The following is a 57,671-nucleotide window of genomic DNA, read 5'->3' as shown; positions in this document are numbered from 1 at the left end:
GATAAACAGTGGCGTATCGGATTCGGAGCTGAGAAAAAGATATCCAATGACTTGCATCTTGGGTTGAGCTACCAATACCAAGATTTAGGCCATGGTGAAATTAATGCTGACTCCGGATTGTTTCAGCCTTCTGGCAGCTATTCGACCAACAGAGTTCACTTCATCACTTTATCTCTTCGCCATTAAAGCGAACTCTTGAGCGTTCTATTTCTAGCTTCTAGCTTCTAGCTTCTAGCTTCTAGCTTCTAGCAGGAAACGGTACAAAAAAGAATTGTCTGTGAGAGCAATCCTTTTAAATTTATGAATATCATTCTGCCAACCAGAAAGGCTCTAACACCCTTTACGCTTATGGCAATTGTCGTTATTGTGATTTTCTACGTCATCATCACAAGGACTGTCTGATAGTTATGAACAGCACGATTGAAACTATTCTGGGGCACCGCTCCATTCGTCAATATACAAATCAACCGATTGAAAAAGCACAACTTGATGTGATTATTCAGGCTGGTCTCGCGGCTTCATCATCGAGCTTACTGCAGGCTGTTTCTATCGTGAGAGTGACAGACAAAGAAAAGCGTAAGCTACTAGCCGAATACGCAGGCAACCAAGCTTATGTAGAAAATGCAGCTGAGTTTTTGGTGTTCTGTATCGACTATCAACGCCACGCTCAGATTAACCCTGAAGTGAAAACCGACTTTACTGAACTGACCCTGATTGGCGCAGTAGATTCTGGCATCATGGCGCAAAATTGCATGCTGGCTGCTGAATCACTCGGCTTAGGTGGTGTGTATATTGGTGGGCTGCGTAACAGCGCACAACAAGTCGATGAACTGTTAGCACTACCACAACACACCGCCGTGTTGTTTGGGATGTGTTTAGGCCACCCAGCACAGCAACCAGAGGTTAAGCCTCGCCTTCCTGTTCACGTAGTCATGCACGAAAACCAATACCAGCCGCTGAGCCTAGATGACATTGCCAGCTACGATGATTCGATGCAAAGCTACTACGCAAACCGTTCAAGTAATCAAAAGCAAAGCAGTTGGTCACAGCAGATCACACAAAAGCTGTCTGGTGAATCTCGCCCTCATATTCTGCCTTACCTGAACAGTAAACAACTGACTAAGCGATAGGTCGAGAGAAGCACTAAAGACAGAAAAAGATTCCTATGAACGAGCTCCGTTTTCGTCATCACAAACAAAAATGTCAGCGTATTATGCGCTGACATTTTTCTTTTCTATAAGGTCGATTCCCTTAGAGATATTTCTCTATTGGTAGCAGCTGTAGGAAGCCTGATTGCATGCGCTCCCACTTGCCTGTTTCTGGTTCGCTGTCCCAACTTTGGTCACCTGAGTACCAATACACGTCACCATCTTCAAGTTCCAAGCGCCAACTGTTGTCTTCAATCATCGCCTGTTCGATGGTTTCAGCTAGCGTTTCAGCTATCGCTTTGTTCTCGATGATTAGCACCGATTCCGTGTTTAGGTAGGTCGAACGCAGGTTGAAGTTAAATGAGCCAATACTCGCAATACTGCGGTCAAATACGACAGATTTAGCATGCAGGCCATAAGCTGTTTCAGGCGCACATTTCGACACGTCTTGGGTAGACGCTTCACACAGCTTGGAATCTGGTTTCAACTCAAACAAGTCGATTCCATGCTCCAGCATGTCGTAGCGTCGACCCGCGTAAGCAGAGTGATTGGTCACCAAGTCATTCGAGGCCATAGAGTTAGTTAGCGCTTTTATTTCAACGCCCTTATTGTTCAACACTTGCCACGCTTCGAGTTGACCATCATCGAATACAAGGTAAGCCGATTCCAACAAGATCTCTTGTTTCGATTCGCTTGCAAGCTGTCCTAAAAGAACCGCCGTTGCTTTCGGTTGATCAGTATTATCTGAGTCAACAGGCACAGGGCGATCATAAGCGAAACTGGCATTAACCCAAGTCATCTCGTCAAGAACCTCTTTCAACAGGCTCTCTGACGCTTCACGATTTAGTGGTAACTCTGGGTAGTTTTTGTATTGTGGAACGGTTATATCATCAATCTTTGAAAGATCCGGTTGCTCATCGTCACTCAACATATCGACTGGATAAGACCAACGGCTGTCCCAATATTCAATAAAGCTGGTCTGGATCGTGGTAACGACTGAACCCATCACCAATACATCACGATCTCGGAAGTTGATCTCGTCAGAAAGGTCGAAATATTCATCACCAATGTTACGCCCGCCCACCACAGACAAGGTGCCATCGACAGTAAACGACTTGTTGTGCATACGGCGGTTTAGGCGAGAGAAATCGCCAAGGAAGCTCAGCCATTTACTAAAACCATGGCGCGTTGGTGTTGGGTTGAAGATTCGGATCTCAACGTTTTGGTGTGCATCCAGTGCCGATAATAGGCCTTCACGCTCGTTAAGGTTGATGTCATCCAACATCACTCGAACCTTAACACCACGATCAGCTGCGGCTAACAAACGGCTGGCTAGATACCTGCCCGATTCGTCAGAGTTCCAGATGTAATATTGAATATCGATGGTGTGTTCTGCACTTTCAACCAACGCCAAACGCTGTGCTAATGCATCCCAACCGGATTCTTGTAAACGAACGGCGGTAGTTGCCAGCTCTGATTCTTCTGATTGATATTCACCCACTAAAACCGACAAAGAGCTTGGTCCATAAGAGGTGTACGGTTCTGCTGGGTGGTCGATGCCTTCTGGTAATGAAGAACAGCCGCCAAGAATGGCGACTAAAATTAAGGTTAAACTGATGCGTTGGAGCACAGGCATGTGTCAGACTTCCTTTTCACGGTGACGTCTTTAGAAACTGTCCCGACAGCTTTGCTATTAACAAACTGTTCAGGTCTATTCATTGATTATTACCGCTAAAGCCTGAAATTTATAGGTAATTATCCAGTATAAATGAAACATCAACGATCCATTGTGAGTAACACAACACCAAAACGCTCCCTTCTCCATTTAACCTTTGTTCTGAAATTACTGCGATTTCAGCTGTTCGATACCCAAGCAATAAAGGCTTAAAGGCTTTCTTACCATCCCAACAGTGATCTGAATTCTATCTGGGTTGCAGCTCAGTGCTAGCGCGTAGCCATGCAGATAGTCCACCAGCAAATGAAGGGCGTTTTCGGTTTGTTCGGCAGTTAGATTCAAAGGGCTCAACACCGCTTCAAAGCGCTCGCTAAACACCTCAACGGGGCCCAGAGATTTCATTGTGAGCAGGGTTTCTAACAATCCACGATAGTCATTCAATACAGATAAATAACTTACACTAAGTTGATAAAGATTCTCTTGCCACACTTGGTTTTGCTGAGGCAGCACGACGTCACTTACCAAAGAGACCGTAATCGATTCCAAGAGATCGTTTTTATTCTTGAAGTAATGGTATATCGCCATCGCATCCACACCGAGTTCTGTCGCTAGCCCTCGAATACTCGGCACTTTTCCAGTATCGCGCATCATGCTTTTTGCTGTATCTAAGATCTTCTCAGCGCTGAGTTGGCTTGATCCACTCTTTGGTCGACCTCGTTTTTGATCCTTGACAGTCATAACACCACCTTTTAAACTCAATATTCTACACTGTAGAATATTTTAATTTATTACCGTGTAAATGCCAAGTTCCTGTTCAATTTCGGAGTTAAAAATGTCAAATATTGTCTTTATCGGTGCAAGTCTTGATGGTTACATTGCAGACAAACAAGGTGGTCTAGACTGGCTACAAGCAATCCCAAACCCAGAAGGTGATGACATGGGCTACAACGCCCATACTGATCGTATTGATGCTTTGGTCATGGGCCGCAACACGATGGAAATGGTGTTGAGCTTCGGCATTGATTGGCCTTACAGCAAACCGGTATATGTACTGAGTAACGCCTTGACGGAAGTGCCAAAGGAACTGGAAAGTAAAGTGTTCTTGATGAAGGGCGAGCTTAAACAGATTGTCGCGGATTTGAATAAAAAGGGCCTAAAGAACCTGTACATTGATGGCGGCGTCACCATTCAAAACTTCCTCAAAGAAGACCTGATTGATGAGCTGATCATCTCGACGATTCCTGTCGTTCTTGGTGGTGGTTCTCCTTTGTTTGGTGATTTAGTTTCCCCTCTCGACTTTACATTGAAAGGCGTCACGACTTACCTAGATGAAGTTGTACAAACTCATTACTTACGCAAGCGTTAAGCTATTGTTCATATAAAGGGAATGTAACGATCAACACTGAAAACAGTGTTCACGCTGCATAACCTTTATAGTCCCTACCAAAACCTCCCCTAAAGTAGTACCATTTAGCGTATCTCATTCTTAATGGTATCTGGGTCTTATGAAGCTTTTAGTCGATCGCACTGGTGAACAGTTTTTAGAAATTCTGGAAGAGTCGGGAGACAATCTGACGGTTCAATTCATTAGCAATGAAGGCAATCGAAAGGGTAAGCCGTTCCAAGATAGCTTGAGTGGCTTGTTCCTCACAGGTTGGAAGCCTCGCACGACCTCAACTGCAATTGGCCTAGAACGCTTTAAGCAAGGCAAGCTGCAAGATCCTAAAGTCAGTTTTGCCCTACACCAACTTTACCCTTTGGGTCGTGATGTAAAGTTACCTAGTGGGGAGATAGCGACAATAGCGAGTTACGCCAACACGCATGCCGACGGTTACTACATGTTTGTGCGTCTTAACGACGAATTGAAGCGCCTAAAAATAACGCCAGAATGGGAGCTGCTCCCTTCTGTTGTGAGATTAGCCCTGCCTTATTACCCAGCCCCAAGAAGTCAGCAAGAACTCGATAACATTGATGACTTCGATGCTTGGGCAGGCGGTTTTTAGCATTCTACTGTTTCCAGCTACCTCCCGTTGACTCGGTTTACTAGCAAGAATAGTTAAAATAAAGCCCAAAGCTGAAATGCCCCCCAATAGTTCGAGCTCTAATCTAATTAGGTTTCGACGCTAGTCGTTATCAATCGGCTTGAGAACTTTACATGGGTTACCCACAGCAACCACATTGGCAGGGATGTCTTTAGTTACCACACTGCCTGCGCCAATCACGCTGTTTTCGCCAATGGTGACGCCAGGACAGATGATTACACCGCCGCCAAGCCAAACATTGTTGCCGACGTTGATCGGTGTGCCAAACTCAACGCCCTCTTCAACTCGGCCTTTCACATCAAGTGGGTGACCTGCGGTCAGAATTTGAACGTTCGGACCAAGCAGCACATTGTCGCCAATCGTTACTTCAGCCACATCTAAAACGACGCAGTTAAAGTTAGCGTAAAAGTTCTTGCCCAATTTAATGTTTGAGCCATAGTCACATCGAAATGGGGGTTCTAAATAAGCGCCTTCGGAACCAGGGATCAAGGTATCAATTGCAGAGCGCCATTCGGGTGTGTCTGGAATACTGTTATTGAGCCTTTGAAGCACCTTACGACATTCGATACGCGCGGCATAAAGCTCTTTATCCCAAGCCTGATAAGGTTCACCCGATAGCATTTTTTGTTTTTCTGTTTTCACGTTACTTACCTGTTTTCAGATAACTTAGCTATTTTCATATTACTCAACTAGCCTCACATTACTTAACTAATGGTGGTCAATTCAACGACCAAAGAACGCAATATCGCACATCTAAATCACAGTGAATAAGGAGTGTTTGAGCATAATTTCAGAGATGCGCAGCTTATCACTTTTTGTAGATGGAAGATGAAATTCGAAGGGTAATAAATTAGCTTGGCGAATAAAACCACAGACTAATTAAACGGTAAGCTCCAAACGATTACCATCAGGATCGAGTATACAGCTTTCATAATAGCCATCGCCTGTTCTTCTAGGCCCATCTAGGCGTTCATAACCGTCTTCCACCAAGCGGCTTGTGAGTTCATCGACGGCTTGCTCCGATCCTAGTGAAATAGCCATATGAATGAAGCCTGTGAACTGATCATAGATGTCGTCTTTCGATTCAGGGACAGAGTCCATTTCCATGATCTCTAATCGGCTACCGCTATCAAAAGACAAAAAGTAAGACGTGAAGCCTTTGGCTGGGTTGTGATATTTCTGGTTAGACGTGGCACCAAAGTAATCTTCATAAAAGCGTTTAAGTGTTTCAAGTTGTTTGGTCCAAATCGCGATATGTTCGATCTTCATTTTAATCACCTAATGTTTACGTATAACACTAGATTACTCGCCAAATGAGGCGTGATAAACAGAACAGAACTCCTCATAAGTGTTCCTATTTAATGGCCAGTTCCGTTATCAAAATACCAACAATTAGCTGCACAGTATTAACATCTAAATTTGTGCAATGCATAGCTTTGATCCATAGTCGGTGTTTTACACCTGCCGAGATGCAAATTGTGAGCTTTTTAAAACTGATACTACTTGCGGCTATATGGGGTGGCTCGTTTCTTTTCATGAGAATTGCAGCCAATCCGCTAGGGCCTGCAGTATTGATTGAGGCTCGAGTTCTGTTCGCAGCACTGACTCTGCTTTTAGTTTCTTTCTATTTAAAAAAGAAGATCTCTTTTCATGAGCACGCGAAACACTTCTTCATTCTCGGACTGTTTAACACCACACTTCCTTTTTTGCTTTTCGCTTATTCGGCTCAAACACTGAACGCCTCGACACTCGCAATCTTAAACTCTACCGCGCCAATATGGGCGGCAATCATTGGTGCGATATGGACCAAAACAGCACTCGAGGCAAAAGTTCTATTGGGACTTGGGATTGGGGTAGCGGGAGTTGGCGTGTTAGTCGGTTGGGATGCGATGAACATTGGCCGTGAGGCTACGCTTCCTATCTTTGCAGCAGTGATGGCGGCCTTTAGTTACGGAATAGCGTCAAACTATACCAAACAAGCCCCTAAAGTTGAGGCATTCAACAATGCTCATGGTAGCATGTGGGCTGCAGTGTTGCTGGTTTTACCATTTGTATTCTTTATTCCGATGAGAGAAACACCCGACGTTACGATCACTACGTCGGTTATCTTATTAGGCGCGGTATGTACTGGGTTAGCGTATTTACTTTACTTCAATCTAGTCTCTGAACTCGGCGCACCTTCAGCCCTGTCCGTGACCTTCATCATTCCGGTATTTGGTATTCTCTGGGGCAACTTATTCTTAGATGAGGCAATTGGCATCAATACGATTACGGGTTCAATTCTAGTTATCACTGGCACCATGTTAGTAACCGGAATGTCACCAATGAAAATGCTCAAAGCCGCTCGTCAGAAGCGTCAAGAATAGGCGAACTAAACGGGAATGTTTATCACACTATATAAGTACAACGATTAGTGTGTTGTTATCGATAAGAGACTGATATTACGCATATTTAATAAAAGCTTGGCTTAGGCGCTGAAAGAGTGAATCTACGTTGGGGAGGCTCGTTAAATGTGCGGACAACAGTGTATGAACCTGCGCATCCACCACGTTCGGGTTATCGCAAATTTGATTATAAAAATTCACAGGCGCAACGATGTTCTCTAGGTCGACATCCAACAAGATACAGGCTTGCGAAAGTACAATTTGACCGCCTCCTTGTTTAAGCAAGACACGCTGAGCAGTGCCCACTATTTTTTGTTTATTGATATTGAGGTTGTAGTCACCATCACAATAAGAACCGGGGGTTGCGTGTACATCCACATCAATGCCCAGATCCTTAAAAAACAAGGTTAATACATCGCATAAATGTCGATACGCTTTTTGGATGTTGTAGGCTTCATCACGAGGCCAATGGTAAATGTGCGATAGGTTTATGATTCCCGATAATTGGGGAACGGGAGCGCCACCTGTTTTTCGAGAAGTGAGTTGCCAACCTTGTTCCGCGAGTTGCTTTCTAGACTCTACCGTCACTGGCCACTTTTTACCTGCAGGCAAAACGAGTGTCGGCGTTTTTGCTTGCCACAGCATTAAGGCTTGCCCAATCTCACCCGTCTGAATTTGCTGCAATAATTCAGCTTCTTTTTCAAACGCACGAGCAACATCAATGTGCGGGTAACGTACAAGTTTATTCGTTAACTTCAATGTACTTTCCCTCTACAGATTGTTATGACCTACCATTTAACGTTCTGAAATGGTTGATGAGATAAGCATATCTCCCAAACCCAATCGTACAATTTACTTAATAAAGTGGCTTCGGGCTTGTTCAACACTCGGGATTTAGTGCTGCCTGTGCAACAACTTAGTCCTTATTTGCTATATGCACATCATATTATCGATTAATTAACCTAGCATTCTTTAAGGTCAATTACATACTCAGACATTAGGTTGTTTTTATATCCAAGATCTGCTGGACATTCCATTAACCCTTTAGGCTCAATAATGAAAGCATAAGTCGCGTAATTAATAAAAAAACCAAAAACTAAACCGGTAATAAACGATGCTTTCAATTTCCTACTGGTTGGTTTTGCTTCCTTTAAAAAAGCCACTTCTACAAATCTATAACCAAATATAATTAAAATAGTAAAAAAACCAGCAAACAAAATACCACTAATGTAACCTATAGGCTCGTATAGAACCTTCGTTACATTAAAAATAAAAGGAGATAGAAAGTTGGCACAGACCCACCCATATAGTAAGATGATTGCAGGAGCAAAAATAAACCACAAAACACGATACATCATTCTGATAACTCCAAAACTTTTTCAATAAATTTACTTTCAAAATCAGTAAGCTTGTCGACAGTCCAAACAACTGTTGAGCTAATAACCAAAGTGACACCGGAGTATAAAGCCGTCGCACCCAATATAGGGAAGAAATATACGGCACTGATAGCCAAACCAGAAACTGCTAGGATATTAACAAATATTTTAGCCTGATCTACACCTAGCTTTTTCAATGTATATTCATCATTCACTATAAATTGAAGTACATTTATTCCAGAGCCAACCAATATCTCCATTGGGGCGCTAACCTTAACAAACCTAGCCATTCCTTTTACAGAGTCCAAAGCCCCTAAACCTAGCTTTATTACTTGTGCATTATTCGCTTTAAATACACCACCATGAAGTAAAGTTTGACTCCATTTATCATAATTTTTAAGAATAACATAATCTACGCCGTCAATATTCTTAACTAATATTGTAACGCCAAGTCCACCTAGTGCTTTCGCTGTTTCTCTTGCATTATAAAGTCCAGTAACAGTATCTTTTACTGTTTTAGATTTATCGAAAGTATCAAAGAAAACGGTCCACTCTTCAGGTTCAAGTACTGCGAATTTAACAACATCTTGTGTGTATTCTATATTTATATTTTTTTCACCGTCTTTTGCTAACGGATTATACGGAGGCCAGTACATATTTTTCGGGTTGATTGTAACTTTTGATTCTTCTTTGAATTTTGGAAGAACTAAATACAAAGGCTCAAGGAATTTTTGCTTTGGAAAAGCAATAATGACTTCTTCAACTGCGTCATCAGGAACACCCTCAATATCTTGAGTTTTCCCATCATTTGGAAGTACTTTTTCTTGTCGAAGACTTCCAAATCTACGCTCTGTACCATTATGGAATAATGGGCCTTGTTTGCTTACACCATTCCACTCAATGACAACACCACTTGGGAGCGTTGCTTTAAAAGCCTTACTTCCACTCTCTGGATTTGGCTCTGCTTGAATAACAGGAAGCTTTTCAGCATCGCGGTGAAAAGCGATTAAATCTTCCTTACCACTTTCATCATTTTGAAGTCGTAATTTAAGCTCTGTATTTACATCCGATAATTGGTTAAATTCTTCACGGTTAATCAAGTGCTCGGCTTTCATGCCTGATGCACAAAATAATAAACACCACGCGGGAAGAACCTCATCATCATTGTGAGTTATTCGCCAAGCACCCAAATCGCTTAATGTCATATCCACCAAGCTAGTACCAGACAAAATTTTCAACTCTTGCTCTGGTTTCATTTTAGAAAAGCGCTTCTTAAAGTCCGTGCTTTTCCCTGATGTTAACACCGCAACTTCACCGTATTCTCTTAATGGGATGGATTGAGTTTTATCAACATCAGGAATAATACTTGAGGCGAAGCATTTTTTAGAGCTTGAGCTAAACAACTCAGATACCGTTTTCATTATATTAGAAGTGGCATCGATAGATGCTAATGAATTAGTATTCGCAGTTTGAGGGTTGACTGCTTCAGTTTCCGCCGCTATCGCATTTTGACGAGTAACCGCCGCGTCTGTGATTGCAGGCGTAACGCCTTTACCACTTCTTGCTTCTGCATCATAGGCTATCGACCACTTAGGAAAGAAACTGTCTTTGGTAGCCTCTTGATAACGAGCATCTTCTATACCTAACGGTTGCGTTCTATTTGGGGAGTTATGCGCCATAGAGTTAGGTGGAAATATACTACTTTTCGTTGTCATCGCAGTGCTTGCCTATAATAAAAGACTGACGCTAATTCTATCATCGGAACAAGGCGACTATCTCACTGAACTTGTAGTAAAACCACCTAAATGAGATGGCGTATGTCGGAGTAAGCCGACCCACGTAGCCGAAAGGCATTTGATAATAAGGAGAATGGCATTGACGAAATCAGAGGGGATGTGACGACGAAAGAAACGAAAAAAAGCTAACTGGTTGATAAGATTGCTATCGCAACCTTGGCCTCGCTCGCCTTGAGAAAAGCCTCAAAGCGATTTGCCCTTCAAACTCAATTACACAATTTATTTAATAAAGTGGCTTCGGGTTTGTTCAACTCTCGGGATTTAGTGTTGACTTCGAAACACCTTAATCCTTGTTAGGCAACTTTCACGCACATCACTATGCCTGTTGACCAACAAAGCTTCGCAACAACAAGATCATCTCGCTGTGATAAGTGCTCTATCAACGCTCGAACCTTTTCATTGTGCTCCTCTGACCAATCGGCACGAATTTGCATATCATCTATGATGTAAAAACCACCAACTTTTAGGCAAGCTAGAGCTTCATCTAGGTAGTGGTATTTACCTGGCCAAGTATCAGCAAATATCAAGTCAACCGACAATGGAAGGGTTCGATCGATAACATCCTCACCATTAGATAAAACAATTTCAATCCGTGGATCTTCCCCCAGATAACGGCGAGCTACATCAATATTTTCTACCGAATTATCTACCGTTGTTAAGTTCGAATCCTCCGACATTCCATGCAATATCCATGACGTGCAAAGACCAGTGCCAGTCCCTAATTCTAACAAGTATCCCGATTGCTTACTTGCAGCCAAAGCAGCTAAAAATGAACCTATCGGAAGTTCTGATAATTGAGGAAAACCAATTCCAAGTGTGGCTTTCAATATTGCTTCATATTGTTTGGGATAAACTTCCATTGTCTCGTTCATATACTTTTCCTTGTAAACTAACGAATGACATGGATTCCCCTTACCGAGGATCTGCCACACTTATGTGGTACTTAAATGCATCGGAGGCCCATGTCTGATTATTCTTATTTCTGCGGTATCGACCTAGCTAAAAACCACTTTAGCCTTCATGCCGTAGACCAAAATGGTAAGGTCATTAGTCAATAACCCACACTAAACTACTGACTAAAATAGCAAATATGCCACTCATGCGTATAGCTATTGTTCTGTGTAGTGGTACACATTCTCGGGAAAGGGTGATCTAAAATATGCCATGGATATCTCCAAAACAGTCCGACACCTTTCTCGCCCACACAGAGTCTTGATGGCTTCTGTCTGAGAAAATTGTCTGATATGGTGGCGGCAGAACTTCAGCAATTGTTTAGATAGTATTGAATATGAAAACACTAACCATACTTGATGGCGGCATGGGCCGAGAACTTAAAGAAATTGGCGCGCCATTTTCTCAACCGCTTTGGAGTGCTCAAGCGTTGATTGAAGCACCCGAATTTGTCAGCCAAGCGCATCAAAACTTTGTCGATGCAGGTGCTGAAATCCTGATCACCAATAGCTATGCGTGTGTGCCTTTTCATTTGGGTGAAGAGCTGTTCGAGCAACGAGGTTTTGAGCTCGCAGCGCTATCTGGTGAGCTAGCTAAAGCAGTTGCTGACAATGCTTCTCACACCGTGAAAGTGGCGGGCGCGATTCCACCACCATTTGGCAGCTACCGACCAGACTTGTTTAAGGTAGAAGAGGCTGCGCCAATTATTCAAACGCTTTACGATGCCCAAGACCCGAACATCGACCTTTGGATAGCAGAAACCATCTGTAGCCTGCAAGAATTCGAATCCATTCATGCGGTTCTTAAGCAGTCAGATAAGCCGTGTTACTACGCATTCAGTTTGGAAGACACCAAGGGCGATTGTGCCAATATTCGTTCTGGCGAAAGCGTAACAGACGCCATCAAACTTGCCTGCCAATCAAACGCGACAGGCATTATGTTTAACTGCTCAGTGCCTGAAGTGATGGATCAAGCCATTATCGATACTAAGAAAGTGATTGGTGAACTAGGTAGTGATTTAGAAATTGGTGTCTACGCCAACAACTTTGCACCTATCAGCAGCGAACATGAAGCGAATGACATGCTTCAAGAGATACGTGAACTGGATGGCCAAGGTTATTTAGTTTACGCAAAACGCTGGCATGCGCTGGGAGCGAATATTATCGGTGGCTGTTGTGGTATTGGGCCAAAACACATTCAAGCCCTAGCCGATTGGAAACGCTCGATACAAAACTGATCCGAGGCTTCAACGAGAATAAAATAAATAGAGAACAGGTTGAGAAATCTGTTCTCTATTTTAATCATCAATTTAGTTCTGACTCACTTCTAATACGATCTTACCTACATGCTTTTTCTTCAAGAATTCGTCTTGTGCTGTATGGATATCAGCCAATGGGAAAGACTCAGCGACAATCGCGCCGATCTGCTGTTTTTCAATGCGGTTAACCAGATTTTGGAATACTTGTGGTTCTAAAACTGTGCAACCAAAAAAGTTAAGGTCTTTCAGGTACAGAGTACGAATATCAAGCTCGACCATCGCACCACCAATCGCACCAGAGACTGCATAACGACCATGCGGTTTTAGGACGTCAAGAAACTCTGGCCACTTGTCACCAGCAACCAAATCGATAACCACATGCACACTGCTTACACCTAATGCTTCCACCAAATCAGCATCACGAGCAATCACCTCATCAGCACCCAATTCAAGTAACTGTTGGTTCTTGCTTGGGCTAGTAATTGCAATCACGTAAGCACCGCGAGCTTTCGCCAGTTGAATCGCCACCGAACCCACACCACCCGATGCGCCAGAGATAAGCACGCGATCACCTTCAGCCACATTCGAGCGAGTCAGCATGTTCTCTGCCGTCGAGTAAGAGCATGGGAAAGACTCTAGCTCTACATCCGACATAGAACTGTTCACCGCATAAGCGTGTTTCGCTGCCACTTTTGTGTACTCAGCAAAACCACCATCGCACTCAGAGCCAAAATACCATGGCTGTGGTAGATCTCGTCCGTACACTTCGGTTAAACAAGGCTCGATAAGAACACGTTCACCAATACGATCAGCAGAGACTTCATTACCCACTGCTACGATGAAACCACACACGTCAGCACCTTGGATTCGAGGGAACTTTAGCGCTTCACCCGACCAACTTGCGTCGTCTGAGTCATCACTTTTAGAGTACCAACCGATTCGTGTGTTGATGTCGGTGTTGTTCACACCTGCGGCCATCACTTTGATCAGCACTTCATTAGGTTCAATTTGAGGAACAGCGATATCTTCGCGGTAGCCAAGCATTTCTGCTCCGCCGTGACCCAACATCTCTACGCCTTTCATTGTTTTCGGTAGTTCGAATTTCATCGTGTTTCCTTGAGTAATTTTGTCACCATATTCTGTGCTGATGTCACCGCTTCTTCGCCTAATACTGGCCACGCGCTTGATACACCTTCATGAAGTAGAAAAAGCTCTGAAGCCAGATCGTCTCGTTGACTCTGCTTACCCAGAAGTGCTTTTACCTCTCGTTTATGTTCAGTAACAGCTTGATTAATTATCTCGTTGTCAGGAAAAGCCGCCATCGCATTCATCGACATACAACCGTGTGGCGCATACTCTTCCATCCACTGTTGTAACTTGTCGAAGATATCCAGCATGGATGCCAGGCCATCAACAGGCGCACTCTCTAATAGGAAATTTAGGTAACGGTGATGACGGTGCTCTAAGGCACCCACTATCATCGCTTCTTTCGATGGGTAATGCTTATACAGCGTGCGCAGGCTGACATTACATGCCGTCTTCAGTTGAGCCACACTCGGCTCTGCAAAGCCTTGTTGGCTGAACGCAACCTCAAGGCTCTCTGCAATTTGTTCTCTTAACATGCGGATCTCTGACTACCTGATCATTCTACCCATGTCAATGAGCTCTTTTTGTTGTCCTATAAACGAAAAATCCCGCTACCAAGTGGGAGCGGGATTTCAGTTATCAAAACGACTTACTTAATAAGACTAGGGTTCAATCAACACTAACGAATCCAAAATCCCTTTACCACTGTGGATCCCGCCTTCATTCTCACTCGCTGGCTTGCTGCGGATCAAGTAACCCGCGTAGCCGCCGAACTCTGTAACTGGTTCACCTTGATAATACGCGGTGAACAAACCCACTTCGCTGACTAAGTCTGTCACTAGCGTTTGTTGAGTGTCACGCACTGCAATGGTTGGTACGTCGCGTTCGTGTGGATACAAGCGCTGCATCACTGCCCATGCGTCGTACTCTTCTGGCTTAAGTTGGCTCAGTTGTTCGCTAATGTCGTCACCAAAGACACAATGGCCACCGCCCTCGCCTTGGTTTTTCAGCACCCATTCTTGCTTGTTCGCTTGCGTGTTAAACCATTCAATCGACTCACTGGTGATTGGCTTCATGTCAGCTAATACACTCTTGACCAGTTCGGCTTCTTCTAGCGTTAAACCCCAACGTGCGTATTCAGATGCTGGCATCATGGTCAGCAGCATTTGCATGGTTTTACTGGTCGCTAATTGCTGGCTGATGGTCGCGTTCATTGCAACATGGTGTTGCTCCATAAACACGCGCGTTTGGCTTAGTGTATGACAACAAACCGATTCGTTGAGTTCTGGCGCCCAATAATCTGAATACTGATAGCCAGCTCTTAAGTACACCACATCGACAGCGCCGACATCTTTCAATAACAAGCGTTGGTTATCACCCGATGAAAGCTGACAGCTCAATTGTTCAAAGGTGCGACGAACCGTACGTACACCCTGCTTTTGCAATTCCATTTCGAGTAGATGTTGGTCATATACATTGTCTTCGTTCTTCTGTACCACCATCAAGAAAACTGGTTTTCCTTGCTCCTTGAAGTTCGCTTTAATTTGCCTTGCGGTCGTTGCAATACCATAAGCTAACTGTGTTAAGCCTTGGTTTTCAGCCGGAGTAGAAGACTTATCTTCAAGCCAGCTCCGATAAGTCTCAGGCCATTGATTGTGGATGTAATCATGGAACTCTGTGGCTTTTTGGCCAAATGGTGCCATGCCTGCCGCGATACCATTGAACTCAATCACTTTTGCGCCATGTTGGCGATCATCCATGAAATCAGTACGCATTAATAACAACGGTTGGCGAGCAGGATAAAGTCGATGAGACACCTCACCATGCGCTTGTTGATGCAGTTCCATCAAACGGCCAAAAAACGGATCAGCTTGCGCCATATCACTCAGTGATGACTGCAAGAAATCATGATCTTCGGAAACATTGCTGATTAACTTGGTGATCAGCGGTGTTACCTTCAACAAGTGTTCATACACCTCACGCTCCATAGTCATAGGAGCAATGCTGAAAGGACAATGCCTCGCGGTATTATCTGACTGGCGAAACGCAACACCGTGCATGATCGCCCACTCACACGCGTCTTCAATAATTTGTTGTGGTAACCGTGGAATTGTCATCTCTCATCTTCCAAATAAAAATAGCACCCAGAATAAGACGAAGCTTAATTCCAAAAGACGAAATAAAACTGAATTTTTTATCAAATATTTACGTTTATTTTATCTTTCAATGCTTTGTATAGCTTACATATCCAACTTAACGAATCTGTTCGATGATCAGATCGCGCAACCATTTGTGGCTCGGCTCTGAATCGAAGTACTTGTGCCATAGAAGGAATAAGCCTCCTGGCACCAAATCAACCGGAACGGGCTTCATCACTAACTCTCCGCTATCAATGTAATCGCGTACTGAGTTGTATGGGTAACACATAAGTAAATCACTCTGCTTACACAGCTTAATAGCACTGGTGATGTCTGAAACATTAGCAGCCTTGTTAATTTCAAGCTGCTTTGAGTTAAGTACTTCCATCAATAGCCAATCGCCCGCTCCGCCCGTCACCAACTGTATGTGTCGATACTTCAAGAAGGTGTCTAGGTTCCACTCTTCTTGCAAGGCAGGATGGTCATTTCGCATCAAGCACACCGAATAATCCAAGCACAGCTCCACGTAATCCAACTCATCAGGGATACATTGCACGTGGGTAGAAGCGCGCTCATCCAGCTCAAAGATACCGATACCAAAATCCACTTCACGTTTCAGTAAGCGCTTGAAGCTATCGCTGCTCCACGTTGAACTGTTGATGGTGATGTGAGGCGCATCTGCTAGTGCCGTCGGCATAAAATGCGGGTAAATCGCCGTGTACGCGGTTTCGACAAGGTCTATAGTGAAGGTACGTTCACTGTCTTTAGGATCGAAAACTTCGGGAACGGTCAGCTTTTCGATCTGCAGCAAGATTTGGTGGATCTTAGGCGCTAGTGCGAGTGCTTTGGGGGTTGGGAATAGCCCCTTGGATTCGCGTTCAAACAGCGGATCATCAAACAAAGCTCTGAGTTTAGTGAGCTGTTTACTTACTGCAGACTGGCTCAAAAAGAGTCGATCTGCGGTTTTGCTCACACTTCGTTCTTCAATCAGAACGTGCAAGCAAAGCAGCAAATTCATATCGCATTTAAGTAAGCTTTTAACATCTACCATGATATTCCCTAAATTCAGGTTAATGATGATTAATTGTCACTTTAAATCATATCATTGTCTTGGTAAATTTAGCGCATGTGAGTTAAAGCGCTCAAAGAATAATAGAATTAAGGAATACTCATGGATTTTCTAGCACTACCAAAGATTGATTTACACTGCCACCTAGACGGAAGTGTTCGCCCAGATACGATTATTGACCTAGCAAAACAGTACAAAATCGAACTACCTGAAGATCGCGACGCGGTTGTTCAATCTCTAACTGTGCCAGAAGATTGCAAAAACCTAGATGAGTATCTGGCTTGTTTCAGCCTGCCACTACAAGTAATGCAGACTGAAGAAGCGATTGAACGTATCTCTTTCGAGCTTTACGAAGACGCTGCACTAGAGAACGTTAAATACCTAGAAGTTCGCTTCGCACCAATCCTGCACGTAAACAAAGGTCTGTCTCTTGATACGATCATTGCAAGCGCAGTAAAAGGCATGAAGCGTGCTGAAGAGAAATACGACATCAAGGGCAACTACATCATGTCTGTGCTTCGTATGTTCCCTAAAGACTCTATCAAAGACGTGATCGACGCAGGCCAACCCTACCTAGGTAAAGGTGTTGTGGCGTTTGATATCGCAGGTGGCGAAAAGCCAGGCTTCTGTGCTGAATTCCCAGAATACACACAATACGCTCTTGAAAAAGGCTACCGCATTACCGTGCACGCTGGCGAGCAATGGCACGGTCAAAACGTTTACGATGCAGTGACAATGCTTGACGCTGAACGTATCGGCCACGGTGTTCACATCCAAGGTAACGAGGACGCGTACAACATCGTTAAAGAGAAGCAAGTTGCGCTTGAAACTTGCCCAACAAGTAACGTTCAAACTAAATGTATTCACAAATTCAGCGACCACCCAATTGCTGAATTCAAGAAAGATGACATCGTTGTTACGATCAACACAGACAACCGTACTGTGTCGAACACAACCATGACCAACGAAGTGAAGCGTGTGTGTGAAACATTCAGCCTAACAAAAGAAGACTACGTCGAAATCTACAAATACTCAGTCGACAGCGCTTTTGCTTCAGATGAAGTGAAACAGCACCTAATGGGTTTCGTTGAGCAAATCTAATTTAAGCAATCTTGATTGCTAAATAGAAAAACAGGAAGAGAAAGGCTGAGGCTTTTCTCTTTTTTTATGCCTGAAAATCGCTAATCTTGCAGTATTCGTCATTTATACCAATCACAGTAAGTAAGTGATCATAAATAGCGCAGGAAAAAGGCTTAAGAACAAGGCGGCTCTATTCTACAAAGAGTTTCGATAAGTAGTTATTCTACAATCAAAATTTCTAACGCAGTTATTGAGCGTTTTAACCAGCTAGGATGACCAGTTATTTACTACGATTGGTATTAAACCGAGACTCTCGGAAAGTGGGCAAGCATGAGTAATACAAACGTTAAAACTGAACTAGAAAAGATGCTATCTGGGCAAGTGTATGATGGTGCAGACTTGGAAATTGATACCATGCGTTCCAATGCCAGAAAGTCGCTAATGGCTTTCAACAACCATCAAGACCCAGACCAGCAACACACATTACAAGTGCAGTTATTTGGGAAAGTCGGCAGTAGCAGTTTAATCCAGCCCCCTTTTCATTGTGAGTTTGGCAAAACCATCGAGATTGGCGACGACACCTTCATTAATATGAACGCAGTAATGCTAGATGGTGCGAACATCAAGATCGGGAACAATGTTTTGATTGGCCCAAGTGCCCAATTCTATACGCCATCACACTCCCTTGATTATCGTAGCCGCCGTAAATGGGAAACCTTCTGTTTACCAATAACAATCGAAGATGATGTGTGGATTGGCGGTAACTCAGTCATCAACCAAGGCGTAACAATTGGGGCTCGTTCAGTGATTGCAGCGAACTCTGTGGTCAACAGTGATGTACCACCAGATTGCTTATACGGCGGCACGCCTGCAAAATTGATTAGATATTTGAATACTGAGCAAAGACGATAGCTAACTGCTCTCGGAGCAAACAAAGCCACAGCGAACGCTGTGGCTTTTCTTCTATATGATTTTTTAATGATGATAATGCCCTTCCCCCCCTATCAAAATTCGTAATTTAGCTACACTTAGATAGAAACAAACTCACGATAATTTTTCGAACGGATGTAGCTCCAACGTCATCATGATTGGAAAAGCCAATGACAAAACGCGAAGCTTTATTGCTCTCCACAGCGACCTTCTGCTCTATTTTCATATGTAACGCTGACTGACTTCTACTCTACTGACCTTTATGAGCATTCAACCTTGGATGTCTTAACTGTTCAAAAAGTACATTCACACAGACAAGTAATGGGACACCTACTAGCATTCCCATAGAGCCCCATAGCCAACCCCAAAATACAAGCCATACAAATAAAATCAGCGGATTGAGACTAAACCTTTTCCCCAGTAATGTAGGAGTAACCAATTGGCTTTCTATCCAATTAATTGCCAGGAAGATCGCAGCAACCGTCAATGCATAGCTAAACGACTCAAACTGTATAAAAGAGACTAAAGCAAAGCACGTAACTGAAACCATCGGGCCAAGATAGGGGATAAAATTCATTAAGCCTGCAAAAGCGCCCCAAAGGAAAGGGTCTTGCAATCCCATCATATAAAAAGCAAAGCCAACAGTGAGTCCTAAGCAAACATTAATGATGGTGATGGCGCCTATGTAACGAGACAAATCCTTTTGAACAACTTTAACCAATTCAACAGCCCTACGCTTATCTGAAAAGCATTCAAAAAGAGATAAGCTTTGAGAATAAATTTTTCGACCGTAATTCATCATGAAATACGCCATAAGAAACGCAACCAACAACTGAGTAACAATGGTTGGTGTTGTCGTAAGCACTGATTCTATAATGGAAAAAGCCGTGTTATTGGTAAGCCCATCATTGGTAACAGTACTACTCATGGAGAACCCGGTGGCGTCAGTTAAGCGACTGTTTCGAGTAACCTCACTCACTTCATTAGATACATTCTCAACCAACATTGGTAATTTTGACCACCATTGCTGAGCGGGCTCACTCAACATATTCAAACTAATCACAACAAAGCCAATAAAACCAATAAGTACAGCCATTACGTTAATGACTCGAGGGATACCGAAGCGAGTAAGGTAGTTAACTAGAGGGCTACATAGCAAAGAAATAAAAGCACCAAAGATGATTGGCAACAAAAATGGCTTGGCGATATGTAATGTAAAAATAAACATCATGAGAACAGCAAGGAGCATAAAACTAGTTTGCAACACACTTCGTTGTCTAAGAATACTGTATTTTTTTGATGTCATTTTATTCCTATGAGTAGGAGGTTTTGTTTTTGAGGCTTCGTCAATTTGAATCAGGCACTCGATACCGTCAGCCAACACTAACTTGAATTAAAAATGATGGTTACTTAAGTAAATTAAGTATTAGCGATAGCTGTTTATAACCAAAAACAGACGATTTAAAACGATGAGTTCGATTCAAAATTACAACACCAAGGCCTGTGATGCCAAGAGCATACAAGGGGTGCTTGTGAACAAACTCTTTTCCTTTGTGACGAATAAGTCCCATACAAAGTGCAACTTGACGAGCTCTACTTCTCCCCTCAAGTCTTTTCATTTGAATCTGTCTTTGTCGATTCTTGAGTGCTGACATGTAACCCCTCCTTCAATTGCTCTTTCGTACATTCAAAACCTATAAATTGCTTTAAGTAACTAGAACGAAGTACCAAGCATATTAGAATCAAACCGAGTGTGAATATAAACGCGCCGTAACCCGCTAACAGATTCAAAGTGAAGTAGTAGATCACTACTCCAGCACCGACGGCGATACTAAAAAGAAACAGCGGTAACAACGCAACAAAGAGGAGCTGAAACACAAGACGCTTTTTAAATGCATCAACACTATTGCGAAACTCCAATAAGAAAAGCTCTAAGGTCGATTGAGACCATTGCTGGGTATGTGTCTGTAATATAGCTAAGTCTTTCCACAATCCATTTAACTCAGAAGCAGAACGTTTAAGATCATCCACCTTACGATCGCTCGATTTATCATTGGCAGAGTTTACTGGATCATTTTGACTATTTACCTGCATAACGGTGCTCTCTCAATTGCGATGTTGATATATGGCTATTTGATTAACTTCGAGACAGCCCAACCAGCGAGAAACGCACAGCCAACACTCAATAATGGACGCTCTTTAATGATGTTTTCCGCTTTCTCAGACGTGTTCTTCACACTTTCAGAGCTGGCCTCGAGAGTTTCATGGACCGCCTCTTTCACATTTTCGATAACTTCTACTGCGGCCTCTTCAGCTTTTTCATAAGTTTCTTCAATTTGTTGTTTGGCTTCTGAATTTTTAGCGTTTGACTTTGGCATAAGTTTTCTCCTTATTTGATTATCATAAGCCAGAGAATAATATTAATACTATTAATCTCTAGCTACTTTAATAATCAATGCTAGCATCGTGCCAACTTTCACAAGTACCAGAATAATTGAAGATAAGCTCCCATATCATTAATAAATGGCATTAATCAATGTAATAATTTCACTAGAAAACATCTATTAATGTATTTTTTACAAAAGCAAAGTAAAACCTTAGACGAAACAAGCTGAATATAGGGTTATTAATTGGCATAAAAAATGCAATAAACCAAATACAGCTTAGAACCAAATGAGGATTCATGAGAAACCAAAGTATATTATCTATTGTTAACCTGATAAAAAGTGGAAATATTATTTACGAAAAAGCGATATCCAACATAAGAAGTGAAAAGATGGCAAAAAATCTTTTTGATATCTACACGGTAAAGAAATGTGCAGAGTTAAAGTTACAATCTTTAACTTACTACTCAAAAATACATCAAGAACAGATACCCGCTAGTTATACGATAAATGCCAGAGAGCGCTGTATTGAAGCGGAAGATACAAAAGGTAAAAACAATCAAGAGCTCTATTTAAAGCACCTAGAAGGTGTCGAGACAAAGATCATTTCCGACATTGAATCACTGCTAGAAACTAACCCTGATTTAGAAGGGAGAAGAAGATTAAAAGTGGTAAAAAATGAAATGGAATCATGTCGAGACCAAATACACAACATGCGTCAGAATTAGTTATTAGCGAATGATGGTTGGAAATCAGAATCAAAGAAAAGGCTTATTTTAATTATTATAAATCAACTGAAATTATAAATACTACTGAGATAAAAAGGAGTAATGATATGTTGTTTAAAAAGGACAATGATCCCCTTGAGGTAATTCACTATAAAGGCATAGAAAAAATACTATGTACATTGAAAGATCACTACTTCTCATGTGTTGACCTAATTGAACAGAAAGCACATGGGAACATTGCAAGAGCTGCAAATCGATTTATAAAAGTTGAACGTTCATTAATAAACGAAGTAAACACCAAGTTCTGCATTAACAATGAAGTTAATGACAATGACATATTGAGTCAGCCCCCTGCGTTAATTGTTAGTTATAACGATATGTACCAGAGTAATTTAAGCCTAATTTCTTACCTCAAAAACACTATTAGAAAGTTTAACAATCAACATATGTCTGCTTTTTTCTCCTATTGGGTTGCGGCGTTGCAAGTTGAAAATGATGAGATAGCAAAGCATTTGTAACAGATATAACCCATCTAAAATAGATACGATTAATTAACTTGAGAAGAGAATCAAAGCCTACAACACAATCATTAAACAGTGGGAATAATCTAGGTTTAATTCTGATCTAATTCTGACATCACTCGAAATAAAAAGCGTCGAGGCATATTGCCTTGACGCTTTTTTACGAGAGGGACCGCTATGTTATTCTAGGAAGCGTCATCGACAGCCCCAGTCATCATTCTAGACAGACTTTTACCGCCTTTGGGATCAAAATCAAGTGTTCTAATCGGAAACGGTATTGTCATTCCAGCCTCTGATAATGACTCTTTAACCGCTATAATACCGTCGTGCTTTGCGTCCATATAACCAAAACCTCCTGGGTACTCAATCCAAAACCAAACCAATAAGTTAACGCTACTATCAGAAAAGCTTGAAGCGTAAACCGTCGTATCTTCTTTCCGACTAACATAAGACTTTTGGTTTATCGCTTTGGTTATCACCTCAGCGGCTCTTTTGGGACAGTCTGCGTAGGAAATCCCCACAGGGATCTCGACCCTTCTTCGTCCTTTTCGACTGTAGTTCGTCAAAATATTTCGGAAAACCATCTTATTGGGAATCATGACGTGTTGACCAGAGAACGTTTCAACCAGTGTATTTCGTAAGTTTATTTTGACTATGGTACCCATGACATCGTTGGAACCAACAACATCGCCAATTTTAAAAGGTTTACGAATACTCATTGTAATACCTGAAATGAGGTTCTCAGTCATATCTTGAAAAGCAAAACCGATAGCTAAACCTAGAATACCGGCACCGGCAAGCAACGATGTAACCGTACCTTGGAGCCCAACAAAATCTAACGCGACAAAAAATCCAATAGTAACAATGGTAACCTTAACAATAGAAGCCAGTAAGTTAATGACTTCTTGAGAGTCGACAACTCTATTGCTCAATCTTTTAAACAACTTGCCGCTTATGTTGGCAACAAAGATAAAAATAAGAAACGTAACAAAAGCAACAATCAGGTTAGGGATAAGTTTAATTGCTTCAACTAACCAATGCTCTAACTTACCCTCTATCAGATGCTGAAACTTCTCTAAGTTAAAAGAGAGATTCATTTCCATGGTGTCTCCTTCTTATTCAATATGTGGATTATTCAATACATTCATGGAATACAAACCGTTAAGGCTTGCTTATCAATACTTATCTCCAGTGAATCAGCCGAATACGTCTCTCCATCAATCACGTATGAAATAGGTCGGTCAGAATCAATTTTAACGAGCTGTGCCGAAGCATAAGTAAAGTAACTAGCTTGTTCTTTCGCTCCGAGACTCGATAACAACAGATCAGATAGAGCGATAGCTCGTTTACTAAGTGAATTTGTGTTTTCCAAATAGGTAATATGCAGCTTCCCATCATCCGGCCTAGGAGGCTGTCCCCCTTGAGCAAGCACAGTACTAAAAGGGGAAGAGTTCGCCACGACCAAACTTTGTAGTTTCATACTTTGTGATGGTTGGTCATCGATTGAAATTTGAAAGTGTTGATTATCGTCGGTGATTACTGCATTGAAGAACCCAGTCAAATACGCGAATTGCCCTTTTTCATTTTTTTGTTCTCGATGTGCGTAATCGATCATCTGTTCTTCAAACCCAATACCAAGAAGCAGTAATATTGGTTGTTGATTACAGAACGCCAGATCGATTCTTTTTGAGTTGCCAGATAAAATAGCCTCACACGCTTTTTCAACAGGCGATATTTTCGAGGTCAATCCATAAAGCATATGACATAGAGCGTTCGCGGTACCCAAAGGTATAATCCCGAGTTGTGTATCAGTCTTCCTAACTTGCCTTGCGACTTCACTAACCGTCCCATCGCCACCTGCAACGAGAATATGCGCAGTATTCCGGTCTTTGGCCTGCTTAGCTAATATTTCTGCTGATACTTCTTGGCTAGTAAGAAAAATATCTAAACTGTACTTTCTCGTAAGTTCACGAATAACCTGTTGTTCATTCGCCAACCATTTACCACCACCTGCAACAGGGTTGGCAATAAGGCAAGCTTTATGGCCAAGAGTGAGCAAACCTTTATCACTGATTGCTTGAAGTGTTTTCAGTTGTAGATGGTTCAATTGGGCTGTACTTCGCACGTCGTTAATACTTTTCAAGACCTGCTCTACAGTAAGTGACGGATTTTTTGCTAAAAGATAGGCAGCTACGACAAAGACAGAACGTCCTCGACCGAGAGCACAATGCACAACAACCGATCTAGATTGATTGATTTGGGTATCGATCCAATTTATAGCATGTTTAAGCTTATGCATTTTAGGGACTTTATGATCAAGAACCGGGGTGTTTAAATAGCGAAATTGATCACCGGTCATTGCACTTTCTAAACCAGAAAACTCAGCTGTAACATCTACAATACAATGGATGTTTTGAGATTCTAAGAACGATAAATCTGAAGGGAACAAACGACGAGATACATATAAACCTTTTCCAACCTTCTGTATTGGTTCAACTTTATCTCTTTTAATTGCCCATGCATTGTACAGTCGAACACCTAAGAAGAATGGAATGAAGATCCATCTAATCCACCACACTATTTTCCCATCGCTAGTCTTCCTAAATATTGACGGCATATCGAAGATGTAGGCAACACTAACGATGAACATCGACAAACTACACCAGGCAAAAACACCACGGATTATTAGCTGTGGTATAAGAGCAGCAGCAAAAAAACAAGCTATAGCAAGAAGCATATAATATTTAATAATAAACATGTTACGCCTTAATTTATCCGTGAATTTAAATATATTTATCCGTAAATTTATCCATCTCTAAATTAAATAAAAGAAGGGCTCAAGAATGAGCCCTTAGCTTGATAACAAAGCAGTTTTATACTTATTTAAAGAATTTGATTACTTCGTGATTCAAGCAACCTCTTTTTCATATTTACGAGCTAATGTTTCTTTTTGTTCAGTATCGAAGACTCGACCTGCGGTTTGAAAAAAACGCTGCTCTTCTTCTTCTAAATGATGTTCAACCTTATCTCTTAATGTTTTCATTAAAACAAGCCAAGCTGGTGAAGACATCTCTGTATCATCGAGTTGAGCGAGTATTTTGTCGATTCCATGATGTTCAGCGATTCCATGTCTAGTCATGTCAATGGATTGATCACTCTCGATCAAAGGTGCATAAAAATGGCGCTCTTCTGCAATCGCATGCTTGGTTAACTCATCCTTAAGGTTAACATAGAGTTCTTGCCTAGCTTGTGTGTCTCCCGAAGTTTGGAGTAACGCATCCATCAAAAGTCGTTGCTTTTCATGACTGTCTTTGAGCACATCAAATATATTTTTCATGTCTAATTCCTACTTCATTGGTTTATTTTTATGAGGATTTTGGCATCTCATTGCACTCTAGATGACAGTTCTAGCAATCTTCATCTTTCGCATCTAAATGCTCTTTAATATTTTCACAGCTATCTTCTATTGCGTTTTGAGTATCCTCTACAGCCTCATCTACATTTTCCCCGGCTTGTTCCATCGGACCTTCATCACTACATGCCGCAAGTGCAAATGTAATGCCCACAATAGTTAAAAAACGGTAAGCGTTCGATTTGATGTTCATATAAACTCCTAATGTTTGTTTTTATTCAGCAACATAATTACCACTGAAACCAGTAGTGATATTGCAAATATATAAAATATGATCTTTGCTACTGTCGCAGCAGCCCCAGCGATACCACTAAATCCCAATAGGGCGGCAATAATTGCGACAATAAAAAATATTAGCGACCAGCGAATCATCGTTATTCCCCAATTTTTAATAAATTACCAATTGTAGAGAGGTTAAATAATATTTAATTTATCCACCACTCTCTCTACATTCGGGGTATTATTTGCTATAGATAAAGCTAAGTCGTGTTCACTGCTTGATGAAACTGAACCTTTCAAGATAACCACACTGTTTTCGGTTTCAACTTGAATATCGCTACCACTAACATTGGTATTCATTAATAAACGAGTGATTACCAGTGTCTTTATGTGAGCATCAGTCAAAGCTTGTACGGCTGCGGGTGTTTTTTCTTTGTCTTCATCAATCACTGTAAGTTCGTTTTTTACAGACTTAACGTCATCTAGGCTTAGCACTAACTCTTCTGCCAAATCTTTCTCTGTTTCATTTTTAACCGAGCCAGTTAAAGTAACCACTCGATTTTTAACGTAGGTGTTGATGTCAAATGAGTTTAAATTAGTATTCAGTAATAAAGTCGTTTCTGCTTTTCCATCAATCCACGCATCGAAAGTTTCTTTTTCCCACATGCTATTAGCAAAAACAGTTGATGAAGAAGTTGCAATCAAAGTAGCTAATAATATTTTACTTGCAGTATTTCTCATTAATTATCTCCTCTAGTTAACTGACACTTGTACAATTGCAACCAGCATGCCAACTTTTTAACTGACTGAAAATAAAGGATTTACACTTTAATTTTGAAAATTTACCATTGGTAAAATAATCGGAGGTGTATTAATTACACGAGTATTTTGTAAAAATTATCATCAATGGAGATCCTAGAATAATTAATATCAATACTGTTAATTAGCCACTTCTACTATCAGTAATATTGTAACTACATTTAAAAGGTGGCGTATAGTAAATGATAGATTCGTATTTGAAGGACATCATGTTATTATCAAGGTCGTTTTCTGTCGTACAAAAAGAGAGTTAAATCATGTCATTACCGACACTGTTTATAGAGTTAAAAGATGAATTATTGCGGTCTAAAATAAACTCTCTAGATGAATTATCAAGCTTTGAAATAATTCAAAGTACTATGGATGTTCATTGGATTGACAAGCTACAACAACTGCAACCAGATACTGCTATTGTTGAAGTCTCTCGATTTACTAACGATGATTTTAAGTCCTTATCGAGTGCAACAGGATTGGACGAAATGGACTTGATTATTATCAGTACAGGTACGCCAAACAAAAATTTAGACATGATGATGAACCATGGCGCAATCTTCCATTATAGAAAGCCCGTCGACATGCAAATATTGGAAGATACCCTTGCAGACTTCAGTCAATACTTCCTCCAGAAGCAGGAAGAAGGGCGTAAAGTGTCCACCAGCGATTTAGACCAGTTCGGTATGTTAGTCGGTTCTTCTAAGCCCATGCATAAGCTGTATCGAACTTTAAGAAGAGTCGCGAAGACTGACACCAATGTTTTGATTGTCGGCGAAAGTGGGGCAGGTAAAGAATTAGTCGCACAAACGATTCACCTTGCCAGTGATCGTAAAAACCAACCTTTTATTGCGATCAACTGCGGTGCTATCAGCCCTGAGTTAGTTGATAGTGAATTATTTGGTCATGAAAAAGGCGCTTTTACAGGGGCGAATCGCACACACCAAGGGGTGTTTAGGCAAGCAGAAGGTGGCACATTGTTTCTCGACGAAATCACCGAAATGCCACTTGAACACCAGGTCAAATTACTACGAGTTTTAGAAACAGGTGAATATCGCCCTGTAGGCAGTAATGCAACGAGTATCGCTAATACTCGAGTCATTGCAGCGACAAACCGAGATCCACAAGTCGCTATTGAAGAACAGTTTTTGAGAGAGGATCTCTATTTCAGGTTGGCTCACTTCCCCATACATGTCCCTCCATTGCGTGAAAGAGGCGACGACATCGTCGGCTTAGCAAAACATTTTATTGCTCATCGCAACGCAAATGAAACCACTGCGAAGACCATTTTCACATCAGCGCTTCAAAAAATATCAGTCCATGCATGGCCAGGGAATGTCAGGGAATTAAAACACTGTATTGAAAGAGCTTTTATATTGGCAGATGAGACGATTAAAGATGAACACCTAATTTTTGATACTCCTCCTTTAGAAACAGGGACTACCGTTGAGGATATGGTTCCGGCGGGTGTTTCTCTCGAGAAGATTGAGAAAGCGGCGATTATCAATACGCTCGAAGAAAATGAAGGCAACAAAAAGGAAACAGCACAAGACTTGGGAATCAGCATCAAAACACTTTATAACAAGCTCGATAAGTATCAAGAGTAGTAATACTCATATCTGATGTTGCTATGTGAAAGGTGAAAGGTGAAAGGTGAAAGGTGAAATAGCCGATAACCGAATACTTAATAAATCACCGATTAATTCAAGAAAGTACAGTATCAACACGAAAATCAAGTAACGTTTACCGCATCTGTGTGATCAAAATAGATACAGGCGATCGTTAATTTGCAGTTGATGTTTTGCTTTTCCATGAAAATTTAACAGTGGAGGATGAGCCCTCCACTGTTAAATTTTATGCTGCATTCACCGATGTCTCGGTTCTTTTATCTTGGTCAAAGAATTCTTCATGCAACGCGCAAATCGCTTGTTGATACTTGTCATCACTCACAACAAATTGCACATTTACGTTTCTCATAGACGAATGTAATGCAATAGGCGTAACACTATGGTTCATCAAAGCCAATACACCATTAGCGAGCGTTTTATTGGTATCAATTTGAGAACCGATCGCTGAGATTATAGCGACCATTCGACCTGAAATAGATGCCTGAGGGTAACGTTTCTCAGCCTTATAAGACACCTTGTTTAAACTCTCGGTGCTACCACCTAGATAATAGGTAATAGAATTGGCGTTCATCTCTTTACCAATAAGGTTCACTCTAGCATCTGCGATAATCTCCATTAACTCATAACTAACATTGTCCGCCTTACCGACCATTCCCTGGTCAAAAACATGTAACGCATATACCTTCTGTTTTCCGGCAATGATCTCAATGTGATTCGTGTCTGGTCGGTAATCAGAAGAAATCAGTGTTCCCTCATGTTCTGGCTCGAAGGTGTTTTTGATTTGCAGTTCTATGCCACTTTCTCGTAACCCAGCAGCCGCATTAGAGTGAATAGCTTCCATACCAAGGTTAGCCAGTTGATCGGCAACATCATAATTAGTTGCCCCAATCGGTTTAACCGAACCTACACCAACGACTTTTGGGTCAGCCGAACTAAAGTGATACTCCTTATGGATGATCGCCAATGATGCCTCAGTAATAGTAGCGATACGACTAAACGTCATCTCACTGTAACCACGATCATAAGTATGCATCAAACCTTCTTTGCAATACGCATAACCAGTTACTATAGGAAGCTCCTCAGTAACATCAATGTCAGAGAAAGCCTCTCTAATCGTATCGTCCAAACTTTGAGGGGTTTTGTTGTCCCAACCAGAAAGGTCAACAAAGGTCGAATTTATACCAATGTTTTTTAATTTAAGAGCCGTGTTGTATGCACTATGTGACTCTCCAATTGAAGAAAGAAACTCTCTAATCTGTGGTAAATAATGTCTCAGTGAAAACTGTCCGTATTGGCACGTTTCAAGAATGTTAGTAATACAGTTTTTGGCTTCTGAAATACGAGACCGGATGAACTTATCTGCTCTCATACGATTCATTGGATCCGCAAAAATATGCTCATTGGTCAATAGCATGCGGCGTTCAATATAAGATAGAGCATCCTTCCACGAATCGTCACGCATCGCTATCAATTGATAGACACCAGGCTTACCTGTTTTTTTACATTCCAACAATGCATCCGTCATACCGCTGTAAGCGGACACAACAAAGATTCGGTTATACGGATTTTGAGGGCGGAGAATAATATTGTCGAGCACAGCATCAAATGCTGTCATTGATGTACCGCCGATTTTTTCTACGGTAAATGTCATAAAAGACCTTTTGTTCTTGAAGAGATTAAAGACTAAATAATAGGGAGCGGGGTGAGACATCACCCCTGAATATATGGGTTAATCAACGAGTGGATAAACGCCGTTTTCATCGTGTACTTCAGCGCCAGTAATTGGTGGGTTAAACACACAAGCCATTGTCATTTCTTTGTTTTTATATGCGCGTAAATAATGCTCATCATTCTTATCTAGGATGTACAACGTACCGGGTTTGATTGGGTAAGTTTTACCACCAACGACTTCAATCTCACCTTCACCACTCATACAAAACACAGACTCCAAGTGGTTTTGGTAATGGATATGTGTTTCTGTCGCTTCGTAAATTGTTGTGATATGAAAAGAAAATCCCATATTGTCATCTTTCAATAACATGCGAGTGCTTTCCCAGTTATCCGATACAATACGTCTTTCACTATTACGACATTCATCAAGTGTTCTAACAATCATTTTACTCTCCCTATTACGATGCTTTCTTGAAATGCTTGGTTGCTACCACTTCAACTGAGTCTTCGAAAATAGTTAAACCTTGCATCAATTCCGATTCTGAAATGGTTAATGGACAAAAGAACTTCAAGATTTCATCGTTTGGACCTGCGGTCTCAATTACCATGCCCTTGTCAAAACACACTTTTGCAATCTCATCAGCTGTGTTCCCATCTTTACATTCAATGCCAATCATCATTCCGCGTCCCTTGCGTTGAACAAATAGCTCAGGGAAACGCTTGAGATTGCGTTGAATGACATCATCGACCATGCTTGAGCTACGTTGAATATGATTTTCAAAATCATCATTTGACCAATACATTTCTAACGCTTTAGCAGCAGTAATGAACGCATGGTTGTTACCACGGAAGGTGCCGTTGTGTTCTCCCGGCTCCCACTTGTCTAGTTCAGGCTTTAATAAAACCACAGCCATCGGTAAGCCATAACCACTTATCGACTTAGATAGCGTAACGATATCTGGTTTTATGCCTGAAGGTTCAAAGCTAAAAAACGTTCCTGTTCGACCACAACCGGCTTGAATATCATCCACAATAAGTAGGATATCGTGGGCTTTACAGATTTTGCTTAACTTCTGTAGCCACTCATTTGAAGCGACATTTAACCCACCTTCACCCTGAACCGTTTCCAATAAAACGGCAGCAGGTTTATCCATACCAGCGGAATTATCGGTTAACATCGTTTCAAATAATTTTAAACCATCGATTCCAGCGTAACCTTCAAATGGCAAACGCGTAACGTTGTTGAGATTTGAGCCCGCACCTTGCCTGTGGTGTTGGTTGCCTGTAGCAGCCAATGCACCCGCCGTACAACCATGAAAACCATTGGTAAATGCAACAATACTGCTTCGACTTTTTACTTTTTTCGCCAACTTAATCGCTGCCTCAACCGCATTTGTTCCTGTCGGGCCGGTAAATTGAACTTTGTAATCTAATGCTCGAGGTTCCAAAATAAAGCGACTAAGAGCTTCTAGGAATTCAGCTTTGGCTTCTGAATGCATATCCAAGCCATGTGTAATTCCATCCATTTCAATATACTCAAGTAAAGCTTGCTTAAGTATTGGATTGTTATGACCGTAATTGAGAGATCCTGCTCCAGCAAGAAAATCGAGGTAACGATCACCTTGTTTTGTTTCAAGCCAGCAGCCTTTTGATTTAGCAAAAGTGACTGGAAAACTATTCGAGTATGAACGTACGTTAGATTCCTGCTTTTTAAAAATATCCATGATAATGCCGTTATTTAATTCCTATAAGTGTTTGATTATTTAAGGAGGATTCGATAGAGGTATTCGGTATCGTGCTGCCCGTTAAAGTGAAGATTTTCATCTAAGAAAGTAGTCACTTTCCCGGTGTTACCGTTTTTTTCGTCCAGCTTTTTGAACAATGCCCAAGACGCTTGGTTTGATTCAGTGATAGTCGTTTCTATCGCTTCAATGCTCTTTAGACCCTCTCGTTTAAGTAAGGTATTCAGCATCTTGTAGGCTAAAGCATTGCCTCTAAATTTAGGCGCCACCGCCACTTGCCAAATAAAGAGAACATTGGGCTCACTGGGCTTTTGGTAACTAGAAATAAAGCCAGCAAGGTCACCTTCATGCTCCACTAAAATACAAGTTTTACTAAAGTGAGTAGACTGCAAGAAATTGCAATATGAAGAGTTAGTATCTAATGGAGGGCACTCTGAAATTAATTGATAAATGTTGTTGCCATCCGAAACTTCTGGCTCACGAAAATTCCATTTTTCAATCATCTTTTCTACAACCTCTGGATACAATATCCAAGGCGCTGACGTAATCATACCGAGACATTTCCTTTGAGCTCTAATTAAATTCCTTTTAATTATGAGCATTTCCCATACACAAAGATCAACACATTAGCGCTAAAAATCAAATTTTAGCGACGCAGATCACACTTACACAAGTATTGTATGTATTCAACAATACTTTGAGTTCTAATGTATTTATTGGGTCGGTATAAAATTGAGTGTCTTGAAGGGAATAGACGAAAGGAAATCGTTAGTGCAATTCATAAAATACAGCGTTCAAGTGCCTGAGTAGGAAGGATAGGAATCAGCAAAAATATCGACGACTCCAATACTGAATAAGGTAAACAGTGACGCTCTAAAAAGAGATCGCTTAGGCTCTAATATTAAGACGCAGATACCTAAAACAAAAAACCTAGCGTGTGATAGCTAGGTTTCTCAAATAAACATCAATTGGCTATAAATCAAAAGAAACAAGTTTTATTCGATTGAGTTAAACGCGAATTATTTTAAAGGGTCATTATCAGGTAGTGCTTTGTGGATCCATAACGCTAAACGCTTCTTAATATTCGCGCCATCAAGCTTACTTTCAGGTAAAGGCGTAATCTGATTAACTCCAACAAGGAACAAGTACACAGCCTTAACTTTTATAGGTTGAGATGAGTGTGGCAAATCAAAGCCTTGTAACTTTGCCATTTTAGAACCGACTTCCAGAGCTTTCTTGAGCAATTTATCTTCATTAATGATCTTCGCGGTTTTCGACATATCATCTCCATCATCTTAATCGAATGAACACTGAGTATATCAAACCGAAAAACTCACAAGATTACTTCGCTCTCAGTTTGAGGAGCCGCTTTGATAAATTGCAGGTTATGGACTCCAGATACGGAAAACCCAAAGTTATTAGCTTTGGGCTTTTCTTCTAGCGACTGTGGTTGATTACAACCGAATGATAAGAATCAATCAGGCATTACAACAATACCCATACTTTCAAGCAGCTGCTCTTGCTGCCAAGCGACGATTTTAATCCCCGATGTGTCGACCTTTCGAGGATCTAACCCTTCCAATTCAGCGTGGCATAAGTTTGCTCCCTGCATACTGAACTGCCCCCATACATCTTCCGAGAACACGCCTCGGCTAAGATCAGACTCTTTCAGTGACGCGCCACCAAGGTACGTTCCTATCCAACGGTTCTCAAACAGCTCGCACTTCTCTAAACAAGCCTGTTCAAAATTGGCGTATGACAGGTTACAGCCCGTAATATACGCAGAGCAAAAATACATTCTATTGCTTACCTGATTGGCAAAATTTGTTCGAGTAAAGTTCGCGCCTTTCAGATCGCATTCGCGCAGTTCGATCCCATAGCAGTTTGCATTACTAAAGTTCGCCATCGCCAATTGGCAATTCTGGAAGCTTGCATCTCGTAAGTCGGCAACATCAAAGTGGCACCCCTCAATATCGCCTTGTTCAATAAACTTACAGTTAATAAACGTTGCATCACGTAAGTTCGAACGTCTGAAATCACAACGGATAAACGTGCAGGCTGTAAATGTAAGCTCTGATAAATCTTGCTGAGCAAAACTGTGCTGATGATAAGTGCTGTTATTAGTATCCATTTAGCCCCCTAAAGAAATTAAACTAAGACTATCATTACGATCTTAAGAAAACACCAAATTAAAAACCAACAAAAACAGCAACTTAAAACACCCAAAATTAGCCATTTTAAGGCACCAAACAACCTCTTTAAGGCTGTTATTTTCGTTTTATAGCATGCGCTTATCTTGAAAAAAGTTTTGTCGCTTAGAAGGGGTATATAAGATGAGACACAACGAGAAGATAATCATCATATGTCAGTATGAACTTGATGCAATACCCTATACAGATACACTCGCTGATAATTGGTCTTTCTCAGGCCAATTTGTATCGACAGGCCAAAACTAAAAGGTGATTTGTACCAGTAAAATCTGAGGAGTAGGGAGGCCAAGATCAAAAATGGCTGCTTAATGCGACCATTTGATAACTATTTAAGTTGTTGTTCTAAAAACAATTTAAAAAAATGTTAGCTCTTGGCTACGTTAGCAATGCCTTCAAGCTGTAGAACTGGGGCTGCGTCGATGTCTTCTGCGTTCATCATTGATGATACGCGTTGCATCGAGGAAAGCAGTAGGCTCTGCTCCCACGCTTCTAGGTTTTGGAATTTTTTAACGAAGTTATCTTGCAGCGGCGGTGGCGCATTGTTTAGCAGCTCTTGGCCTTTTTCCGTCAAGTTCGCATGCACTTTACGACGGTCTGCAACACTACGGATACGTTGTACGTAACCATTCAACTCTAGGCGATCGATGATCGTCGTGGTTGTGGCTTGGCTTACATTGGTGTGATTAGACAATTCTTTGATCGTCACATTACCCATTTCTTGGATTGCTCTCATTAGAATTAATTGAGGGCCAGTCAAACCATACTCTTTACTCAGCTTCTTCGAGTGTAAATCGATAGCGCGAATAATTTGGCGAATAGCGACCAGGATTTCGTCATGTTTGTCCAAGATGCAGACCTTTGTACTAATATACTGTGAATGGTTTTACAGCGTCGAAGCGATGATATGTCCTGATTATTTACGTCAGGTGAGCTCGAATTACACTGTAAATTGATAAATTACTTCATTGATTTTTCCGCATTGTACTGATGTTCATACTATTCTCAATCTTTTCTATACCACTAAACTTGCGTGGTACGGCACTTTTACTTATTGAAGGGGAAATGAAAGCTTCAATGAAGGTAAAAATAGTGAGTCAGAGAATACAAGTTCAAACAATAATATATTTTAATAATCATGGAGGTAGAGAGACTTAACCCTCTCAACCCAATAAAAAACCAGCCCTAATCGCCAAGCTGGAAAACGAAATTTTACGCGGCTGTATTCATCTGAAAATTACCCGTTAGTGCGTTGTAAAACTCGCTGTTATCCAAAATACCCACTAATTGGTTGTCTTCAACGAGAAGAATTGGGTGGTTACTGATCTGCTTCAGTTTAATCGCATCACGCATGCCTATTTCCGGACTTGCCACGACCACACTCGACGCGCTGATCGCGGTTAGGTCGTCAGACTCACTCCACTCGACAAGCGCCAAAGCAGATTCACCTTTTACCGATAAAGCACCTTCACTCTGTTCTATCCAGAGATCTTTAGAATCGCAGATCTTCCAGCTTTCATTCTCTTGCGTCAGTGAATCAAGAGGCTGCATCAAAGAGCGACCTTTAAGCACATTCAACGGGTTGGTGTGAGCAACAAAGTCCTTCACATATTCCGTTTTCGGCGTCAGTACGATCTCTTCCGGCTTACCGTGTTGGATCAGTTTGCCAGACTCCATGATTGCGATGTTGTTACCAATCTTCAACGCTTCATCAAGGTCGTGACTCACGAACAGAATGGTTTTGTTAAGTTTGCTTTGCAGTGTAATCAGTTCATCTTGAAGCTGGGCACGAATCAATGGGTCAAGTGCCGAAAACGGCTCGTCCATTAGCAGAATGTCAGTATCCATGGCAAAAGCTCGTGCTAAACCGACACGTTGCTGCATACCACCAGAAAGCTGATGTGGGAATTTCGTTTCCCACTCAGCTAGGCCAACCATTTCAAGTTGTTCACGCGCTTTAGCACGACGAACATCTTTGGCTACGCCTTGCATTTCTAGACCAAACGCCACGTTATCTAATACGTTTAACCAAGGCATTAAGGCAAACTTTTGGAACACCATCGAAACACGGTGAGTACGAAGATGACGTAAGGTCGCTTCATCACACTGTTCACCTAAATCAACCAGCTTGTCGCCATCTTTGATCGCCAATGAACCACGGCTGATCTCGTTCAAGCCGTTAACTGCGCGAAGCAAAGATGATTTACCAGAACCAGACAAACCCATCAATACACAGATCTCGCCTTCTTCAACCGTCAGCGACACATTGTCTACGCCGACAACTTGACCTGTTTCATCGATGATCTCTTGGCGAGTTTTACCCTGGTCGAGTAGTTCCAGCGCTTGATTGGCTTTGTTACCAAACACAACATCAAGGTTTTTGATGGTAATCGCGTCCATTGCCTTCTGTTCCTGAGAGGTAGACATGATTAAGCTTCCTTCTGGTTTGGTGTTTTGCACAAGCGATCAAGGATGATTGCGACTAAAACAATCGCTAATCCGGCTTCAAAACCTTGTGAGATGTTCACGGTGTTCAATGCACGAACAACAGGTTTACCAAGTCCGTCAGCGCCAACAAGAGCGGCGATAACCACCATCGAAAGCGACAACATAATACATTGGGTGACACCGGCCATGATGCTTGGCAGAGCGGCAGGTAATTCAACTTTGAGCAGTAACTTCATGCGACTTGCACCAAAGGCTTTACCCGCTTCAATCAGCTCTTCAGGAACTTTCGTTACCCCTAAGTAGGTCAAACGAATCGGTGCAGCTATCGCGAAAATAATGGTCGAGATTAAGCCCGGAACGATACCCAAGCCGAATAGGACCAGAGTTGGAATCAAATACACAAACGTCGGAACGGTCTGCATTAAATCGAGAATTGGGCGCAACATCGTATAGAGCCAAGGACGGTGAGCAGCCATGATGCCAACCGGTACGCCAATTAATACGGAAATCGTTGTCGCCGCAAAGACGAGAACAAAGGTTTCCAGCATTTCTTGCCAGTAGCCGAGGTTAAGAATAGTCAGCAGTGCCGCGACCACAAAGATCACCAGCGAGAGTTTACGGTGTAAGTACCATGCAATCGCAGCGGTAATCACGATTGGCAGAGCAGGCGGCATCCACTTAAATACATCGACTAAAAACATAATGACGGTTTCTAGAAAAATCGAAATAGCGTCAAAGAATCCTGCTGCATTGATTGTTAGCCAATCAACACCCGCTTCCATCCATTGTCCGACAGGGATTTTGTTTTCCGTAATAAAATTCACAATATTGCCTTTTATTATGGGTGGGCTACTTCAAACCAATCGATAAATTGGCAAGCCCACCTTTATTATTTATGTAGCTGTTGAGATAGGTAGAACTAAGCTTTAACTTGCTTTAGGTATTCAGTAACCGCTTGAGTCGCTGATTCACCTTTATGCGTTTTTACGTTGTCTAACCAAGCTTCAACTTGTTGAGGGTTGTTGTTCAACCATTGTTGAGCCGCTTTTTCTGGCTTCACTTTTTGGTTAAGAATCTCTTCCATCAACTGGTTTTCCATCTCTAGAGTGAATTCTAGGTTTTGTAGAAGTTGACCGACGTTTTCACACTCAGACAGGTAGTTTGAACGAACGTTGGTGTAAACATTCGCGCCACCGTAGTTAGGGCCGAAGAAGTCGTCACCGCCTGAAAGATATTCCATTTCAACATTGCTGTTCATCGGGTGCGGAGCCCAACCAAGGTAAACAATCCATTGGCTACGGCGTGCTGCGCGTGATACTTGCGACACCATGCCGGCTTCGCTGGATTCAACTAGGCTGAAATCTTTTAGACCGAATGCGTCAGAGTCGATCATCGATTGGATTAGACGGTTGCCATCGTTACCCGGCTCAATACCATAGATGCGGTCTTTAAATTTGTCGGCATGTTTTGCTAGGTCTGCGAAACTTTTAACACCGGCGTCGTACACGTACTTAGGTACAGCTAGCGTGTATTTCGCACCTTCAAGGTTGGCGCGAACAGTTTCAACGGTGCCCGCTTCACGGTATTTAGCAATATCGCCTTCCATGGTTGGCATCCAGTTCCCTAGGAATACATCAATGTCGCCGTTTGCCATTGAAGAGTAAGTCACCGGTACTGAAAGTAGGTCGGTTTTGGTTTTGTAACCAAGGCCTTTTAATAGTTCAGAAGTAACGGCGGTTGTTGCGGTAATGTCAGTCCAGCCTACATCAGCGAAGCGAACGTTTTCACATTGCTGTGGTTCTACTGAAGCGTTAGCACCAAATGCAAATGAGCTGATGGCTAGTGCTGTTAACGTTTTTGTCGTCACGTTCTGAATATTTAGAGCCGTCATAATGGTTCCTTTTTATCTTTCCTTTTGCTGCTCGATATCAACGCCGATAGAGAGCAGTTCTTCTGACTTTTGACTTTTGACTAATTAGTTTTGTTATTTTTTGCTTGTTACTTGTTGTTTTTATTCTTTACTACTTTTGCTATTTTTTAACCAATAACAGACACTTACGCTTCTCGTACTGGCTTATTGATTCTTTGTGTTTCTTCCCATTCCGGTGCTATCCATACCGGAACGTTTTGCTCTTTTAGAACGGGCTTACCTAAAATCAAATCGGAAGCACGCTCAGCAACCATAATGGTCGGTGCGTTCAGATTACCGTTTGGAATAACAGGGAAAACAGACGAGTCGACCACGCGCAGATTATCAATGCCGCGAACTCGACACTCTTCATCAAGTACCGCCATTGGGTCGTTATCAGCGCCCATTTTGCAGCCACAAGAAGGGTGATAAGCACTTTCAACATTCTGCTTAACCCATTCGTCAATTGCTTCATCGGAGGTAATGCTTAGACCCGGCTGAATCTCTTCACCGCGGTAAAAGTCCATCGCAGGTTGCGACAGAATTTCGCGAGTCAGACGAATACAATCGCGCCAATCTTGGCGGTCTTGTTCGGTTGAGATGTAGTTGAAAGTGATCTCTGGCTTGGCATGCGGATCTGCCGAAGTAATCGCAACCGTACCGCGACTTTCTGGTTTGTTAGGTCCAACGTGAACTTGGAAGCCATGGCCATCAAAGGCCGCTTGGCCGTCGTAGCGCATTGCGGCTGGTAGGAAGTGGTATTGAATATTTGGCCACTTCAATCCTTTGCGAGAACGAATAAACGCACACGATTCAAAGTGATTGGTCGCACCCAAGCCTTTACGAGTCAGAATCCATTCCGCACCAATCATGCCCTTGCTCACCAAGCCAAGCTTGCTGTTAAGCGTGATAGGTTCGTTACAGTGATATTGGAAGTAAACTTCTAGGTGGTCTTGCAAGTTTTCACCTACGCCATTCAACTCGTGTTTCAGTTCAACACCCGCTTTTTCAAGCACCGCTTTCGGGCCGATACCAGATAGTTGAAGCAGTTGAACAGAACCGATAGAGCCCGCAGAAGAGATCACTTCTTTGTTCGCTACCGCCACTTGGGTATTGCCTGACTTTTCAAACTCAACACCAACCGCTTTCAGATTTGATTGACCCTGTACGTCTTGTGACTCAAGTAAGAAACGACGAGCCACGATGCCTTTCTTCAATGTTAGGTTTGAACGCTTCAATGCTCGGCGTAGATAAGCATTAGAGGTTGAGGCTCTAACACCCTTGTCTACCGTCATGTGCATGGTACCAAAGCCTTCTTGCTGATAGCCGTTGTAATCTTGAGTTTCTGGGTAACCGGCATCTTTACCTGCATCGATGAACGCTTGGTAAAGCGGGTTAAGCTCCATATCGTTGCCGTTACATGTACCTACAGGTCCGTTGTCGCCACGGTATTCGTCACCACCCTTGTTCCACGACTCAGCGCGGCGGAAGTAAGGCAAACACGCTTGGTAATTCCAACCGGCTGCGCCCTCTTCTTCCCACTGGTCGAAGTCACACGCGTGGCCCCGCACATAAACCATGCCATTGATCGATGAGCTGCCGCCTAACACTTTGCCACGTGGGCAGTGCAGTTCGCGCCCGTCAAGGCCCGGCTCTTTCTCTGTTTCAAATTGCCAAGCGTACTTTTCAGTATTCATTGGGTAAGAAAGCGCGGTCGGCATCTGGATAAAAATGCTCTTATCCGTACCACCAGCTTCGAGTAATAAAACGCTATGTTCACCGCTTTCCGTTAGCCTATCCGCTAACACACAGCCGGCCGAACCCGCGCCGACGATAATATAATCGTAGCGTTGTTCCATGTTATCTATTCCCTGAGATGAGTCAGTGGGGCTAGCTACTTTAAGCTAGCCTATTAAATTAAGTATTACGCGTTAGGCATAAGGGCTGGCGTAATCGCCAAGTTCGATAAGAATGCTCTTAGTCTGCGTATAGTGAAGTAGAGTCTCTGGTCCATTTTCGCGACCAATACCCGAAAGTTTGTAGCCACCAACAGGCATTTCTGCCGGTGAATCACCCCACGTGTTCACCCAGCAAATACCCGCCTGCATTTGGTGAATAACGCGGTGAGCGCGAGAGAGGTTTTGCGTGAATACACCAGCAGCAAGTCCGTATTTAGTATCGTTAGCACGGCGAATCACATCGTCTTCGTCCGTAAACTTCATTACCGACATCACTGGGCCAAAGATCTCTTGTTGAACGTGAGGCATGTGGTCTTCGCAATCCACAAACACGGTTGGGATAACAAAGTTGCCGTTTTCGAGGCCGTTGTCTGTCACTTGATAGCCGCCCGTCAGCAGAGTTGCACCCGACTGCTTAGCTAGCTCAATCGCTTCAAGGACTTTTGAAAGGTGTTCTTTAGAAATCAACGCACCGATCTGAGTTTCCATGTCCATTGGGTTACCAATGGTCAGCTTCTCAGTGCGCGTTTTAAGTTGGTCGATGAATGCGTTGTAGATGTTTTCGTGTACATAAACACGGGTGCCGTTGGTACACACTTCGCCTTGGGTGTAGAAGTTCGCGACCATAGAAGCCGACACCGCATCGTCCAATTTTGCGTCATCAAACACAATCATTGGTGATTTGCCACCAAGTTCCATGGTGACTGATTTCAGTGTCTTAGCGCTGTCAGCCATTACCGCTTTTCCGGTACCGGTTTCGCCCGTGAACGACACTTTCGCGATGTCTGGGTGCGCCGTTAGCATTTGGCCCACTCGGTAATCACCTTGAACTACGTTGAAAACGCCATCAGGAAGACCTGCTTCGGTAAAGATCTCAGCAAGTTTGAGAGCAGTTAGCGGCGTTTCTTCTGAAGGTTTGAAAACCATCGCATTACCCGCAGCAAGCGCCGGAGCTGATTTCCACATCGCGATTTGAATTGGGTAGTTCCATGCGCCAATGCCAGCACAGATGCCCAGCGGCTCACGGCGTGTGTAGAAAAATTGAGATTCGCTCAGCGGCTGTTGGTCGCCTTGTAGCGTGGGAGCAAGGCCAGCAAAGTATTCAATAACATCAGCGCCAGACGCCACATCCACTTCAATTGCTTCTTGCAGCGGCTTGCCCGTATCAACAACCTCAAGGTTTGCAAGGTCATCATTTCGAGCTCTAAGTATTTCCACTGCCTTCAACAGAATGCGGCTGCGTTCTACAGCGGTCATTGCAGACCATACCGCAAAGCCACGCTTCGCTGATTCAATAGCACTATCCACATCCGCTGGAGAGGCTTGGCCTAACGTGGCGATAAGTTCGCCGTTTGCTGGGTTGATGCTATCAAAGGTTTCACCAGACGTAGCTTTGACCGCTGCGCCATCAATGTATAACGAGTTCATTTCCATTTGATCTTCTGACTTAATTATTGTTGTTAGACTCTATCGTCTATGTATTTGTGAATTCATATCGTTGTTGAGAGCGAGCTTTTTGAGCTCACTCACTAGAATTTTTGATGGATAATTAATCGCGCTGACACGAGTAAAACGTAAGCTGCTTGTCTAAGTAGTCATTGATGATTGCACGAGCTTTATCTGCGTTAATGCCTTCAGGATTGAGCGTCCCTCTCAGCCAGATCCCATCAATTAATGATGCAATGCCGTGTGCTATCAATTCCGCTTGATCAGGTTGAAAAATCGATTTTAATTCAATAAGTAAGTGAGAAATCAAACGCTTTTCATTAACCCTTTGCAAGCGCTTGAGTTGAGCGTCATGCATCGAATAAGACCAGAATGCTAGCCATGTTTTCGACACTTTATTTTCCGCTTGATAGCCTTCGAAATTACCGTTGATGATAGCGTTGATCCTTTGCTGGTGAGCATCAGCAGGGAGCGCTTTTAATTCTGTTGTTACGGTATTCGAAAGTTGACGCAGTATTTCTCGCATAGTCTCTTCAAGCAGGCCATGCTTGCCACCAAAATAGTGATTAATGATGCCGGTAGAGACTCCCGCTTCTTTGCTGATCAATGCAATACTCGCGGCATGCAAACCCACTCGATCTATCACCGTCATGGTGGCTTGAACAAGCTGTGGTTTACGTATGTCAGGCATCCCAACCTTCGGCATTTCTTAGTCCTTTTATTTTTCATTGAACGTTCAGTTAAATATAAAATGACAGAAATTTAGTTAGGGTTCAAATGGTTATTTCAACAAATTCATAACAATACAGCATTCAAAACATAACAACCCGATTAAAAACAACTGGTTAAATATCATTTAGGACACTAATGAAATCAATTAAAGATTTGAGGTGTGATAGTTATTGGTCAAATGTTTGTGTTCAGTTAGAACAAAACTTAACCAACCTGATTGCTTGAAGTCATGAGAAACGAATATCTTATTAAGTCGATTTTTGGGAGGATAAACAGAAGCGATAAACGAAGAAGAAAAACACAAAAAAGGTTGATAATGACGGAGTCACTATCAACCTAGCTCAGAGTTGGAACTATTGAGAGCTTTGCTTTTAGGGCTTACTCAATACGGGTAATAAAACCATACTTATCCGAGTCGGCTTTCGTCACCCAGCTAAAATAATCAAAGGCAGTGCCAGTAACGTTTTTCTATAGTTATTCATGCGTCATTCCCAAAGTGTCTGATTGGAGAAATTCTATTGGTTCACCATCAAATTATCTGTCGTGCGAATGTAATAGAATGTAGATCTTTTTGAACGTTGTTTTTTATTTTCCATAAAATGACATATCAACGTTGAACTAGCGTCAAAAGTGTTTAATCATTCGCATCAGGCATTTTTCGTGACGCATTTGTGATTAATATGCAACAGAATAATCCACCAAAATTAAACACGCTCACGTAATCTCAATAAATTAAACGCACAACAAGGCTGATAACGGGATGACAAAACCTAAAATGATCATCGTAGAAGACGATTTAAAACTTCAGCGAATGCTAAAGGATTACTTTGTAGCACAAGACTTTGAAGTCACCGCGTTAGATGACGGCAATGATGCTGTGCAGACCATCCTTGATGATCAACCTGACATCGTGCTGTTGGATTTAATGCTTCCTGTAACCGATGGGCTTACAATCTGCCGACAGACACGTACACACTTCAAGGGTAAAATTTTAATGCTCACCGCCAGCGATGATGATTTTGATCACGTTGCAGGTTTGGAGACAGGCGCTGATGACTATGTCACCAAGCCAATCAAACCAAGAGTTCTGCTGGCAAGGGTCCGCTCGCTATTACGCCGTCAAGAAACCAATACACCTCTGGTTGATGATTCAAGTAGCCTTCAGTTTGATCAACTTACTCTGAAAAACACCTATAAAAAGTGCGAGCTTTCAGGTGTGGTTTTATCACTGACAGACAGTGAATTTGATCTACTTTGGCTGTTAGCATCTAATCCTGATACTCCACTGTCACGTGATTATTTAACTCAAACACTGCGTGGGATCGAGTACGACGGGCTCGACCGAACGATTGACAACAAAGTGGTGCGTTTGCGTAAGATACTTGGTGATGACAAAACACCAGCAGAAAAAATTCAGACCATTCGCGGGAAAGGTTACTTATTTGTTTCGACCGCCTGGCATTAACCGCGCTCAGTACGGGCGCAATGAAAGAGAGCGATTATGCGACGTATCTATTTGGAGTCCCTACTAGGGCTGTTAACTTGCTTTATTGTTGGTCTTCTCGCCTACGAAATTTGTGTCTATCAGCTCAATACCGACTATGAATATATATTGCAAGATTACGAAGCAACGGCCCACCAGCAGCTCCTAGAAAACATAGCAAATAATCAGGGCCTCGAAGCCGCTCATCAAGCCATAAATCAGTTTGTTGACACCACCCGCAATACCCTCGTCACATTCAAATCGAATGATGAAGTACCGGCTCCAGTTTCTGAATTCTTTACTGCTAACCCCAACGTATTTATTTTTCACGACGACTATCGTGAGTTATGGTTTCGCTTAGCTAACAATGAAAACATCTATCATTACCTGCCCAACGACGACACACTCGTTCGACAAAAGATTGAGCTCGAAGATGATCTTATTTGGGTATTCTTTATCGCGAGTTTCATCGTATACGGCCTAGGTCATCTGTTGATTATTTTCCGAAGAGTTAAGAAACTTGAAAATGCCACACTGCGCTTTGCAGGAGGCGACCTCTCTTCGCGAGCTGAAACATCCGGCAGCAGTGCCATTGGATCTCTGAATAAATCCTTTAATCTGATGGCCGACCGAATCCATAGCTTGATCGAGAGTAATCGTTCGCTCACCAATGCGGTAGCTCACGAACTGCGAACTCCAATATTTCGAATTCAATGGCAGGCAGAAATGCTCAAAGACACGCCACTCAACGAGGGGCAGCAAGATACTATCGAAAGCATTGTCGAAGACACTGAAGAGATGGAGAAAATGGTCGATGAGCTACTATATTACGCAAAACTCGACAGTTGTGACCTAGATAACTTACAACAGCCATTAGAAATAAGAGGTTTTATCGATCACGCAATGAGTCGTTGGAACAAAGAGACGGAACTTAATATTGACCTATCCTTACCAGAAAAGCCTAGCTTGATATTAGCAGATGATACGCTGCTCAATCGCGCGTTAGATAACCTAGTACGTAACGCGATGAAATTCGCACGCTCACAAATTTCGATAGAAGCAAGCGTACACCACGATATGTTACAAATCGCCGTGCATGACGACGGTGACGGCGTAGCAAAAGAGCACCGTTCTCGCCTATTCGAACCTTTTTATGTTGGAGATAAAGCGCGTAACAAAGCCAAGAGTGGCCATGGTCTAGGGCTTTCTATCGTCAAGAAGATCTGTGTTCAACACGGTGCAACAGTCCAAATTGCACAAAGCAACACTTTAAAGGGCGCCGTATTCACTATGACCTTCCCACTGTGTCATGGTTCGACTGACAAACCCATACAGTAACGAAAAATCATCTCTGGAATAATGTTCAACATCAACCGAAGGGGGCTAGATATCCCCCTTCAAAACCAACAACACTCGTTCACCCTTACTAACGTGAGCTGAATTTTATCTCTGGAGAAACACATGAAAAAATTAATGATCATCGCGGCACTATCGCTAGTAGCAACAGGTTGCGCTCAACAAACTTTCGTAATGGCCCCTCAAGAGAGCGAAGCAACAGCCCCAACAACTGAAAAGTCACACCACTTTTTCATCAACGGTCTAGCGCAGAAAAAACAAATTGATGCAGCTGAAGTATGTAACGGTATCGACAACGTTGCTAAAGTTGAAGTTCAAGAGACATTCGTAAATGGTTTACTAGCGACTTTGACTTTCGGTATTTATACACCACGTGAAGCTCGCGTTTACTGCAAAGCTTAACTCGTCGTTATTTGTCCACGAACCGACTGACGACACAAAAAGTTTGGTCTTGGAAGCTGCTGCCTGATATTCAGCATGAAAGCCGAACAGCCTCGTCGGTTTTGACTTATACCAGCTTTGGTTTAAATTACTTTCAACTCGCTTGAAGATATTCACCTCAAGCGAGCTGAAATTTCAGAACAACCTAACTTGCCGCTTTTACCTTACCTTGCTTCAAGTCTGACAGAACTTGTGATTTTGGTCCGTCCGCAATAATGCTGCCTTTCTCCATCACTATCACTCTATCCACGATATCCAACATCGACGTTTTGTGGGTGATAAGAATCAAAGTCTCACTAGGTAACAGCTGGCTCAGCTGATGCTTAATGTGCATCTCTGAACGGTTATCCATAGCGCTGGTAGGTTCGTCCATCAATAATACAGGAGGGCGGCCTAGAAAGGCTCTAGCTATGGCAATCGACTGACGTTGACCTCCGGAGAGCAAACCACCACCTTCGCCTACTTGGCGCTCTAAGCCTGCAGGATCTTGCTGAGTAAAAGCGGTAACGCCTGCACGGTTGGCAGCATCCATAACATCACGATCGTCAACCAACGGGCGTCCCAAGGTAATGTTGTCTCTCACCGTGCCATAGAATAGATTACTGTCCTGCGGCACACAGCCTATATTGCGTCGTACGTCGACATGGTGAAGTTGTTCCATATCTGTATCATCAATGCGAACATGACCTTCTGTGGGCTTATACAGGCCCATAATCAGGCGTTCAAGTGTGCTTTTACCGGAACCAATTCGCCCAATAATCGCGACCTTTTCACCAGGACTAATATTTAGAGTCAGGTCTCTTATAGAAGCGATTGGTGAATCAGGGTAATGGAAAGTTACCTTATCAAGTGCGATATGCCCTTGGATTATCGGGCGATGGATGTAGCGCTTGCCTTCCTCTTGCTCACTAGGCATCGACATGACTTGTTCAATCAAGGTCATCGATGATTTCGCTTGGTTGTAACGTGTAGAAAGCAATGATAACTGAACAAGAGGACCAATTGCTCTACCACTCAACATAGTAGCGGCAATCAAGCCCCCCATTGTAAGCGTGCCTTCTGCCATTAGGTACACACCAAAAATGATCATTCCCACATTAGTACTTTGTTGAACAAAGCCAGCAGTATTTTGGATGCTGTCTGTAATACGACGACTCTTGATATTCCAGTTTGCCATATGCGCGACAGCTTCTTCCCAACGGAATTGGAACTGACTTTGCGCGCTGAATAGCTTAACGGTTTCTAGCCCCGCCAAACTCTCAATTAAGTTTGCGTACTTCTGAGAAGCAAGGCGAGAACCTTCTTCAATGGTACGACGCAGCGGGCCTTGTATTAACAACGCATAGATGATCAGAATTACCACACCAGCGACAGGAACAAAAACAAGGTTGCCAGCCATTAACCAAATTAACGCTAAGAACATAAGAGCGAATGGCAAATCGATTAATGAGCCTATCGTTGCTGAAGTAAAGAACTCACGAATTGATTCGAATTCTTGCAGGTTTTTAGCAAAAGCACCGACAGAAGCTGGCCTAGCTTCCATACGAATCCCGAGCACCTTACTGAACAACTTAGATGAAATCAGGATATCGGATTTCTTACCCGCAACGTCAATAAAATAGCTTCGCATTAACTTTAAAAGCAAGTCAAAGAGGAAGACGACAAAAATACCACTCGCGAGTACCCATAGCGTCTCAAACGCAAGGTTCGGTACTACTTTGTCGTACACCAAACGGGTAAACATTGGCGCTGCAATAGCGAAAAGGTTGATTAAAATTGATGCAATCAGCACATCACGATAGATTCTTTTAGATTGCCAAATCGTGCTCCAAAACCAGTGACCTTCGCGCGCTTTTAAAATTTCTGGCGAGCGTTCATCATAACGGAATTGTTTTTTTACTAAGAAGTAACGGCCGATGAATTGCTCTTTCAACTCTTCGATAGGGATGACGATTGGCATCATCCCACTTTCCGTTGTGATGATTTCGGCTTCTTGCTTCTCAATATCGATACTATTAAGAACGCAAGCCTCACCTTGCTTGAGTAACAATATAGCAGGCAGAATTAAGTGAGGGATGTTTTCTAGATCGGAACGGTTTTCTTTGGCCACTAACCCCGCACGCTCTGCAGAGCGAGGGAATAGGAAAGGAGTTAGCTTTCCATCAGAGAGTGGTAGCCCATTGATCAACGCTTCGGGCGAGTTAGCTAACCCGTAATACCGACTAACGTAGATCAGTGAGTTTAATAGTGGATCTTGCATGCGATATAACCTTACAACTATTTATCAACAATGAAGCCTTGGAACACTTCTACGTAGTTATCAGACAAAATATCTAACTGAGTCTGAGTTTCAATTCGTGACGCAATAGTCGTCACACCAAGGTTATGAGCCGTTCTTGAGATAGACGTTAACGTAAATTTCTGTTTTTCGTCATCAAGGTTATGAGTAAATAGGTAATCCAGCTTCACATAGCTAGGGCGGTACTCGTTGATGTAATCGAGCGATTGGAAGTTGCGTCCATAATTATCGACACCAAACACCGCATCAGCGTTGCGAATGGTGTTACACAATAATGCCGTGTAGTGCGGAACATTGACGAAACAGTTTTCAGGAATTTCAAAATGTAATAGATGAGCGATTGAAGCATTTTTTTCAAGAGATTTTCCAATCCAACGGATAAAGCTTGGCTGAGAAATACTACTTGGCGATATATTGATAGCAACGGGGCTAGTAAGCTCTTTTGCATTCAGTTTATCAATCATCTTCTCGATAACGTATTGATCGAGAATGTGGCTCATTTCAAGCTGTTCTAATGCGTATAAGTATTGGTTAGCACCGTAACGAACCCCCTCTTTCTCAATCGCAGAGAACACTTCTTGGTGATAAGTTTTGCCAAAACTATTATTCGCAGCTTGGAAGCGGAAAGTTACTAGGTCATTGATGATTGCTTCTTCGACCAACATGCGCCATTGCTGTTTACCCATTACAGCGCCATGGTCGTCAGCAGTTACGTAACCGTAAGCAAGCTCACGGTTCGCTTTCGCGCTAGACAGTGCGTTATCGACCAAAGACATGATTTCAGTACTGGTTTTACGTTTTTTGCTGTATGTCACACCGAGTGCTATGTGTGGATTCGCCATACCAGTTGGATCTGAACCTAGATTTTGAATGCAGTTTACGATGCTGCTCGCGACGAGTTTCAGTTCACTTTCATCAATGTTCGGCATAATGAAGCCAAACTCATCACTAGAAATACGAGCGATAGTAATATCTGGAGATGAAATAGAAGCCTGTAGCTGTTCAGCTAATTGGTGAACTAAGGCATCGCCTTCTTGATAGCCTTTATCATCATACTCTTCACTAATAAATTCGGCTTTTAGTACCGCCAGACCACCTAAACTAGACTCTTCTAACCACTGAGTTAATTGAGACATGTAGTAAGCACGGTTACCTAATTGAGAAACAGGATCGATATACGCGCGCTCACGAAGTCGTTGAGCTTCTTGCGCCTGATTTTTAAAGGCCTGCTCTACCTGAGTCGACATGTGGTTAATACCGTCGACGACTAAGATGAGATCTTTTGTTTTAGGGCGAGCCAGAGGTTCTCCGAACTGATTTTTAGCAATCTGATTCATTTTTTTTATGATTAATGACAGCGGGCGTAGTGCTCGCTGGAGTATCCATGAAATCGAGATTAAACCCAGTAAGAAAATCGCTCCAAAGAAGGTCACTAGTCGGGTAAAGGCTTCCCAAAGCTGCGTGTAAGCTGAGCCTGGGTGACTCACTATTTCAACTTCGGCAAGTTGCATCCAACCACTAGTAATCACGCGGCGATCGTGAATCGGTTTAAATAAATTCAGGTTGGTAAACCATTGCGGAACACCACTTGGTTTAACAGGATATGAACGAATAATATCATCTCCTGTGTCTAAAAAAATCAATCGTACGACAGAGTAAGAACTACCATCAAACAGTGCGTTGATAACAGACTCTACAGCCACTTGGTCCTTTTCTTCGAGGTAAGGGGCGAGCGCCAGTCCAACAGTATTAATGGTATTATTTACTTCAGAGCGTTGCTGCTCTTCTAAGTATCCACGGGTGGTATTGAATTCAATCATAAAAACTGACGTCATCAGCAATATGAACACTGCAACCATCCCGACCACAAGCTGTTTATATAAAGTCATTGTACCTACTCATCGTAATTGATAATGGGTTTGTTTAATTTTAGAGAGCGCTCACGCGAACGTAAGTCGTTCCATAAGCTCAATCTTGAAGATTTTCCTGATAACTTACCGCTGCCAGCCGCCGACTTGATTAACCAAAGGTTTTTACCATTGAAACTGTATATCGGTCGTAGATCTCTGCGCTTGGAGCCGCGTTTTATTTCAGGGTTTAAGTTGTCTAAAATTAGCGGTTCTGCACTCGGTGTAGAGTAGTAAGCCAACACCATATGGAATTGGTTTAACTCAAGTGCTTTTACATACACTAATCGTAATTTCTTATCTGGGACGCCCAGTTCAAGTAAAGAGAAATATTTTGCGATAGTGAAATCTTCACAGTCTCCCGCGTTACTGCCCAAAAATTCCAGCGGTGTCGCCCAGTAGTCGTTCTTTCCCCAAAGTATACTGTCATTCACAAAGTACATTTGGTTAAAGAACCGGTTTACCGAATCGAGTTTCTCTTTTTCACTTAACCCTGCGTACGACGTCATATTCGAGCGCCATGTAGATACTCGCTTCCCTGCTCTTTCTCCGTAGGTTACAGAAACTGCGTCTATCCACCTTTGATCACTTTTGTTCAGTGCCCCGGAAGTAAAAGAGGTAAGGAGCAGCAACAATAACGAGAACCGAGGCTTCATTGACGCTGCTCTTTTTTTTGCATTCCCAGTAGGAAGACGTTCTCAAGCATTAACCGTCCTTACTCTTTTAGTGCGTTGTTTTGAGCACTCAAAATTGGCTTCAACATATATTCAAGCACGGTTCTTTTGCCAGTGATGATATCGACAGAAGCGGTCATACCGGGAATGATAGGAAGCTCTTCATTAGCCCCAAAGCTGTACTTCTCGGTACGCACTCGCACGATGTAAAAGCTGTTACCTTCTTCATCTTGAGTGGTATCGGCACTGATGTGTTCTAACACACCCACTAAACCACCGTATTTAGTAAAGTCATAAGCACTGAACTTAACCACAGCGCTCAATTCAGGACGCAAGAATGCGATATCTTGTGGCGCAATTTTCGCCTCAACTAATAGGGAATCTTCAGTTGGTACAATTTCAACAATGTCCATACCCGGTTGAATAACGCCGCCTACGGTATTAATACCAAGCGTTTTGACGGTTCCGGTTACTGGAGAAACTACTACGGTACGATTAACTCTGTCTTCAAGGCCAACCGCTGATTCTGTCATTGCAGAGAGCTTATCTTGTGCTTGGTTTAGTTTCTCTTGTTGCTCTGATCGGAAGTTCAATGCAGCATCGATACGACTGAGCATCGCTTCTTTGATTGCTGAACGTAGAAGAGGGATTTTGAGTTCGCTAGAGGTCATTTCTCTGCGAGTATCGTTAACTTGCCTTTGTAGCTTGAGCAGTTCAATTTTTGGTACCACCCCTTCATCAGCAAGAGGCTTGGTAATATCCAGTTCTTGGCGGGCAAAGTTGTAACTCTGTCTTAAGTTTTGAACACGCGCTTTTATTTCAACTAGGTCTTGCTGTTTCTGCCCAACCTGTTGATCAAATACGGAAAGTTGGTTTTTTAAGTTATTCAGATCTTGACGATATTCTGCTTTTTGGCGATTAACCAATTTAGGGTGAAGATCGTAGAATAGTGGTGGGAAGGCAAGTTTACCGTAGTCAAGCAAGACACTTTTTTTCCACTCTTCGACTGAGAATTCTTCATTGATGATGACGCTGGTCAGTGAAGCGGAAAGCATGAGTACATTAGCCGTTAAGTTCGCGACTTGTTGTTCGCGCTCACGAAAGTCAGAGCGGAATCGAGTGTCATCTATTAATAGTAATTGTTGCCCTTTTTGAACTCGTTGCCCTTCTTTGACTAAAATTTCTTTAACCAAACCACCTTCAAGGTTTTGCACCACCTGAATCTGAGAGGAAGGGATCACCTTCCCTTGGCCAACAGTCACTTTGTCGATTTCAGCCCAAGCAGACCAACCAATAGCAGCGACAAAAAACAGAACGATAACCCACAACATAATACGCGCACTGGTGGGCGTATTGAGGAGCAGTGCCGCTGTTTTGTCATCGACATACTCAAGTTCGGTCTCGTTCAATTTGCTGAAATTTTTCTGACTCATAACAGTCCTTGTTCGCTAAATAAAAGTGCAAGCTTTGTGAGTGTATTCTTACTTTTGATAAATGTTAAGGCTTTGCTCCTTTAAATCTTTGAATTTATATATTTTTTAACTCTTATTGTTTTTTGAAATCTGTTTTATCAAGTTGGTGTTTTCTCAGCTTGTCATAAAGCGTTTTTCGCGATACTTGCAGCTCTTGCTGTACCTCTTTTAAGCGCCCTTGATGACGATGTAGTGCCTCTATCAAGATGATTTGCTCAAAGCTATCGGTTCGTTGGCTTAATGAGCGTTGTTGCTCTTCAGTCTTTAGATCGATGTGGTCTTTATCGCTTTGCTCTTGATTATGATCAGGCTCTGATTCAAGCGATGCCAGCTTGGGTTTAGTCAACACTCTGAGCTCTGCATGTTGGCGAAGCTGTCGAATATTTTCACTCCAGTGAGTGGCGATCAATCGCTGAACCTCTTTTTCTGTAATCACCGGTGGAGGTAACTGATATCGACTTGCCGCACCACGAGCGAAATGTTTAAACAAAGAACCAATATCTTCTGTTCGTTGTGCTAGCGGTAGCAAATCAAATCGACGGAACTCACTTATAATTGTAGTAGGAAGTATTTTGGTTGCTAAAATGATACAAGTTGCATTGGTCTTGCATGAGTTTTCACGAAGTAGAGTGGGTTTTAAGTTCGCTAGCCACTGCCATTGGTCTTGAGTTAATGCTTCTGTTTCATGGATATAAAGTGTCCCACCCTGATGTTTCAAGAACAGTTGCAAAACAAACTGATGGAATGTCGCTTCGTCACTGCGTGGCAAATTAAACGCAGCAACAGGGCAAAGCTCTGCGGCTTGATGGCTGTGAAGATCGTGCGTGTACTGCGCCGTGACCCTTTTACCCGTTCCTAAATCACCGACGAACAGTAGAAGTGGGTTAGTTTTGGTATCTAGAGAGATCAGTTCTCGGCGTAATGCCTGCATTGATGGCGATTGACCAATCAGTTTTGGACCCACCTGATTCTGTACCGCCAACTCTTTACGTAATAGATTATTCTCTTCAACTAAAGCGAGCTTATCCGATGCTTTTTTTACTGCGGTCAGCAGGGCATCGACCACAAACGGTTTTTCCAAAAAATCATAAGCGCCAGCTTTCATTGCGGATACGGCTGTTTGCACGTCCCCATGGCCTGTCAGTACAATGATCTGAAAATGAGGGTTTTGATTCAGCAGCTTTTGTGTCAATTGAATGCCATCCATCACTGGCATGTGAATATCAGTAATGACAATCCCAGCTTGCGTCACATCTATTCTCTTTAGTGCCTCAATGGCATTTGGGAAGCAGGCAATATCGATGCCTTCAATGAGCATGGCTTGTTCTACGGAGTCTCGAATGGCAGGTTCATCATCGACAAAATAGAGTTTAGGCAGAGAGTGCAAAGTCGAATCCTTAACAGTATGTGAGGTTAGCTATGTGTGAAATTAGCAATATGTAAAATTCATTTTCTAATCAACGATAACAACGGCACGTTAGCGCTTATCGTTATATAACGGGATGTTGAGCGAGAATACCATGCCTGAAGGCTCTAATCGGTTGGCGCTGATCGTGCCGTGATAAGCTTCAATAATCCGTTTCGATATTGAAAGCCCTAGCCCTAAGCCTTCCGGTTTAGTGGTAAAAAACGGGTCGAACAGCCGTTCTAGCTTATCGTTCGGCATGCCAATTCCGTTATCCCAAATGATCAGCTGACAAGAGTTATGATGCAGTTGCCATTCGATGCCTATCTGTGGGCTGGCCGGTTGGTCAACGTTTTCCAGGTTTTGTTGCTCCTGCAAGATTTTTTGTTCAATAACTTGTTGTTGAAGCGCTTGAGTCGCGTTGTGAATCAGATTCACCAGTACTTGCTCGAGTTCGGTTGGATGAATGGCAATATTAATGTGATCTGGCACCGTGCTTAGCCTTAGTGTAATGCCTTGCTTGATCATCAGCGCACTGAGAATACTGGTGGCGTTGTTGACCGCTTGGTGCAGGTTCGCGACATGATGTTCTTGTTTAGTGACCTTGCGAGTAAAGACTTTGAGTCGCGCTATGATGTCGGTAATGGTGTTGTTGAGGCCAATCATTTTCTCAAGATTGCTCTTCACTAAATCTGTACGTTCCATTTCTAGCAGCTTTAAGCTGTTCTCGCTATAAGTTCGAAGCGCTGCAAGCGGTTGGTTGATTTCGTGGTTAATGCTGGCTGACAGCTCTCCGAGTACCGCTAATTTTGCTGTTTGGGTCAGCTCTTGTTCTGTCTGCTTCAGCTTTAACTGCGATGCTTGGTATTGAAAAATGGTTTGCTGAAGTTGTTGATTGGATTTCTTCAAATAGTGAGTACGTTTATCAACGGTTTGTTCTAGGTTTTGGTTGAGTCGGGTTAGCGCGACTTTCGCGACGTAAGTCTGGCGCCACGACCACGCGATGAGCATCACCAAGCTGTAAATCACCACGAAGATGACATCGATCTGCAGCACTTTAATTAGCTCTGCTTCGGCCTTTTTTAATGCGACAACTTGGTACTGATTGTTACTGAAGGTTGCGGGGTAAAGATTGAACGGCCCAAGTTTAAACAATCGGTTTGCCGTGAGTTCTTTTTGTACTCGATTTGGTTGAATGTTGTTGGGCTGATTAGCGTCGTTAACTTGTGGTTGATAGTTGGAAGAGCGAAAAGCTTCTATGATCGAAATTTCGCTTTGACCGTATTGGCGTTGCATGGCGATATCGGTTTGTTGCTTCTGGCTCAATGGCAACAACGAGTGATAAAGCCACTGAGTTTGGCTCGAGAGAAAAACCACTTGGTTAGAGTCGAGCACCACAATCTCAAAATCATCGCTGGTTAGGATATTTTCAAGGTTCTCTAGACTCACTTTAACGGTGATAACCCCAACAATGTCATTCTCTATATACAGGGGCGAAGACAAAAAGTAACCGCGTACATTCGAGCGTGCACCCAGTGCGACATAGTGTGTGTTGCTGCCCTTAATTGCTGAGGCGAAGTAAGGACGAAACGAGAAGTTCTCACCCACGAAAGTACTAGGCTTTTGGTAGTTACTTGAAGCCACGACAGTGCCGCTCGAATCGTGGATATAGATGGTGTCGGCTTGGCTTTGATTAGACCATTCAAATAGCAATTGATTGAGCTGAGCCACGGAAATCTTGTCTGTTTGTGGTGATGAGTCAAAATAAGAGAGCAGACGTGGGTCATGGCTGAGCAAATCAGGGATCTGTTTGAATTTATCCAGTTCAGAGTCGATTTGTAGGTTCGCTTTATTGGCTGCTTCGTTGAGCTTTTGAGTGATCACTTTTTCTTGAAATTGTACTGCCAAAAAATGAGTTGCGCTCAGCCCAATAGCCCCCAATAACAATGAGAATAAAACGAAGGGAGTCATTATGTTAAGCAGTATCTTAGTCACTAGGATCTCAGCATGTCATCGGTTTGTATAAAGATTATCAATATGATGGATAGAGTACCGAGATCTTGTTAACACAGAGCACCTTCTGTGAGACAAAACCATGGCTTAGACTTGTGTTTCAAAGGATTACAGCGCAAAATCAAAATAAATTGAAAGGAGCAACCAAATGGAACTGACCGATATTCGTCGCGAATACGCTAAGGGTGGATTGAGACGTAAAGACTTAGCCGCAGACCCGATTGAGCAATTCAATCTATGGCTAGAGCAAGCTATTGAAGCTAAGTTGACGGACCCTACTGCCATGACAGTTGCTACGGTTGATGAAAATGGTCAGCCATTCCAGCGAATTGTTCTACTAAAGAATGTTGATAAAGACGGCTTCGTTTTTTACACCAACTTGGGTAGCCGTAAAGCACATCAGCTTAGTCACAACAGTAAAATCAGTTTGCATTTCCCTTGGCACCCTCTTGAGCGACAAGTTCATATTACGGGCACGGCTGAAAAACTGACAGCAATGGAAAACATGAAGTACTTCTCGTCACGACCAAAAGAGAGCCAATTGGCCGCAATTGCAAGTAAGCAAAGTAGCCGTATCTCTGCTCGTGGGATTTTAGAAGGTAAATATCTAGAGCTTAAACAGAAGTTCGCGAAAGGAGAGATTCCTGTGCCTTCTTTCTGGGGTGGCTTCCGTGTGCGTGTGGATAGCATTGAGTTCTGGCAAGGTGGTGAACACCGTCTGCATGACCGCTTCTTGTTCTCACGCCAAGACAATAGCTGGGATATCGATCGCCTAGCGCCTTAATTTGCTTAATGGCTTAACTGATCCAAAAATACCGTTGATTAGACTTATCAACGGTATTTTTTTGTCTGCATCTCATCAAACCAATATCTAATCACTGTGCAGAACAACCGAGATCTGCTTTTTAAGCAGGGTTTCTGGGATCATAGAGCCTAGCCCCGAGTCCAACGCATACTCAATCAACTGGCTTTTACTGCGCGCATCAAATTTCTGTTTCAACCTGGCGACATGCCCTTCGACCGTTTTGATTGAAATGTTCAACGTAGACGCGATGTACTGTGGTTTCTTGCCGAATAGCAGCAAGAACAGCACTTCTGATTCTCGCGAAGTCAGTCGCTTTTTGAGCTTTGATATGCGTGGCTTTGATCCTGCAATGGACACTTGATTGTCTTTTTTGCAAGTCGCCTGACACACCCAATGGCCTACCTCTAAGATGGCTGTGTCGGTGAGTTCTTGACCATAAAAAATGGTGCCTTGAACTTCGCCATTCCCATCAAGCCAAGGGGTTTTAGTAAAAATATGGGCGTGCCAGCGTCCGTCTGGATAAGGGTGAATATCGAGGATTTTAAGAGTACTGCGTGTATCCATTACATGCCTGTCTTGAGCCCTGAAATCCTGCGCACATTCGGTTGTTTGACTAGGCATATCGAAATCGGTTAAGCCCGTACAAGTTTCGTTGGGTTTTAAGCCAATCAATTGGTTGTAAGCAAGGTTGGCATACACGAAGACAGAGTCAGTATCTTTGCAACCCCAGCAACCTGGAAGTTGTTCAAATAAAGAACGATGTATGGAGTTGAGGGGATCCGGCAAGGCTTTATCTCGTAAGAGGAAGTATTGCAATGATATCAGTTTCTTATAGCGCTGCAATGACAATTAGAAGTCGAGTTATGCATCAAAAATGGAGTGTGATCAATAGTTGAACGGCATGCTGTTTAAGTGCGCTTTTATTGATCGATGGCCAAACAAAAAGGATGAGAAAAAAGCAAAAAAAAGCCAGCCTGAAGAAGGGCTGGCCAAAGACAAGATATACCTTGTCGACACGTAGAAGATTTCCAGTTTAATTTACGAGGGTCATGTAAATTAAGCTGAGGT

At 42.6% G+C, this 57,671-nt stretch carries 57 protein-coding genes and 1 pseudogene (1 of these 58 only partly in view); 16 read left to right on the top strand and 42 right to left on the bottom strand.

Annotation, left to right across the window (positions count from 1 at the left end):
- Together AB4407_RS00955 and nfsA are read left to right on the top strand one after the other, a co-directional pair.
- Positions 1-186, top strand: the 3' portion of a protein-coding gene (locus AB4407_RS00955) for an OmpP1/FadL family transporter (RefSeq protein ID WP_372117702.1). The gene continues 927 nt to the left of window position 1, outside the view; 186 of the gene's 1,113 nt are visible here — the last part of the coding sequence; its start codon lies beyond the left edge, outside the window; the stop codon is at positions 184-186.
- Positions 187-407: 221 nt separating this feature from the next.
- Positions 408-1,130 (top strand): oxygen-insensitive NADPH nitroreductase, encoded by a 723-nt coding sequence (gene nfsA / locus AB4407_RS00950; protein ID WP_372117699.1) that lies wholly within the window; start codon positions 408-410, stop codon positions 1,128-1,130.
- Between the two features lie 121 nt (positions 1,131-1,251).
- On the opposite strand, the gene AB4407_RS00945 is transcribed toward nfsA, so the two are convergent.
- Together AB4407_RS00945 and AB4407_RS00940 are read right to left on the bottom strand one after the other, a co-directional pair.
- Complete coding sequence (locus tag AB4407_RS00945) at positions 1,252-2,784, bottom strand: phospholipase D family protein (protein ID WP_372117697.1); 1,533 nt, start codon at positions 2,782-2,784, stop codon at positions 1,252-1,254.
- Positions 2,785-2,991: 207 nt separating this feature from the next.
- A complete protein-coding gene (locus AB4407_RS00940) occupies positions 2,992-3,561 on the bottom strand; it encodes a TetR/AcrR family transcriptional regulator (RefSeq protein ID WP_135442141.1) in 570 nt (189 codons plus the stop codon).
- A 61-nt stretch (positions 3,562-3,622) separates the two neighbouring features.
- On the opposite strand from AB4407_RS00940, the gene AB4407_RS00935 reads away from it, so the two are divergent.
- Positions 3,623-4,189, top strand: a complete 567-nt coding sequence (locus AB4407_RS00935; RefSeq protein ID WP_372117694.1) for a dihydrofolate reductase family protein — start codon at positions 3,623-3,625, stop codon at positions 4,187-4,189.
- Between the two features lie 139 nt (positions 4,190-4,328).
- Positions 4,329-4,826: a hypothetical protein gene (locus AB4407_RS00930; RefSeq protein ID WP_372117691.1), complete on the top strand. Its 498-nt coding sequence runs from the start codon at positions 4,329-4,331 to the stop codon at positions 4,824-4,826.
- Between the two features lie 120 nt (positions 4,827-4,946).
- On the opposite strand, the gene AB4407_RS00925 is transcribed toward AB4407_RS00930, so the two are convergent.
- Positions 4,947-5,507: a sugar O-acetyltransferase gene (locus AB4407_RS00925; RefSeq protein WP_372117688.1), complete on the bottom strand. Its 561-nt coding sequence runs from the start codon at positions 5,505-5,507 to the stop codon at positions 4,947-4,949.
- Between the two features lie 237 nt (positions 5,508-5,744).
- A complete protein-coding gene (locus AB4407_RS00920) occupies positions 5,745-6,134 on the bottom strand; it encodes a VOC family protein (RefSeq protein WP_372117686.1) in 390 nt (129 codons plus the stop codon).
- A 209-nt stretch (positions 6,135-6,343) separates the two neighbouring features.
- Between AB4407_RS00920 and AB4407_RS00915 the strand changes: the two genes are divergently transcribed.
- Positions 6,344-7,231, top strand: a complete 888-nt coding sequence (locus AB4407_RS00915; RefSeq protein WP_372117683.1) for a DMT family transporter — start codon at positions 6,344-6,346, stop codon at positions 7,229-7,231.
- A 75-nt stretch (positions 7,232-7,306) separates the two neighbouring features.
- Here AB4407_RS00915 and AB4407_RS00910 read toward each other — a convergent pair whose 3' ends face one another.
- The 4 genes from AB4407_RS00910 to AB4407_RS00895 form a co-directional block, all read right to left on the bottom strand.
- A complete protein-coding gene (locus tag AB4407_RS00910; protein WP_372117681.1) occupies positions 7,307-8,008 on the bottom strand; it encodes a biotin/lipoate A/B protein ligase family protein in 702 nt (233 codons plus the stop codon).
- A gap of 203 nt (positions 8,009-8,211) precedes the next feature.
- On the bottom strand, positions 8,212-8,607 hold the full coding sequence (locus AB4407_RS00905) for a hypothetical protein (RefSeq protein ID WP_372117678.1): 396 nt from the start codon (positions 8,605-8,607) through the stop codon (positions 8,212-8,214).
- Positions 8,604-10,340, bottom strand: coding sequence for an S-type pyocin domain-containing protein (locus tag AB4407_RS00900; RefSeq protein ID WP_372117675.1), 1,737 nt, complete (start codon positions 10,338-10,340; stop codon positions 8,604-8,606). Before AB4407_RS00900 ends, AB4407_RS00905 begins: the two co-directional genes overlap by 4 nt.
- 374 nt (positions 10,341-10,714) lie before the next feature.
- Entirely contained in the window at positions 10,715-11,293 is a 579-nt protein-coding gene (locus AB4407_RS00895; protein WP_372117672.1) for an O-methyltransferase, read from the bottom strand.
- A 90-nt stretch (positions 11,294-11,383) separates the two neighbouring features.
- Here AB4407_RS00895 and AB4407_RS00890 point away from each other — a divergent pair.
- A pseudogene (locus AB4407_RS00890) lies at positions 11,384-11,574 on the top strand (IS110 family transposase); the annotation flags it as partial.
- Positions 11,575-11,709: 135 nt separating this feature from the next.
- On the top strand, positions 11,710-12,609 hold the full coding sequence (locus AB4407_RS00885) for a homocysteine S-methyltransferase family protein (protein WP_372117670.1): 900 nt from the start codon (positions 11,710-11,712) through the stop codon (positions 12,607-12,609).
- Between the two features lie 72 nt (positions 12,610-12,681).
- Here the strand turns inward: AB4407_RS00885 and AB4407_RS00880 are convergent, their stop codons facing one another.
- The 4 genes from AB4407_RS00880 to AB4407_RS00865 all read right to left on the bottom strand — a co-directional run bounded on the left by AB4407_RS00880 (position 12,682) and on the right by AB4407_RS00865 (position 16,905).
- Positions 12,682-13,737 (bottom strand): alcohol dehydrogenase family protein, encoded by a 1,056-nt coding sequence (locus AB4407_RS00880; RefSeq protein WP_372117666.1) that lies wholly within the window; start codon positions 13,735-13,737, stop codon positions 12,682-12,684.
- Entirely contained in the window at positions 13,734-14,252 is a 519-nt protein-coding gene (locus tag AB4407_RS00875) for a TetR/AcrR family transcriptional regulator (RefSeq protein WP_372117664.1), read from the bottom strand. Before AB4407_RS00875 ends, AB4407_RS00880 begins: the two co-directional genes overlap by 4 nt.
- Before the next feature lie 126 nt (positions 14,253-14,378).
- Positions 14,379-15,833 carry a glutathione synthase gene (locus AB4407_RS00870; RefSeq protein WP_372117661.1) on the bottom strand — a complete coding sequence of 485 codons (1,455 nt, stop codon included), beginning with the start codon at positions 15,831-15,833 and terminating at the stop codon, positions 14,379-14,381.
- A 136-nt stretch (positions 15,834-15,969) separates the two neighbouring features.
- Entirely contained in the window at positions 15,970-16,905 is a 936-nt protein-coding gene (locus tag AB4407_RS00865) for a LysR substrate-binding domain-containing protein (RefSeq protein WP_372117658.1), read from the bottom strand.
- Between the two features lie 120 nt (positions 16,906-17,025).
- On the opposite strand from AB4407_RS00865, the gene add reads away from it, so the two are divergent.
- Together add and AB4407_RS00855 are read left to right on the top strand one after the other, a co-directional pair.
- Positions 17,026-18,024 carry an adenosine deaminase gene (gene add, locus AB4407_RS00860; protein ID WP_372117655.1) on the top strand — a complete coding sequence of 333 codons (999 nt, stop codon included), beginning with the start codon at positions 17,026-17,028 and terminating at the stop codon, positions 18,022-18,024.
- Between the two features lie 309 nt (positions 18,025-18,333).
- Entirely contained in the window at positions 18,334-18,915 is a 582-nt protein-coding gene (locus tag AB4407_RS00855; RefSeq protein WP_372117654.1) for a sugar O-acetyltransferase, read from the top strand.
- Positions 18,916-19,183: 268 nt separating this feature from the next.
- Here AB4407_RS00855 and AB4407_RS00850 read toward each other — a convergent pair whose 3' ends face one another.
- The 4 genes from AB4407_RS00850 to AB4407_RS00835 all read right to left on the bottom strand — a co-directional run bounded on the left by AB4407_RS00850 (position 19,184) and on the right by AB4407_RS00835 (position 21,311).
- A complete protein-coding gene (locus AB4407_RS00850) occupies positions 19,184-20,239 on the bottom strand; it encodes an AI-2E family transporter (RefSeq protein ID WP_372117651.1) in 1,056 nt (351 codons plus the stop codon).
- A gap of 100 nt (positions 20,240-20,339) precedes the next feature.
- Positions 20,340-20,552 (bottom strand): hypothetical protein, encoded by a 213-nt coding sequence (locus AB4407_RS00845; protein WP_010431934.1) that lies wholly within the window; start codon positions 20,550-20,552, stop codon positions 20,340-20,342.
- Positions 20,539-21,027, bottom strand: a complete 489-nt coding sequence (locus AB4407_RS00840; protein ID WP_010431936.1) for a hypothetical protein — start codon at positions 21,025-21,027, stop codon at positions 20,539-20,541. Before AB4407_RS00840 ends, AB4407_RS00845 begins: the two co-directional genes overlap by 14 nt.
- 35 nt (positions 21,028-21,062) lie before the next feature.
- Positions 21,063-21,311 (bottom strand): hypothetical protein, encoded by a 249-nt coding sequence (locus AB4407_RS00835; RefSeq protein WP_010431939.1) that lies wholly within the window; start codon positions 21,309-21,311, stop codon positions 21,063-21,065.
- Between the two features lie 305 nt (positions 21,312-21,616).
- On the opposite strand from AB4407_RS00835, the gene AB4407_RS00830 reads away from it, so the two are divergent.
- On the top strand, positions 21,617-22,045 hold the full coding sequence (locus AB4407_RS00830; protein ID WP_010431941.1) for a DUF2383 domain-containing protein: 429 nt from the start codon (positions 21,617-21,619) through the stop codon (positions 22,043-22,045).
- Between the two features lie 107 nt (positions 22,046-22,152).
- On the top strand, positions 22,153-22,563 hold the full coding sequence (locus tag AB4407_RS00825) for a hypothetical protein (RefSeq protein WP_010431943.1): 411 nt from the start codon (positions 22,153-22,155) through the stop codon (positions 22,561-22,563).
- 188 nt (positions 22,564-22,751) lie between these two features.
- Here AB4407_RS00825 and AB4407_RS00820 read toward each other — a convergent pair whose 3' ends face one another.
- The 6 genes from AB4407_RS00820 to AB4407_RS00795 all read right to left on the bottom strand — a co-directional run bounded on the left by AB4407_RS00820 (position 22,752) and on the right by AB4407_RS00795 (position 26,938).
- Entirely contained in the window at positions 22,752-23,669 is a 918-nt protein-coding gene (locus AB4407_RS00820) for a mechanosensitive ion channel family protein (RefSeq protein ID WP_016797856.1), read from the bottom strand.
- A gap of 41 nt (positions 23,670-23,710) precedes the next feature.
- Entirely contained in the window at positions 23,711-25,324 is a 1,614-nt protein-coding gene (locus tag AB4407_RS00815; protein ID WP_171387505.1) for a diacylglycerol kinase family protein, read from the bottom strand.
- A gap of 150 nt (positions 25,325-25,474) precedes the next feature.
- Complete coding sequence (locus AB4407_RS00810) at positions 25,475-25,903, bottom strand: hemerythrin domain-containing protein (RefSeq protein ID WP_372117649.1); 429 nt, start codon at positions 25,901-25,903, stop codon at positions 25,475-25,477.
- Positions 25,904-25,973: 70 nt separating this feature from the next.
- Positions 25,974-26,171: a hypothetical protein gene (locus AB4407_RS00805; protein ID WP_010431955.1), complete on the bottom strand. Its 198-nt coding sequence runs from the start codon at positions 26,169-26,171 to the stop codon at positions 25,974-25,976.
- An 8-nt stretch (positions 26,172-26,179) separates the two neighbouring features.
- Positions 26,180-26,350 (bottom strand): DUF1328 domain-containing protein, encoded by a 171-nt coding sequence (locus AB4407_RS00800; protein ID WP_010431958.1) that lies wholly within the window; start codon positions 26,348-26,350, stop codon positions 26,180-26,182.
- 42 nt (positions 26,351-26,392) lie between these two features.
- Positions 26,393-26,938 carry a BON domain-containing protein gene (locus tag AB4407_RS00795; protein ID WP_017065851.1) on the bottom strand — a complete coding sequence of 182 codons (546 nt, stop codon included), beginning with the start codon at positions 26,936-26,938 and terminating at the stop codon, positions 26,393-26,395.
- 335 nt (positions 26,939-27,273) lie between these two features.
- Between AB4407_RS00795 and AB4407_RS00790 the strand changes: the two genes are divergently transcribed.
- The gene (locus AB4407_RS00790) at positions 27,274-28,614 is read left to right on the top strand and encodes a sigma-54 interaction domain-containing protein (protein WP_372117646.1); all 1,341 of its coding nucleotides are present in this window, start codon (positions 27,274-27,276) and stop codon (positions 28,612-28,614) included.
- Positions 28,615-28,861: 247 nt separating this feature from the next.
- Here AB4407_RS00790 and AB4407_RS00785 read toward each other — a convergent pair whose 3' ends face one another.
- From AB4407_RS00785 to betI, 13 genes are all read right to left on the bottom strand, one after another.
- Positions 28,862-30,286: an aspartate kinase gene (locus tag AB4407_RS00785; protein WP_010431966.1), complete on the bottom strand. Its 1,425-nt coding sequence runs from the start codon at positions 30,284-30,286 to the stop codon at positions 28,862-28,864.
- Between the two features lie 78 nt (positions 30,287-30,364).
- On the bottom strand, positions 30,365-30,751 hold the full coding sequence (locus tag AB4407_RS00780) for an ectoine synthase (protein WP_010431969.1): 387 nt from the start codon (positions 30,749-30,751) through the stop codon (positions 30,365-30,367).
- A 13-nt stretch (positions 30,752-30,764) separates the two neighbouring features.
- The gene (gene ectB, locus AB4407_RS00775) at positions 30,765-32,030 is read right to left on the bottom strand and encodes a diaminobutyrate--2-oxoglutarate transaminase (protein WP_010431972.1); all 1,266 of its coding nucleotides are present in this window, start codon (positions 32,028-32,030) and stop codon (positions 30,765-30,767) included.
- A gap of 35 nt (positions 32,031-32,065) precedes the next feature.
- Positions 32,066-32,599 (bottom strand): diaminobutyrate acetyltransferase, encoded by a 534-nt coding sequence (gene ectA, locus AB4407_RS00770; protein ID WP_009845971.1) that lies wholly within the window; start codon positions 32,597-32,599, stop codon positions 32,066-32,068.
- A 468-nt stretch (positions 32,600-33,067) separates the two neighbouring features.
- Entirely contained in the window at positions 33,068-33,328 is a 261-nt protein-coding gene (locus tag AB4407_RS00765) for a DUF5062 family protein (protein WP_009845972.1), read from the bottom strand.
- A gap of 194 nt (positions 33,329-33,522) precedes the next feature.
- Entirely contained in the window at positions 33,523-34,179 is a 657-nt protein-coding gene (locus AB4407_RS00760) for a Qnr family pentapeptide repeat protein (protein WP_372117644.1), read from the bottom strand.
- A 443-nt stretch (positions 34,180-34,622) separates the two neighbouring features.
- Positions 34,623-35,105 carry a MarR family winged helix-turn-helix transcriptional regulator gene (locus AB4407_RS00755; protein WP_372117643.1) on the bottom strand — a complete coding sequence of 161 codons (483 nt, stop codon included), beginning with the start codon at positions 35,103-35,105 and terminating at the stop codon, positions 34,623-34,625.
- Between the two features lie 362 nt (positions 35,106-35,467).
- Positions 35,468-36,682, bottom strand: a complete 1,215-nt coding sequence (gene choV / locus AB4407_RS00750; RefSeq protein ID WP_372117640.1) for a choline ABC transporter ATP-binding protein — start codon at positions 36,680-36,682, stop codon at positions 35,468-35,470.
- A gap of 2 nt (positions 36,683-36,684) precedes the next feature.
- Positions 36,685-37,527, bottom strand: coding sequence for a choline ABC transporter permease subunit (gene choW / locus AB4407_RS00745; RefSeq protein WP_102432469.1), 843 nt, complete (start codon positions 37,525-37,527; stop codon positions 36,685-36,687).
- Between the two features lie 95 nt (positions 37,528-37,622).
- Entirely contained in the window at positions 37,623-38,594 is a 972-nt protein-coding gene (locus tag AB4407_RS00740; RefSeq protein ID WP_372117639.1) for a choline ABC transporter substrate-binding protein, read from the bottom strand.
- Positions 38,595-38,758: 164 nt separating this feature from the next.
- On the bottom strand, positions 38,759-40,471 hold the full coding sequence (gene betA / locus AB4407_RS00735; RefSeq protein ID WP_372117636.1) for a choline dehydrogenase: 1,713 nt from the start codon (positions 40,469-40,471) through the stop codon (positions 38,759-38,761).
- 72 nt (positions 40,472-40,543) lie between these two features.
- Positions 40,544-42,004 (bottom strand): betaine-aldehyde dehydrogenase, encoded by a 1,461-nt coding sequence (gene betB, locus AB4407_RS00730; protein ID WP_372117633.1) that lies wholly within the window; start codon positions 42,002-42,004, stop codon positions 40,544-40,546.
- A 115-nt stretch (positions 42,005-42,119) separates the two neighbouring features.
- Positions 42,120-42,722: a transcriptional regulator BetI gene (gene betI / locus AB4407_RS00725; protein WP_012600068.1), complete on the bottom strand. Its 603-nt coding sequence runs from the start codon at positions 42,720-42,722 to the stop codon at positions 42,120-42,122.
- A 786-nt stretch (positions 42,723-43,508) separates the two neighbouring features.
- Between betI and AB4407_RS00720 the strand changes: the two genes are divergently transcribed.
- From AB4407_RS00720 to AB4407_RS00710, 3 genes are all read left to right on the top strand, one after another.
- On the top strand, positions 43,509-44,213 hold the full coding sequence (locus AB4407_RS00720) for a response regulator (protein ID WP_372117631.1): 705 nt from the start codon (positions 43,509-43,511) through the stop codon (positions 44,211-44,213).
- 36 nt (positions 44,214-44,249) lie between these two features.
- The gene (locus tag AB4407_RS00715) at positions 44,250-45,569 is read left to right on the top strand and encodes a sensor histidine kinase (RefSeq protein WP_372117628.1); all 1,320 of its coding nucleotides are present in this window, start codon (positions 44,250-44,252) and stop codon (positions 45,567-45,569) included.
- Between the two features lie 123 nt (positions 45,570-45,692).
- Positions 45,693-45,989, top strand: coding sequence for a Bor family protein (locus AB4407_RS00710; RefSeq protein WP_372117627.1), 297 nt, complete (start codon positions 45,693-45,695; stop codon positions 45,987-45,989).
- A gap of 184 nt (positions 45,990-46,173) precedes the next feature.
- On the opposite strand, the gene AB4407_RS00705 is transcribed toward AB4407_RS00710, so the two are convergent.
- The 6 genes from AB4407_RS00705 to AB4407_RS00680 form a co-directional block, all read right to left on the bottom strand.
- Positions 46,174-48,288 (bottom strand): type I secretion system permease/ATPase, encoded by a 2,115-nt coding sequence (locus AB4407_RS00705; protein WP_372117625.1) that lies wholly within the window; start codon positions 48,286-48,288, stop codon positions 46,174-46,176.
- A gap of 17 nt (positions 48,289-48,305) precedes the next feature.
- On the bottom strand, positions 48,306-50,216 hold the full coding sequence (locus AB4407_RS00700) for a LapD/MoxY N-terminal periplasmic domain-containing protein (protein WP_372117624.1): 1,911 nt from the start codon (positions 50,214-50,216) through the stop codon (positions 48,306-48,308).
- 5 nt (positions 50,217-50,221) lie between these two features.
- A complete protein-coding gene (locus AB4407_RS00695; protein ID WP_372117622.1) occupies positions 50,222-50,890 on the bottom strand; it encodes a transglutaminase-like cysteine peptidase in 669 nt (222 codons plus the stop codon).
- A 59-nt stretch (positions 50,891-50,949) separates the two neighbouring features.
- Positions 50,950-52,341 (bottom strand): HlyD family type I secretion periplasmic adaptor subunit, encoded by a 1,392-nt coding sequence (locus AB4407_RS00690; protein ID WP_372117620.1) that lies wholly within the window; start codon positions 52,339-52,341, stop codon positions 50,950-50,952.
- Between the two features lie 112 nt (positions 52,342-52,453).
- On the bottom strand, positions 52,454-53,758 hold the full coding sequence (locus AB4407_RS00685) for a sigma-54-dependent transcriptional regulator (protein WP_372118028.1): 1,305 nt from the start codon (positions 53,756-53,758) through the stop codon (positions 52,454-52,456).
- A gap of 99 nt (positions 53,759-53,857) precedes the next feature.
- Positions 53,858-55,756 carry an ATP-binding protein gene (locus AB4407_RS00680; protein WP_372117619.1) on the bottom strand — a complete coding sequence of 633 codons (1,899 nt, stop codon included), beginning with the start codon at positions 55,754-55,756 and terminating at the stop codon, positions 53,858-53,860.
- 190 nt (positions 55,757-55,946) lie between these two features.
- Here AB4407_RS00680 and pdxH point away from each other — a divergent pair, with 190 nt between their 5' ends.
- Complete coding sequence (gene pdxH, locus AB4407_RS00675) at positions 55,947-56,582, top strand: pyridoxamine 5'-phosphate oxidase (RefSeq protein ID WP_372117616.1); 636 nt, start codon at positions 55,947-55,949, stop codon at positions 56,580-56,582.
- Between the two features lie 87 nt (positions 56,583-56,669).
- Here pdxH and AB4407_RS00670 read toward each other — a convergent pair whose 3' ends face one another.
- Positions 56,670-57,452, bottom strand: coding sequence for a PAS domain-containing protein (locus tag AB4407_RS00670; protein WP_372106517.1), 783 nt, complete (start codon positions 57,450-57,452; stop codon positions 56,670-56,672).
- Between the last annotated feature and the right edge of the window lie 219 nt (positions 57,453-57,671).

The organism is Vibrio sp. 10N.261.46.E11, from assembly GCF_041472735.1.
GTDB lineage: Bacteria > Pseudomonadota > Gammaproteobacteria > Enterobacterales > Vibrionaceae > Vibrio.
This window is presented reverse-complemented; position numbering and strand designations above follow the sequence as displayed.

Excerpts from the sequence above, each read along its gene's own strand:
- nfsA (WP_372117699.1), top strand. The coding sequence starts at position 408 with ATGAACAGCACGATTGAAACTATTCTGGGGCACCGCTCCATTCGTCAA.
- AB4407_RS00945 (WP_372117697.1), bottom strand. The coding sequence starts at position 2,784 with ATGCCTGTGCTCCAACGCATCAGTTTAACCTTAATTTTAGTCGCCATT.
- AB4407_RS00940 (WP_135442141.1), bottom strand. The coding sequence starts at position 3,561 with ATGACTGTCAAGGATCAAAAACGAGGTCGACCAAAGAGTGGATCAAGC.
- AB4407_RS00935 (WP_372117694.1), top strand. The coding sequence starts at position 3,623 with ATGCCAAGTTCCTGTTCAATTTCGGAGTTAAAAATGTCAAATATTGTC.
- AB4407_RS00930 (WP_372117691.1), top strand. The coding sequence starts at position 4,329 with ATGAAGCTTTTAGTCGATCGCACTGGTGAACAGTTTTTAGAAATTCTG.
- AB4407_RS00920 (WP_372117686.1), bottom strand. The coding sequence starts at position 6,134 with ATGAAGATCGAACATATCGCGATTTGGACCAAACAACTTGAAACACTT.
- AB4407_RS00905 (WP_372117678.1), bottom strand. The coding sequence starts at position 8,607 with ATGATGTATCGTGTTTTGTGGTTTATTTTTGCTCCTGCAATCATCTTA.
- AB4407_RS00900 (WP_372117675.1), bottom strand. The coding sequence starts at position 10,340 with ATGACAACGAAAAGTAGTATATTTCCACCTAACTCTATGGCGCATAAC.
- AB4407_RS00895 (WP_372117672.1), bottom strand. The coding sequence starts at position 11,293 with ATGAACGAGACAATGGAAGTTTATCCCAAACAATATGAAGCAATATTG.
- AB4407_RS00885 (WP_372117670.1), top strand. The coding sequence starts at position 11,710 with ATGAAAACACTAACCATACTTGATGGCGGCATGGGCCGAGAACTTAAA.
- AB4407_RS00880 (WP_372117666.1), bottom strand. The coding sequence starts at position 13,737 with ATGAAATTCGAACTACCGAAAACAATGAAAGGCGTAGAGATGTTGGGT.
- AB4407_RS00875 (WP_372117664.1), bottom strand. The coding sequence starts at position 14,252 with ATGTTAAGAGAACAAATTGCAGAGAGCCTTGAGGTTGCGTTCAGCCAA.
- AB4407_RS00870 (WP_372117661.1), bottom strand. The coding sequence starts at position 15,833 with ATGACAATTCCACGGTTACCACAACAAATTATTGAAGACGCGTGTGAG.
- AB4407_RS00865 (WP_372117658.1), bottom strand. The coding sequence starts at position 16,905 with ATGGTAGATGTTAAAAGCTTACTTAAATGCGATATGAATTTGCTGCTT.
- add (WP_372117655.1), top strand. The coding sequence starts at position 17,026 with ATGGATTTTCTAGCACTACCAAAGATTGATTTACACTGCCACCTAGAC.
- AB4407_RS00855 (WP_372117654.1), top strand. The coding sequence starts at position 18,334 with ATGAGTAATACAAACGTTAAAACTGAACTAGAAAAGATGCTATCTGGG.
- AB4407_RS00850 (WP_372117651.1), bottom strand. The coding sequence starts at position 20,239 with ATGACATCAAAAAAATACAGTATTCTTAGACAACGAAGTGTGTTGCAA.
- AB4407_RS00845 (WP_010431934.1), bottom strand. The coding sequence starts at position 20,552 with ATGAAAAGACTTGAGGGGAGAAGTAGAGCTCGTCAAGTTGCACTTTGT.
- AB4407_RS00840 (WP_010431936.1), bottom strand. The coding sequence starts at position 21,027 with ATGCAGGTAAATAGTCAAAATGATCCAGTAAACTCTGCCAATGATAAA.
- AB4407_RS00835 (WP_010431939.1), bottom strand. The coding sequence starts at position 21,311 with ATGCCAAAGTCAAACGCTAAAAATTCAGAAGCCAAACAACAAATTGAA.
- AB4407_RS00830 (WP_010431941.1), top strand. The coding sequence starts at position 21,617 with ATGAGAAACCAAAGTATATTATCTATTGTTAACCTGATAAAAAGTGGA.
- AB4407_RS00825 (WP_010431943.1), top strand. The coding sequence starts at position 22,153 with ATGTTGTTTAAAAAGGACAATGATCCCCTTGAGGTAATTCACTATAAA.
- AB4407_RS00820 (WP_016797856.1), bottom strand. The coding sequence starts at position 23,669 with ATGGAAATGAATCTCTCTTTTAACTTAGAGAAGTTTCAGCATCTGATA.
- AB4407_RS00815 (WP_171387505.1), bottom strand. The coding sequence starts at position 25,324 with ATGTTTATTATTAAATATTATATGCTTCTTGCTATAGCTTGTTTTTTT.
- AB4407_RS00810 (WP_372117649.1), bottom strand. The coding sequence starts at position 25,903 with ATGAAAAATATATTTGATGTGCTCAAAGACAGTCATGAAAAGCAACGA.
- AB4407_RS00805 (WP_010431955.1), bottom strand. The coding sequence starts at position 26,171 with ATGAACATCAAATCGAACGCTTACCGTTTTTTAACTATTGTGGGCATT.
- AB4407_RS00800 (WP_010431958.1), bottom strand. The coding sequence starts at position 26,350 with ATGATTCGCTGGTCGCTAATATTTTTTATTGTCGCAATTATTGCCGCC.
- AB4407_RS00795 (WP_017065851.1), bottom strand. The coding sequence starts at position 26,938 with ATGAGAAATACTGCAAGTAAAATATTATTAGCTACTTTGATTGCAACT.
- AB4407_RS00790 (WP_372117646.1), top strand. The coding sequence starts at position 27,274 with ATGTCATTACCGACACTGTTTATAGAGTTAAAAGATGAATTATTGCGG.
- AB4407_RS00785 (WP_010431966.1), bottom strand. The coding sequence starts at position 30,286 with ATGACATTTACCGTAGAAAAAATCGGCGGTACATCAATGACAGCATTT.
- AB4407_RS00780 (WP_010431969.1), bottom strand. The coding sequence starts at position 30,751 with ATGATTGTTAGAACACTTGATGAATGTCGTAATAGTGAAAGACGTATT.
- ectB (WP_010431972.1), bottom strand. The coding sequence starts at position 32,030 with ATGGATATTTTTAAAAAGCAGGAATCTAACGTACGTTCATACTCGAAT.
- ectA (WP_009845971.1), bottom strand. The coding sequence starts at position 32,599 with ATGATTACGTCAGCGCCTTGGATATTGTATCCAGAGGTTGTAGAAAAG.
- AB4407_RS00765 (WP_009845972.1), bottom strand. The coding sequence starts at position 33,328 with ATGTCGAAAACCGCGAAGATCATTAATGAAGATAAATTGCTCAAGAAA.
- AB4407_RS00760 (WP_372117644.1), bottom strand. The coding sequence starts at position 34,179 with ATGGATACTAATAACAGCACTTATCATCAGCACAGTTTTGCTCAGCAA.
- choV (WP_372117640.1), bottom strand. The coding sequence starts at position 36,682 with ATGTCTACCTCTCAGGAACAGAAGGCAATGGACGCGATTACCATCAAA.
- AB4407_RS00740 (WP_372117639.1), bottom strand. The coding sequence starts at position 38,594 with ATGACGGCTCTAAATATTCAGAACGTGACGACAAAAACGTTAACAGCA.
- betA (WP_372117636.1), bottom strand. The coding sequence starts at position 40,471 with ATGGAACAACGCTACGATTATATTATCGTCGGCGCGGGTTCGGCCGGC.
- betB (WP_372117633.1), bottom strand. The coding sequence starts at position 42,004 with ATGGAAATGAACTCGTTATACATTGATGGCGCAGCGGTCAAAGCTACG.
- betI (WP_012600068.1), bottom strand. The coding sequence starts at position 42,722 with ATGCCGAAGGTTGGGATGCCTGACATACGTAAACCACAGCTTGTTCAA.
- AB4407_RS00720 (WP_372117631.1), top strand. The coding sequence starts at position 43,509 with ATGACAAAACCTAAAATGATCATCGTAGAAGACGATTTAAAACTTCAG.
- AB4407_RS00715 (WP_372117628.1), top strand. The coding sequence starts at position 44,250 with ATGCGACGTATCTATTTGGAGTCCCTACTAGGGCTGTTAACTTGCTTT.
- AB4407_RS00710 (WP_372117627.1), top strand. The coding sequence starts at position 45,693 with ATGAAAAAATTAATGATCATCGCGGCACTATCGCTAGTAGCAACAGGT.
- AB4407_RS00705 (WP_372117625.1), bottom strand. The coding sequence starts at position 48,288 with ATGCAAGATCCACTATTAAACTCACTGATCTACGTTAGTCGGTATTAC.
- AB4407_RS00700 (WP_372117624.1), bottom strand. The coding sequence starts at position 50,216 with ATGACTTTATATAAACAGCTTGTGGTCGGGATGGTTGCAGTGTTCATA.
- AB4407_RS00695 (WP_372117622.1), bottom strand. The coding sequence starts at position 50,890 with ATGAAGCCTCGGTTCTCGTTATTGTTGCTGCTCCTTACCTCTTTTACT.
- AB4407_RS00690 (WP_372117620.1), bottom strand. The coding sequence starts at position 52,341 with ATGAGTCAGAAAAATTTCAGCAAATTGAACGAGACCGAACTTGAGTAT.
- AB4407_RS00680 (WP_372117619.1), bottom strand. The coding sequence starts at position 55,756 with ATGACTCCCTTCGTTTTATTCTCATTGTTATTGGGGGCTATTGGGCTG.
- pdxH (WP_372117616.1), top strand. The coding sequence starts at position 55,947 with ATGGAACTGACCGATATTCGTCGCGAATACGCTAAGGGTGGATTGAGA.